This is a genomic window from Pseudoalteromonas sp. L21, from assembly GCF_021728035.1.
In the GTDB taxonomy this organism is placed as follows: domain Bacteria; phylum Pseudomonadota; class Gammaproteobacteria; order Enterobacterales; family Alteromonadaceae; genus Pseudoalteromonas; species Pseudoalteromonas arabiensis.
The window spans coordinates 461372-519042 of record NZ_JAKKCV010000003.1; the positions used below are offsets into that span (position 1 = coordinate 461372).

A 57671-nucleotide genomic window follows, 5' to 3' on the forward strand; every position below is an offset into this window, starting at 1 on the left:
CATATTCAACCTTTAGATGTGTGTTCAAATTTAAAAGTATTTACTTTAATTTAACAGTATCTGCAGGTTCATTTTTCATTGCTAGTCAAATTCGGCAAGACGAGTTTCAAATAATACAAAGCGAATTTAAGCTGCTTTTGAGTTCAGTGCTAAAAACTTTTAGGCGCAAGCGACCTTAGAATGTGCTGAGTAAATCTAAAGCCGCAATCGTAATAATGACTGGCTATTTTAGACGTTCTGTTATTAACTTTTCCGTATGTGGGAGCAAGTCATACCCGCCAACGCGACCATGACCGGGTACAACAATCGCTGCACTTTTAAATTTCCTTTTTAATTGCTTTGTTATTTTAAGCCAAGAATGTACATCGCCATGTACTACATTACCAACAGACGATGATTGAAGTGCTCGAACAGCGCAGCCACCAAATAAAATTCTTTTATCAGGTAACCATGCCATAACATTGTCCATTGCATGCCCTGCCCCTGGAAAAAATAGCTCAAGTGAGCCAAATTTAACAACTGAGCCCGCTTCTTCAAGTTCACTGATGATATTGTTTGGAACCGCTGCCCCTTGCTCTGTCGTTAGCTGAACAGTTAAAGGATGGGCAAAAACCTTTATTCCCTTCGACTCAAGCACATCTACTCCAGCAGCTCTATCGCCATGGGCATGGGTGACAAATGCTTTACTTACTGGCAATTTTATTTCTGAGTTAATAGCCTCAAGTAGCTCTATGGTGAGTAATTCACCCCACGCTGTATCGATAAGAGTTAAACTATCCCCTTCTTTCACAATTAAGCCATTTGAAGGGAATCGAGTACCATCTGGGTAGGTATAATAAGTTGTATGCAGCCACACACCATCTGCTAATTGTGTGATGCTGATTTGGTTAACACTATTACTATGCGCGAAACCAGCATAACAATTGACTAATAACATTAAAAAGAAAAAAACACTGACTACGCGCCTAACTCCCGTGACCATTCCTAATTATCCTTATAAAGATACTAAAAATAAATTATACGTAAAACTTTTAAAAAATAGGAATAATAATTATAAAAAACGACTTTCCCTTTCTAACTCGCTAGCTTTTGTTGTTAATCTGCTGTCTAGCAAACTCTGGGAAGTCCAGTGTTTAATTTATAAATTTGTTCCCAGTATTTGAACGTGTACGCGATGCGATATTCTTTCCCTTCTTTATTTCTATATGTTGCGAGCAAGTCTGTAGTCATCACATGCGCTACATTCGTTTGCCAGTTTCGAGGATGAATCAAATTCAAACTCACTGAAATATCGAGCGTCTCGTCTAAATCTAGAGCGTATTGAGAAAAGATTCGCACTATATTCTTTTGAAGTAGAAGTTTTTTATATGCCCTTAGCTCACCATCTGACAACAAGTGGACGTGAAGCTTTTGGATTGGACAATAAATCCAGTGACGGCGACCGATTTGATTCACATCGCGAACAGTTAAATATGATTCATAATCATCTAAGTTATGAATCAACTTTTTCCATTTATTTAACTTTCTGATTGTTTCCGCGTTGGTTACAACAAGTTTAGACATAGACAACTCTGCACAAATAAAAAACAATTTAGCAGAGAAAAGTTTAATCAAGCAGTCTACAAAACAACCTAACTATATGATATAATTGAGGATATAACATATCGACAATTAAAAAACCTGCCAATTTTAAGAGTGGCAATTTTTGACACTTTTAAAATCATAATAAAAACAAGATACTGGTATTTTCGGGGTTATTTACTATTTCAGTATTAATAAACAATGGCAGAATAGGAGAATAATTTTGGTTATTAAAAACACGATATCAATAACGAAAAACTCTTAATAATTTTTAATTATTCTCCAACTTGATAGTCATTAATCGATAACACAATGTTAAATGGGGAAGACTAAACCTTCGTAAAAGATATTTTTGCCTGATTCTCATATTAAAATGAGTGATCACAGAGATTCAAAATCACTTTTGGACATAAATAAGTTGGAACTCATTGACCGATTTGTGCCAATTGCAGACGGTGGTAACGTTGCGCTCTGCGGAAATTTAGGAGCGCCAGCGAGTAAATTTTCCGTAGCAGCGCCTTGTTATATTTCACTTCCCTTTTGCTCGCGAAATTACTCCCATCATGGAGTGAGAAAACTGTCCAATTTCAGCTTTTTCATCAAGTTTATCTGAAACATACTTACCTGCAGCTGCAGCCGCACCAAGGGGAAGTAACGCACCTAAGAAAGGAGCTAAAACTGGAAACATAGTTACACCTAATGTTCCACCAGCAATTAAAGCTGTGTATTTATGCTTTGCTTGATATTTATCATTAAATAATGAAACTTGCTTCTCATGCTTCGATATTGCTCTTTCAATATGGGAGCACACTTCAGCAGCAACAGACCCTAAATCTTCGACCTTGGTATTAGGTAAGCTGTTAACTAAATCTCTTAACTCTCTTCTAAACTCAATATTTTCATCTGTCTTTCTCAATGCCACAAGTTGCGAGTCTTCAATATTAGCTAAATAATCAAGTCTTTTAGATGTAAGAGACTGTAAAATTGCTGATGTAGATGGGTCAAATGACGCAATTTCACCAGCAGATGTATTCTTCATATTTGCAATAAGCTGGTAATAATGTGCCTGCGCATTAACACACAGAAATGGATGACTCCTAAGTTCATCTGCATTTTCTAGTAAATGATAATTTGGCATAATACGTTCAAAGATCGCATTAGTTACAACACTTACATCACCATTCGAAAACAACTCATTACACCAATCTTCTGACCTCCACTTCCTCATTTCAGCTTTGTAATTTTCTAATTCTACTTTCACAGACTCCCCTGGCTCAGAATCTGGTGAAACAAAAAGTCTTGCCTCTTCTATCTTTTGAAAGTATTGGTCGGGGTGATTTGTAGCGAACTCCATTATATCTTGCGGGTGCGCTATACCTGAATCGACATAATGTGAAAACACATCGGTGATCAGTTGAACACTATTTTCTTGCGTTTGATGATCGTGTTCTTCAAGTGATTTTTCAAAGCTTGGAAATATAATAAATGGCGGTAGATCAAACTCGTCACCTTTAATGTCAGACAAATGCAATATGAAAAAAGCCATTTGAAGGGGTATGACATGATTAAACTGTTCTTCATCACGTTTTTTTTCTAACCACGGCATGACAGGGTCTGGAATTAAAACTGTATCGGAATAGAGAAGTGATTTACGTGTAGCATTTAACTGTGTTTGTAAAAAGCGACTACTCCCTCCCAAGTTCAATTTACATGCATCTAATTTCTTGGCTGCACTAAAAGCTTTACCACCTTCTTCTGAATATAATTTCTTAAGATTTTTTTCGAGAATTGAAAAAGCCATCATAGACTTTTCAGCTCTCTTAGGGCTCTCTCTTAAAACAGATGCCATTCCTTGAATTGACTCAGAGAAGTTCCCCAATGGAGAAAAATCACGAGGCAAACAGCCTGTAACGCAGAGGAAAAACTCCGTTAATATCTCAAAATACCTATCTTGATAAATAATTAAATCGTGTAATTCCTGCTGACTCACTTAAAGACTCCATTTGAAATATAACGCCGCCAACACCGGAAATTTAGGAGCGACAGCGAGTAAATTTCCGGTGTTGGCCTTGTTAGCTTGCTGTATCATCAGAGTTCGATGACTCAACGTAATAGTTAACTGCATTTCTTTTCATAACATTATTAATGAACTGAACGGACAAACATGAATTTTTCACTAAATTTTCATAAGTTGATTCAGCAATTAACACTTGTTTCGGGTTAAGAGGAAGTACATGAAACCCTTCGAGGAAATTGGTACAAAAAGCATCTGATAGGATAAAGTTATCATTGTCGCTTTGATACAACCGCCACTTTTGATTTTTTATACTTCCGCACCATTGTGCGAAGGCTTGATTCATTGCCATTTTTACAACACCTCTCGCCATATGCTGACTATCAGGATCTATTGTGGCCTTTACGATTTGAACAGGGCCATCCATTTCCAATTCATTATCTTCTAATTCAGATTGATTATATTCATGCGATATTGAAGAAGATTCTGATGGGTAGTGGGGACGCTCTTTATTAGCAACCCAAACCCTAACACACAGCAATACATAATAAGCCATAACATAATCGGGATGGGTAAAATCATTTCCATTTTTCATAAGCCCGATCTGGCTTTGATAGTTATCTTCATTGCTTTTCAACATCTTCGATTCTGTCCATTGATCCCACAACCTCATAACACAGAAGTATGGGCTTTTAGCAGGAAGTGTTTTTAACTTCTTGCTTTCAATGTCAAATATCTCAACCATTTTCCCATCAGAAGACCACTCTAAAAGATGTTTGTTAGGAATTACATGTTGATTAACAATTATTTTATTAGGGTTGTTTCCATGCTCATTAGTCTTAAGCAATGGCTTTTCGTGTCGGGATAATCGCGCCATGTAATATCTCTTTATTGAGGCAGGGAAAGCTAACGCGTGAACGCCGTTTTAAGCGGCTAAAAATAGTTGGCTACAATTTGTGAGGTACGAACAAAGCCAACTGTTTTGTCCGACTTGAAAACACTTGTTATGCGTGAACAGTATAAAAAACATACATAAGTCCCAAGCCAACCATTAGAACAATTAAAGAGGTGAAAGCAATAACCTTTGCTTCAATATTTCGTTCAATCTTACCCGTACCTATTCTTGTATTGGATTTTTTATCTATTTCTTTAAAAAATCTACGAGTACCTATATTTTCATTAAAAATACTATGAAATACATGATTCCCGACTAAAACATATATAACTAGCCCTAAAACTAATAGCCCTACGGGAAGATAATTGCCATTATAAAGCCCCGCAACGGCAATAAAACCAGCAGAACCCATAGCTGTATCCGAAAATATTTTAGATACAGCATGAGCACTTTTGTAATACTTATCCGTAACTTTTGGGCATGGTAACAAAATGCAACTTACTAACATTATGAATGTACATATGACTGCTCCATATATAACATTTAAGTATGTTGCGTTCGCAAATATGAACTCAAAAGAAAATCCAAGTTTTGAAATGCCCCACACACACAAACTAATAGAAAACCACAACATGAATGGAAATGGACTTACACGGCTATAATTAGTGTCTATATACCCTAGAGAATTTACAAACTTCTTAATCAATTGAATTCCTTTACGCATAACAATTTAATAGTGCGCTAATCGCGCATATTTCTGCCGACGCTACGCTCATTTTTCTACATTATATGTTTTAACAAATAGCCTAAGATATTACCATCACTAAGTTTTCTAAAGCTTTAAAGAAAAGTTAAATAGAACAATATGCACTCAGCGCCCATTTTCATGAATATATGCGAAAAGAGCAGTTTAACCAATCTATTAACGACAATATTTAGCCAGTATCAATGACCGATTATCGCTCGAAGCGGCCCGTCAACATTCCAGTTTGTAAATCGTTTTGGGGCAAAAACGAGTTAACAAAAAGGCGAACCATTTCTGGTTCGCCTTTTTAGAGTTCAACTAGCTAGATTGTCACAATCTTAATTACCTGTCACAGACTTCATTAAAACTGTCACAAACTTCATTACCAGTTATCAATCAAACCTTAGTCACGGTATGTCTCAACCGCTGGGCATGAACAAACTAGGTTACGGTCGCCGTATACGTCGTCGATACGGGTTACTGTAGGCCAGAATTTGTCTTTTGCTACGCTTGGTACTGGGAATGCTGCGTAGAAACGGTCGTATGCACGGTCCCACTCATTGCCTAGTACGTCTGCTTGTGTGTGCGGTGCAAACACGAGCGGGTTGTTTTCAATTGACCATTCGCCAGATGCGATACGGTCGATTTCTGACTTGATTGACACCATGGCTTCGATGAAACGGTCGATCTCAACTTTAGACTCAGACTCAGTTGGCTCAATCATGAGTGTGCCAGCTACTGGGAATGACATAGTTGGTGAATGGAAGCCGTAGTCTTGTAGACGTTTAGCTACATCCATTTCAGAGATGCCTGTTTGCTCTTTAAGTGGGCGTAGGTCAACAATACACTCGTGCGCAACGCGGTTGTTACGGCCACGGTATAAAATTGGGTAGTGCTCGCTTAGCTTCTCAGATAAGTAGTTAGCGTTCACGATAGCCATTTCTGTTGCTTGTTTTAAGCCTTCAGAGCCCATCATGGCAATGTATGCCCACGAAATTGGTAAAATAGCTGCTGAGCCGTAAGGGGCAGCAGAAACCGCACCGTTACCGATGTTTGTGCCAGCAACATTGATGACGCTGTGGTTAGGCATAAATGGCGCTAGGTGAGATTTAACACCGATAGGGCCAACACCTGGACCACCACCACCGTGTGGAATACAGAATGTTTTGTGTAGGTTAAGGTGCGATACGTCAGAACCGATTGAGCCTGGGCTTGTAACACCTACTTGTGCGTTCATGTTTGCGCCGTCCATGTACACTTGACCGCCATGCTGGTGTACGATGTCACAGATTTCACGAATTGTTTCTTCGTAAACACCGTGTGTAGATGGGTAAGTGATCATGATACACGATAGGTTTTCAGATACCTCTTCGGCTTTCGCTTTAAGGTCTGCCATATCAACGTTACCGTTTTTATCACAGTCAACAACCACGATTTTCATGCTTGCCATTTGTGCAGACGCTGGGTTTGTACCGTGCGCTGAACTAGGGATCAAACATACGTTACGGTGACCTTCACCGCGTGACTCATGGTATTTACGAATCGCGATTAAGCCTGCGTATTCACCTTGTGCACCTGAGTTAGGTTGTAGTGAAACTGCATCGTAACCTGTGATGTTTACTAACCAATCATGTAACTCAGTCATCATGATTTGGTAACCCGCTGCCTGATCAAGTGGGCAGAATGGGTGTAAGTTTGCAAACTCAGGCCAAGTGATTGGGATCATCTCAGCTGTCGCATTAAGTTTCATCGTACATGAACCTAATGAGATCATTGAGTGGTTAAGCGCTAAATCTTTGTTTTCTAGACGCTTGATGTAACGCAGCATTTCAGTCTCGCTGTGGTACGAGTTGAAGTTAGGGTGCGTTAAAATTTCGTCATCGCGTACTAGGCTGGCAGGAATAGAGTTGCTGCCGTTTACTTCGATTTCGTTTGCTAGTGCGTCAACGCTCAGGCCGTGGTCTTCACCTAAGATGATGTCGAATAGCTCAGCTACGTCTGCACGCGTTGTTGTTTCTGATACAGAAATTGAGTATTCACCTGCGCGGTTAGAGGCAAAGTTAACGCCGTGCTCTACTGCACGTGCAACGATTTCGTCTTTGTTATCTGCAACAACAGTCAGTGTATCGAACCATGTGTCGTGCTTAAGGTTTACACCTTTCGCTTTTAAGCCTGCCGCTAAGATGTCTGCAAAACGGTGGATACGCTCAGCAATCGTTTTAAGGCCTTGTGGACCGTGGTAGACCGCGTAGAACGCTGCCATGTTCGCGAGTAGTACTTGCGCTGTACAAATGTTTGAGTTGGCTTTTTCACGACGAATGTGTTGTTCACGTGTTTGCATTGCCATACGCAGTGCGTCGTTACCTAAACGGTCTTTAGAAACACCGATAATACGACCTGGTAGTGAACGCTTGTACTTGTCGCGTGTCGCGAAGAATGCAGCGTGTGGACCACCGTAACCCATAGGTACACCAAAACGCTGTGCTGAACCAAGCACTACGTCTGCACCTAGTTTACCTGGTGCTTTAAGCAGTAATAAGCTCATGATGTCTGCAGCAACACAGGCAATCGCTTTTTTGCTTTGTACGCCAGCGATTAAATCGGTTACGTCGGTGATTTCACCCGTTGTTGATGGGTATTGGAATAACGCACCAAAAATGTCGTGGTCTAGTGCTTCAGCTGCTTTACCAACGATAACGTCAAAACCGAACTGCTCTGCACGTGTTGCAACAACGTCGATTGTTTGTGTGTGTACGTCATCAGCAATGAAGAATGCATTCGCTTTAGACTTTGCAACACGCTTTGCAAGGCCCATAGCTTCTGCCGCAGCCGTTGACTCGTCAAGTAATGACGCGCTTGCTAAGTCAAGACCTGTTAGGTCTAGGGTCATAGTCTGGAAGTTTAATAATGATTCTAAACGACCTTGTGCAATCTCTGGTTGGTATGGTGTATACGCAGTGTACCAGCCTGGGTTCTCAAGTACGTTACGTAAAATAACGTGTGGTACGTGAGTTGGGTGGTAGCCTTGACCGATGTATGATTTGAACACTTTATTTTTGCTTGCTACAGATTTTAAGTAGCTTAGTGTTTCAACTTCAGTGCGGCTTTCGCCAATTGATAAACCTTGCTCTAAGCGAATGCTTGCAGGTACCGTTTGACCGATCAGCTCTTCAACACTCGATACTCCAAGAGCGCTCAGCATGTCGCTTACTTGCGCTGGGCTTGGCCCAATGTGACGGCGAATAAAATCTTGCTTTTGCTCTAATTGTTCAAGAGATTTGGCGTTTGACATTTGTCCAGATTCCTATGATCCAAAAAAAAGTGGTTACTGCCAATGGGTAACTGGCAATAACTTAAAAACGTGTTGATTTAGTAACTTACAGCGTATGGAAACGTAAGCTATAAAATCATAAAAGCCCCAGTGAAACCCAAGCTAGGTAGTTGATTAGCTAGGTATCTAGACGGGGCTTTTAGTCGGCGTGACTAATTAATTAGTCTTCGTCGATTGTGTTAGCGTAGCCTTCAGCGTCTAACAGGTTATCAAGCTCTGATGTGTCAGATGCTTTGATACGGAATAACCAACCGTCAGTGTACGGGTCGTTATTTACTGTTTCAGGCGAATCTTCAAGATCTTCGTTGATTGCAACGATTTCACCGCCGATAGGTGCGTAGATGTCTGATGCTGCTTTTACAGACTCAGCTACTGCGCAGTCTTCACCCGCGTCAACTTCATCACCAACTTCTGGTAATTCAACGAATACCATGTCGCCAAGAAGTTCTTGTGCGTGCTCAGTGATACCTACAGTAAACGTACCGTCACCTTCGTCGCGAACCCACTCGTGTGAAGTAGCATATTTTAATTCGCTTGGGATATTGCTCATCTTTTTGTTCCTTTGGTTCTGATACCAATCATGCTAACAACTCAACATGATTGGCATTATTAGGTGATAACACCAAATTTTTTATAGTTTAGATAACTGATTTACCGTTACGTACAAAGCAAGGTTTAACAACCTTAACGTTAACCAGTTTTTTACGCATCTCTACTTGGGCTGTTTCGCCAGTTGAACGCGGAACGCGTGCTAGCGCAACACTGTGACCAAGCGTTGGTGAGAATGTACCAGAGGTAATCACCCCTTCACCACCTTCAACGATGACTTTTAAACCGCTACGCAATACGCCTTTTTCTTCAAGCACTAAGCCAACTAGTTTATCTGTGCTCTTGTCAGCGCGTTGCTGCTCTAATACTTCACGACCGATAAACTTACGATCTTCTGGCTCCCATGCGATTGTCCACGCCATGTTTGCAGCAAGTGGAGAAACACTTTCGTCCATATCTAAGCCGTAAAGGTTCATACCCGCTTCAAGACGTAACGTATCGCGCGCACCTAGACCTGCTGGCGCTACGCCTGCGTCTAGAAGTTGTTGCCATAAATCAGCAGCTTGATCGTTAGGTACTACGATTTCATAACCATCTTCGCCAGTATAGCCTGTTGTCGCAATAAATAAATCACCTGCTTGCACACCAAAGAAAGGCTTCATACCTTCAACAGCAGCTTGTTGCTCTGCGTTAAGTACTGTTGCTGTTTTAGCACGTGCGTTAGGGCCTTGAACGGCAATCATTGCAAACTCAGGACGCTCAGTCACTGTTACGGCAAAATCAGCCGACACTTTAGCTAAATGTGCTAAATCTTTTTCACGTGTTGCTGAGTTAACAACTAAACGATAGTCAGTGTCTGAAAAGAAGTAGATGATCAGGTCGTCGATTACGCCGCCTTCTTCGTTAAGCATACCTGTGTAAAGTGCTTTACCTGGTACAGTTAACTTAGCAACATCGTTTGCAACAAGCTTACGTAAGAATGCTTGTGCTTGTTCGCCTTGAACATCAACAATTGTCATGTGAGATACGTCAAACATACCTGCATCTGTGCGAACCGCATTATGCTCTTCGATTTGTGAGCCGTAGTTGATTGGCATTTCCCAGCCGTGGAAATCAACCATTTTTGCGCCAGCTTCTAGGTGCTTAGCATGTAAAACTGTTTTAGAAGTCATAATATTCCTTCACTTTTAAATTAACCCACTAGTTGTGGGGCGTGGCCTCAATTTAATGAGGGGGAATAACATGGGCGGCGATTATACATTAGTTGCACAGTTGTCACACCCAAATTGCGATTTTGTAACTAAAAACAGCTAAACACCCAAGTGTATAGCTGTTTTAAAAACTTTCTATTTTAAGCAACGTTGGCTAAGGCTAAATCAAAACCGAGCTGCTGTAAGTGCGTTTGCCATTTATCAAGCTCTGCTTGGCGCGCCACCAGCTGAAATTGCTGTGTTGCTTGGTTGTCTATAGCGGTTATAAACACTTCACCACTTTGTGCACCATAGCAGCTGCGCATGTCTGATAAACGCAGCCCTGGCGTTAGTTTAAAGCTGTCCACCAAGGCATCAAACGCTTGCTCACCACTTAGGGTTAGCGCGCTTAAATCGTCCCGCATTACATAATCAATGTCGTAACGTAGTTGTTGCTCATTAATAAGCGACTGTAATTGCACGCTGGCATCTTTACCTAGCACAAAACGAAATGCGGTTTCATTAAAGTAGTACAGGGCATAAGCGTAGCTGCTTGTTAGGTCATCGTCTAATGAACTACGTAAGCCTAAACCGCTGGCGGTTAGCTTATTAATATCAATACCTAAAATAGCCGTTAAAAATGGGATTGCTTCAGTGCCACTAAAGTCCATAATGGCAGTATCGTTATTTGCTTGTAGCACGTTGTCTGCTGGTGTCTCAGCTTGGCTGTGGCGAGCAAACATTATTGGCGTAAAAGTCATATGTGACACCTATCAATCGTTAATGCTTGAAGTATATTGCGCCGTGCAGGCAACAACAAATTGTAATTATTTATCAATTGATAAATAATGCTTATATATATAGCCCTATAAATAGATTTTTTTTATGAAAAATATTTCTACCGACAGTTTACGCACCCTAGTCACCGTTGTTGAAGTAGGCGGCTTTGCCAAAGCGGGTGAGTTATTGGGGCTATCGCAACCGGCTGTGAGCTTACAAATAAAGCGCCTAGAAGACATGCTTGGCCACAAGCTGTTTAAAAAGCAAGGACAGCGCCAAGTGCTTAACCAGTATGGTGAGTTGCTCATGCCATTAGCTAAGCAAATGCTGCAACAAAACGACGCTATTTTGCAGCAGTTCACCAGCGAAAACGTCACCGGTAAAGTGCGTTTGGGGATCCCAAGTGAATTTGCCGCACGTATTTTACCTTCGATCATTGGTGATTTCGTTGCCCTCTACCCTGATGTATCGCTCGAAGTACGCTCTCGTTTGAGTAAACATTTATTGTCGGTTTCACGCCAAGATCAATTCGATTTAGTACTGGCATTAAACGAAGAGCTCGAATCAGCCAAGTTCCCTATTTTTATGCAAGACCAACTAGTTTGGGTAGGCGATTTAAGCCTTGCGCAAAACGATGTGGTAACACTTGTAACCGCTCCAGAAGGGTGTATTTATCGCCGCCGTGCAATCGAAGCACTACAAAGTGCAGGTATTAAATACCGTATTGCTTACAGTAATGCCGACTTAACGGGCCTGACTGCCGCCTTAAAAGAAGGCTTAGGCATTACGGTGCTCGCAAAAAGTACCGTGCCCAATGAACTTAACTACCAGCTACAAACTAAAGATCTCCCTGAACTTGGTCAAATTGGCATTAGTTTAATAAAACGCGCTGATGAAGCTGGTAACGCAGTAGATAAACTCGCTGAGTTCATCGCCTTGCGCTTAACCTAAGGTTGAATCACTATAAAAGCAGTGTTTACGACACGAATGTAAGCCAAAACATCGTGCATAGTTAAAACAGCATATTGATATCAATCATTAAGTTATTGCATTTTCCTAAACAAAACCCCTAGCAATCATCTTAAAATCAACCCTAAAACACTAGATAAAGTATAGTATTACAATACTACCATAAGGTAATTTTACTCTTTTATATCAAAAACTTAATCATTAGTACCTATTTTAGTACAAATAGGATTGATTCGTATTATTTTCCATGTTTAAATTACACCGTTTCAAAACCAAGCACAGACAGGACACACAATGACACCTAAGTTTATTGTTTCAACACTTTCGACTGCAATCGCGTTATCTTTAAGCGCCAATGCACTTGCAAAAGATGCAACAAAAGAAGAAAAAAGCTTTGAACAAATTACTGTAATTGGCTCAGCTGCAGCTATTAATGATATTCCAGGTTCAGCAACGTTTATTAGCGAGCAAGAGCTAGAAAAGTTTGAATACACAGATATCTCACGTGTATTGAGCTCAGTACCTGGCGTTTATGTACAAGAGGAAGATGGCTATGGCCTTCGCCCAAATATCGGCATGCGCGGCACGGGCACTTCTCGTAATGATAAAATATCTGTAATGGAAGACGGCGTACTTGTAGCCCCTGCTCCATATTCTGCCCCTTCAGCTTATTACTTCCCTACTATGGGTCGTATGGAGTCTATCGAAGTACTAAAAGGTGCAGCCTCTGTTAAATATGGTCCTCGTACAACAGGTGGTGTTTTAAACTTAGTTTCTCGTAGTTTACCAACAGAAGGCTCTAAAGGATTGTTTAATGCCGAGCTTGGTAGTGATGGCTTCTATAAAGGCCATGCTTACTACGGTAAAAAGAAAAACAATGCTGCGGGCCTTGTAGAAGTATTCTCTTATGGTGCTGATGGCTTTAAAGATCTACCTGTTGGCAGTGACAACACTGGGTTTGAGAAAAATGACTTACTCTTAAAATTTGGTTTTGATTTTGGCGATAACGAAGCCCATAGCCTAGAAATGAAACTAAAGTATTCTGATGAGCGCTCTGATGAAACATATATGGGCTTAACAGATGCAGATTACAAAGAAAGCCCATACCGTCGTTATGCAGCATCACAAAACGATGAAATGAATACACGCCACAATGCGTATCAGCTAAACTATGCATATCGTTTTGGTGACGGTTACGAACTACTGGCTACGGCTTATGTAAACGACTTTCACCGTAACTGGTATAAAGCAAGTAAAGTGGGTACAAGCTACCTTGAGCAATACAGCGAGTTTGAAGCAAACCCAACAAGCGAAGGTATCGAAGGCATTGGCGTAAAAGCGAATAACCGTGACTACCAAGCAAAAGGCTTACAAACTGAGTTCCACATTCCAGCAGGTAACCACTACATTACTGTTGGTGCTCGTTACCATGAAGACGAGATGGACCGCTTTCAGTGGCAAGACACATACACGCTAAATCAAGACCTTTCAATGACGCTAACTGAAAGAGGCGTACGTGGTTCTGATAGTAACCGCGTAGATAGCGCTGAGGCGACAACATTCTTTATCCAAGATCAATGGACTCTTGACGCATTAATCATTAATGCTGGCCTACGCTACGAAGATATTACGATTACACGTGAAGAGTGGTCTAAGTCTGATCCAACACGCTCTAATGGCCTAACAAAAGATATCAGCAACGACAGCGATATTTTAGTGCCTTCACTTGGCGCAACTTATACATTAAACGACAACCTTACGCTGCTTGCAGGTATCCAAAAAGGTTATGCTCCAGCAGCGCCAGGTAACGCTGACCAAGAAGAAGAAGAGAGTGTAAATATTGAGCTTGGTGGTCGTTATGATTACGCTGGAATCACTGGTGAAGTCATTTACTTTAACTCTGACTACAGCAACATGCATGGTAACTGTACTGCAGCTGTAGGTTGTAGTGATGACAACATTGGCGACCAATACAACTATGGTGAAGTATCAGTATCTGGTTTTGAGCTAAGCGCGGGTAAAGTATTTACAAGCAATGCCGCATCATTCCCTGTTCGCTTAACATACACATACACTGACTCTGAGTTCGAAAACGATTTTGAATCTGACCTATGGGGAAGTGTAACAAGTGGTGATGAAATGCCATACGTGCCTGAAAACCAGCTAGCCCTTTCTGTTGGTGCTGCGTTCTCAAGCTTCGTATTCGATACGCAAATGCGCTATGTTTCAGATGCGCATGCAGACCTATCAGACTCAGGCCGCAATGCAATCGACAGCCGTGTAGTATGGGATTTAGCAGCTAAATACCTTATCGACGACAAACAAAAAGTATATCTAACTGTAGATAACTTGTTTGATAAGACTTACGTTGCAAACCGCGCTCATGGTGGTATCCAAACTGGTAAACCACGTACCCTACAACTAGGTTACAGCTACTCGTTCTAATAAAATGACTTAACGAAAGTTTAAAAGCCGTGTGATGAAAATCCCACGGCTTTTTTGTGGAATAAATTCGCGCGAAATGAATTTCACGCCTACGGCGGCGCTTATATAATTGTGTAGGCGTTATGCTTGCATGGCGCGTTTATTAAAGCATAACCATTAAGATAACCTATACGAAATAAAAAAAGCCGCGGTGATGGGCGTACCGCGGCTTTGCCTAACTTGAATTATTACACCAAGTTATTTCCAACTTCTCATCTTATGACCTTTTAAGGCATAGAATAAGATAAATACATAGCTTGGGATCATCACAATGTACGCGCCTTGTGCACCAAGGCCTGCCACGTTCCCAAGGCCAATTAATAAAGGACCTAATGCACCACCAGCAATACCCATGATCAATAACCCTGAGGCTGTGCCAGTTAAACGGCCCAAGCCTGCAAGCGCTAAAGGCCAAATTGCTGGCCACACCATAGCATTAGCAAAACCGAGTAAAGCAATACATAACAGAGGATCTGGAAGCTCTGGGCCACCAAATGGCACTAATAAAAAGTTTGAGATAATGAATGAGTCGTTGCTACCCATAACCACTAACAAGACTGTGATAATACCGGCAATACCCGACATTAATAACGCAGTTTGCTGACTCATAAAGCGTGGAATAGTTAAAATACCAATTGCATAACCAATTAACATACACGCCATGGTGTATGAGGTCATCACTGAATAGTCAGCTACACCAATTTGCAACGCGTACGAGCCAATAGTATCTGCGGCAATCACTTCAACAGCAACGTATAGCGCAATACCAACAACACCTAAAACTAAGTGAGGGTGTGCAAGAGTTTCTTTAATTTCGCCTTTGCCATTTGATGATTGATCTTCATCAAACACTAAATCAGGTAATGGGGCAAATTTAGCAAATGCCGCAAAAAGCATGATTAAACCAGCAATCAGTACATAAGGCATGATAAGGCTATTTGCCATGATGTCTTTTTGTTCTTGCGATAATTTGCCCGCACCATCCACTACACCACTTACAACCACAGCAGCAAAAATAACAGGCACGATAACACCTGCAAACTTATTTAATAAGCCCATAATACAAACACGCACTGCGGCTGACTTTTCAGAGCCCATTTTAACCACATACGGGTTAACAGCAGTTTGTAAAACAGTTTGCCCAACACCAATCATTAACTGAGCAAACAAAAAGATTTCGATCATTTGCAGTTTAGCGGCCGGAATATACATTAACGCCGACAAAGCCATAATAGCGCAACCAATCGCCATACCGTTTTTATAGCCGACTCGTTTTATAAGCATTGCAGATGGAATACCAGCAACGGTTACAGCAATGTAAAATGAGGAGATAATAAACGAAGCTTGTAACGGCGATAGCTCAAGCATTTGTTGTAAGAATGGTGTAATTGCGCCATTAAGCCAGGTTATACACCCTAGAATAAAAAACATCGAGCCGGCCAATACCATTGGCAGCCAGATGCTTTGTTTTGTGTTGTTGTCACACTCAACCGTTGCTTCCATAATTGTTCTCTTGGTTAATTATTTTTATTTGGCGGGTCATAATAGCAGCTTTCTGCCGTTTAATTTCCATACCAATCACAAAAATTTAATCATACACTAACAAAAATGACAGCGCTATCATTTTGCTGTGTGTACAACATGAAAAAGCCGCAATCAGCAGGCTAATTGCGGCTTTAAAAATCGACAGTGCTTTGATTTAATTAGTTAGTTTTAAAGCACGACCTGCCCTTTCATTATTGATACTCTTCGCTCTTACTTTGACAGCTTGCAAAGGTTTATTATGGCTATCGTAACGATGCCAATTTCCTAACTTATCTTGATACTCGACAGCAATATTTGGATAGGGAACAAACGCATCAATGCCACTGTCCGTCTTTTTGGCTGCCACTGTGGGAATACGATAAAAGCGCCCTGCTTGCTCAAGCTTGGCAAGCTCTTTAAACCCGACAAGAGCTGCAAAGTGTTGCCAGTCTTGCTCTTTTTGTTGCTGCATGGCTAGAGTGAACTGTTGAGTTTTATGGCTATAAATAGCGCCTTCGTTTTTATAATCAAGTTCCCACTCAGCTTTGTGCCATGCTCGCTCGGCAAGCGCAAACAAGCGAGGGTACATCATGTATTCAGCTTGTTGATCGCTTCGTAATAGTTCAGACCATAAATGTCCTTGAATACCGTATGCATCCGCCGTTCTTGCTGATTGGCTATCATCGGCGACGTAGGTTTGATGCTTTACAGAGCGCCAAATTTGCGCGTGTGCGGGTAAGTTATCCGGCATAAAAGAGAAGACTTTTTTACTGTCTATGGCACGACTTGCCCAATGATTTCCTCTTTCTTGTGGGTGTGACTGATAAGGAAAATCAAAATAGGTAACATCAGGGCTGGTCACAACGACTTTCCAACCATTGTTTATGTGGTTATGCGCGACTTTGTGACCTTCGTCACTTAATGTTGCCCATGCGTAGGAATACACATTACTGGGCATATTATTTACATTCACATCACTTAAACCATCGCTCCACCCCGCCACATTTAAGCCTTTATCGGCAACGAGCTTAGCTATTCTTTCAATAAAGTAACCATTAAACGAGTGTATCTTGGTTTTTTGCTGTAATGCGATACAGCTTGGTGATTGTAACCAAGCTCCAGCTGTTTCATCGGCACCAATATGGTATGTGTTTAAAGGCACACCCGCTTCTTTATGAAGTGTAATAACCTCGTCTAAGATTTTATCGATAAAGTCATAGGTTGTATCAAGGCATACATTCAGCGTGTTGTCTTTGTAATGTTGGATAGAGCTATATGCAGTAGTGTCTTCAGGCTCGGTAAGTCGATATTGCTTTGCAAGGGCTGGTTTATTTAATGCCATAAAATGATTAAAACGTGCCTCCATTGCAACAACTGCTGCTCGAGAGTGCCCTGGCATATCAAATGAGGGGATCACCTCAACAAAATGTTTTTTAGCATGCTGTAAAATTTCAATATAGTCAGCGCGACTAAAATAGCCATTTATGCCAGAGTTAGCATTTATGCCTGCACCAAGCTGAGGTAGCAGGCAAGTTTGCTCTGTTAAATCAAAACACCTATTTGCTCCTACAGAAGTTAGTTCAGGAAGACCCGCAATCTGCAAACGCCAGCCTTCGTCATCAGCTAAGTGTAAATGAAGCTTATTTAATTTATACGCAGCCATTTGCTCTATCGTATTTAAAATAAATGCCTTTGATCTAAAATTACGGGCCACATCGATATGCATGCCTCTGTATTCATACCTAGCGCCGTCTGTAACTTTCAGCTCGGGTAAGGTTAAATCATCTAAGCTTATTAAGGCAGCAAGACTTTGTAAGGCATAAAAAGCACCCCTTGTATTGTTTGCATTTATTGTTATGGCGTTATGACGTAAGGTAAGTTCATACGCATCAGGTAACTGAGACGTTAATTGCTGCGATACATTAATCACAATCCCCTCTTTCGATTGTGGTACTCCTAACTTGGCTAGTCGCTCTAATGCCGGTATGAGAGCAATATAATGCGACTTTTTAGCTACGACATTTATGCCTTTGCTTAAATCAATACGCGAGCTTGAAAGCTGTTCAAGCTTTATAGGTGAAGGGATTAACCCTAACGGAGCTGTTTTAAATATCGGTTTTGTGTAGCTATCATAAAGATAATTTGCGCCCATCCAAGGCGTTTCATCGTCATCGCTCACTTGTAGTTGTGCGTCAGTAGTGAAAGGTTGCAAGTACGGCTGTAGCTCAAGTTGTGTTTCATTATCGACAGATGTTTTAGTACTGGCAATAACCTTACTATCAAGCCCTGGTGCAGCGAGTATAAAGTTAGGTAAAAATTCTGAACGAGTAATTTGCGACTCTTGGCTATAAAACTGTACTGCAAAAGCGGTATTTGCCGGCATATCTTTAAATGCTTGTTTAGCCGAAATACGATGAATATCACCATTGATATGTTCAATATCAAACCACTTCGAATCGACCTTATAAACAGGCATTAATTGGCTAAAGTAAATGTGCCACTGTTGTGGGTCAATATCAGTGCTAGAGGTAAATGTAAGCGCTGATAAATAACATTGCTTTTCATGTGGCGCTGGGCAGTTTACGGGGTTTGCATCTACCAACTGATAGTTTACTTGTAGACTCTCCGCTAAACGATTTAACTCTGTTTGAGTCGCACTTTGGGCTGAATGCGTCAGCAATAGCAACCCTGTTATAACCAATAAAATAACCTTGTTCATGATGCTTGTTCCAATAAATTCGTTTCAGATGCAGCAAGTTGAAATAACTCATAACCACCGAGTAATGGCGCATTGTCACCAAGCTCACTAATGGTAATTTGCAGCGACTGCATAATAATGGGCTGCACCAGTAAGGCGAGTTCCGATTTAAGCGCTGGCATAAATAGCGCGTGGGATTGAGCAACAGACCCACCCAACACAACTTTATCTGGGTTAAAGGCAAGTATTACCTGATTAATGGCATGCGCAAGATGCTGCCCTAGCTGCGTAAATAAACGCAATGATTGGGTGTCGCCGTTAAGTGCGTGGTTGTAAGCTGCACGACCTGTGGTTTGTTGATTTTTAAAAAACTGCCCAGATGTGTAGTCTTCGATAATGCCATCTAAATAGGGAAAACTACCAAACTCGCCTGCCGCAGAATGCTTTCCTGTGTATAGTTGCTCATTTAAAATAAGTCCTGCCCCCAACCCAGTGCCAATGCAGACACCAACAAGATTATCGTCTGGGTTTACCTGAGAATATTTATACTCCCCCATCGCAAAGCAATTTGCATCGTTATGGATCAGAACCGGTAAGTTAAAACGATTCTCTAATAATGTTTTTAAAGGAACATCATACCAATGGGGAATATTGATCGTTTCAATAACCACACCTGTCGGCTGTAACACCATGCTTGGCACGCCGACAACGATGCCTTTGCAATGTTTTTCTATCACGTGATCAATAATGCGATACAAAAATTGATTCATCTGCTGCTTAGTTAAATGGCTATCAACGTCAAAGTAATGTTTTTCCTTAACCCCTTGCTCATCAACTTGAGCAACCAGTGCTTTAGTTCCGCCTAAATCTACGCATAAAATGGTGTCTGACATCTCAGCCTCTACTCTAAATTTATTTAAATCGACGTTTGCGCGTTACGCTTAAAAATATTAATGGTGTGATTATTAACAAGTGGCTTGGCCCATATTCCCACACTGAATAAGTAAACCAGTGGAATAAGCACAATCAATAGAGCCAACTGCAAGCTATTAGTCTGGTCGCTAATCAAACCGATGGTTGGCGATGCAAGCGCTCCACCGATAATCCCTGTACATAAAACACCTGACACAGCTCCATGCCCATATGACACTGAGTTCAGGGCAAGAGAAAATATTACGGACCACATAATAGATAAGAAAAATCCAACCGCAGGAAAAGCCATCACTGCAACCTCTTTACTACCGAATATTGCAGCAATAAAGCAGGCACTGGCAGCAACACTAAAACCTTGTAATACACGTTTAGCGTTGAACAGTTTCAATAATACAATCCCCAATAAACAGCCTAATGTGAGTGCTAACCAAAAATGGCTGACGACTTGTGCGCCTTGAGTTTGTGGATCGATTTGATGATATCTTTCTAGAAAAACTGAAATTGAATTCGCAACGCCTTGTTCAATAGCCACATAAGCAGCAATAGCAAAAAAGAACTTAATCACAGTGCGGTCTTTTAAAAGCGCTAAGCTGTCTTTGAGATGTAACGTTTCGCTGTTGTCGTCGGCCTTTTTCGCCATAGGTACAAGTGATACAGCAACCAACATCACGGCACATACCAAAGCAAAGATTAAATACATACTGAGCCAACTCATATTCTCTGGCACCCACTGTAGTAACCAACTCTTCTCACCTCTGTTGGCAGAGCCCGCTATGTGGCTATACACTAATGGAGAAATGCTCGCAGCGAGGCCAAACATTAATTGAGCGGCTACCGATAACACCGCAAAGTTATGTGCACCACCACTGGCTCTGAGTAATGGGTTAATAGCAACTTGCAGCATCGCCATTGCACAACCAATCAAAAATAGCGCGAGCATAGCAACAAAAAAGGTCGGCATAGTTACAAAAATAACACTGCCAATCAGCGCTAATAAAAACGCTAGCTGCATGATTTTCTTTTCACCAAATTGCTGCACCAACAAGCCCGCGGGAATTGACATCACGCCGTATGCAATAAAAAAAGCAAATGCAAAGAAACCAGCTAGTGCCAAGCCTATGTCATAGCTTTCGATTAATGCCGGAAACAAAGGTGCCAGCAAGTTAGTGATAAAAGAGATAGTAAAAAATGTAAAAAGTAACAAAGTTACTAATAAGTAATTAATTTTCATTGTTATATACCTAAATTAAGCAGAGTGGTGATTGCATTTGCTTGTGGGCGGACAAACAAAATGATCCAAGGGGTGGTAATCACCACTCTTAATTCTTAGTGTGCTTAAAAAATTAAAGCCATGTGACATTTATCAAGCGATTACTAATACTATTCAAAGTTGTTTTGCCGCATTGCCTTAAGCTGCATTATGTGCGGTTCGAAGTGCTTGCTACATAACGACTCTAAATAGGCATGAGCGGCTAAATCGATCTCTTGTTGAGCGCTTTCAGTGGGGGCATTTAACGCGCTATCTCTATAGTCCATACCTGCCAGTAAGCTGTACCAACTCGGCCTTGAGTAAACGCTTTCTGGGTATTGATGATATAAATAAGCATCAAAATCATCGCCGTTTCGCCATGCTGCTAACAATGGCTCTAACCTAGTTGGTATCTCGGTAGTCTGTGTTACAGCACGCCAATAAGCGCTATCACGACGCTTTGATGTTGCATAATGTGCACAAATATAATCTTTAATCCCATTCACTAAATAATGAAGCTGTTGATTGGTGTGTAGTCTTAGTTTTTCAGTTTGTGTAGGACTTGTTTGTATTTTTGATATAGCCTCACTCAGCCACAAAATGGATTGCTGGGTAACCATCAGTGATGTCGCCTCAAGAGGTTCGATAAAGCTCTGTGCTAAGCCTATTGCCATGACATTTTTTTGCCATGCAGAAGAGCGTGCCCCTACTTTCATGGACACATGTCTGAATTCAACGTCATTCACTGAAATATTAAGCGTTGCTGCAAGCTCTTGCTCTGCCTGCTGTTTTGAGAGAAAAGCCGAGCTATAAACATAGCCTGTGCCAATGCGTGAGGTTAAAGGAATTTGCCAAAGCCAACCTGCACTCAACGCAGTTGAATGTGTCGCAGCTGGTAGCGGCTGATTCATATTTTGTGGGCACGCTACAGTTACAGCGCTGTCATTTAATAGCTGTTCTGTAAAAGGTTGAAACCTACAGCCGAGTGTTTCACCAATTAAGAGCGCGTTAAAACCACTTGCATCAATATAAAAATCAGCATTAACCGGTGCTGAGTGTTTTAGTTTTAGGTTGCTTATTTCATCTTGAGCATTTGTTGTTGCTGCAACAAATTCATCATCAATATGTGTAACATCACGCTCGATTGCATAGCACTTTAGAATATGAGCTAACTTTTTGGCATCAAAATGATAACCATAGTGCTGCTCACGCACCATCGGGCTCTTGGCTTTCGGGCTTAACGCGTTTTTTGCAAGATGTCCTGTTAAAAAATAACTATCGGGGCCACACCACTGCTCATGACCGCGACGTCTTGCATTGGCATTTACAAAAAATACCTCCGCGGTATTGATATCCATCTCACTATAAAAGGGATGAAAATAAGCACGGTGATCACCATTCCAATTTTTAAAGTAAATACCCGCTTTAAATGTCGCATCGCAATGAGGCATCCACTGCTGTTCTGCAATACCCAGCTGTTGCATAAACTGTTTTAGATGAGGTGTAGATCCTTCTCCTACGCCAATAGCACCGATTTTACTCGACTCAATCAGGGTAATATCCAGATCAGTGTGGAATTTACTTAGGTAAGCAGCACACATCCAACCGGCTGTACCACCCCCTAAAATTGCTAACTTTTTAATTTCTTTCATAGGGTGTTTAGGCCGTATTACACGGCCTAACTCCATTAAAATTTATAGCTAACACTTAGATAGTAACGAGAACCAAATTCAATGGTATTTTGTGTAAGACCATAATTGGTGTCGTATGATTGGATAACCTCGTTGGTCAGGTTTACGCCTTCAAGGCTGACATCAAGGTTTTCCATCGCATGCCAAATGATTGAAGCATCAATTTGCTGATAATCATCGTTTTTCACAGCTTGGGCCGCACCAACACCAATCCACTCGCTGCGCCAGTTGTACGCAAGTCGAGTGCTGATGTAAGCATTTTCATAAAACAATGATGCATTGAAGCTATTTTCCGACACCCCTGGCACCATTTCTTTGGTGTTATCAGGGGTATTGGTTTCGCTATCAACGTAAGTGTAATTGGTTATAAAGCCAATCCCATTATCAAAGCTATGCTGAAGCTGTAGCTCTAAACCTGTTACTTCACCGTCACCATTACTACGCGGTCTGGTCACACGGCATTGATCATAAAGATCTGAGCTCGCACCACAGCCATCAACGGTTTCAACGGCTTCTGTTGAGAAGACAACATTCTCAATCTGTTTAGTAAATAACGCTGCTGAAAACATTGATGCGTCTGTGAAGTAATACTCTATGCCTAAATCAGCTTGATCAGCCTCATACGGTTTTAAATCTGGATTACCCCCTGTTGCATTACCAAAGTTTTCATTAATAGCTAAACCAGGTTTTAAATCACTGTAGTTGGTACGCGCCATTACCTGCGATGCTGCCGCACGAATAATAATGTTGTCTGTTAAATCATAGGCAAAGTTAATGCTTGGTAAGAAGTTATCGTAATCGATGGTTTCTTCAAACTGCTGACCTGTTGCAAAACCTTGTGATGTTTGTTCTGTTTCAACATAGCGCACCCCCATATTACCGCGATAGTTTTCACCGCTGAAATCGGCTTTTACGTACACAGCAATCATATCTTCATCAACCGAGAAGGTATTACCTAGATTTGCAACTTCAGTGAGCGCACCGGCTTTATATTTATCTGAAATAAATGCCCACCATTTGTCGGTATCAAGATAGGCATATGAATCAAGTGTGTGGCCTGAAGATTGTGAGTGTAGGCCTGTAAAAACACCGCCACTCCAGTTTGCAAAATTACTGTCTGGCACAAAACCAATTATTTCATCGGGATTACGATTAAACGCGACCCGAGAAAACTCACTACGATTAAATTTAATACCGGTTTCAAGCGCAGTAAAAAATTGGCCGTCTAGGATAAATTCAAGATCTAATTGCGCATAGCTCACTTCATGCTCTTGAACTGTGGTTTCATAGTTAGCTTCTTGTGCATGCTTAAGCTGCGAAGCATCTGTCGCATCAAGTGATGTTAACCATACTTGGTAGGGTCCTGTTGCATCATAGGTAAACCCCCCATCGGTACTATTTTGTCCATCAGGAAATGCCGGATCACCAATTTTATCGCCTTCATCTGTTGCGGGGATCCACCAAGAAGATGCACCAAACTGAGTACCACCATCGGATGTCGACTGACCAATAACCCCTGATAAAGTAAAGCTATCGCCAACATATTTACCCGATAGGTTTAATACATCAGCCTTCATGTTAACGGCATTACGCACCACAGGGTTGTATATAATAGATGCATACCCAGGCTCGATTGTTGCCTGCTCTGTTCCCCCTAATGAATTATTAACAACATTAGATGAGCCCATACCACGCGCACTGACTGTTAAAAAGTTATGGTTTACATGCGGGTTATCGAATTCAAAACGAAAATAATCAACGACAAACTCTGTATTATCGATTGGTGTAAACTGTGCCGTGAGTTGCGCACTTGTTCTCTCACGCTCTGCTTTAAATGCTTGCGAGCCAATACTCCACGCACCTACCGTTGATTGTTGATTTGCACTTTGATCTTCTGCGAAGTACTCGTAGTAGCCACCTATGGACTCTAATACATGACGACCAGATGTTAACTGTTCATATGAATAGGCTGCTAGCACACCAAATTTTTCGTTATCGTCTTTCCAACTGAATAGCACAGAACCGCCAGGATCCGTTTCATCATACAGCGAGCTTCTTGCCAGCTCAGCCGACACCATGAGCGTATTTTTATCAAGGTCTAAAGGCTTACGCGTTGTTAAGTTAACCGTGCCGCCTAGAGCACCTTCTTCAATATTTGCTTCAGGCGTTTTGAACACTTCAACAGCAGATACTTGCTCAGCCGATAATAGCTCCATATTGAAAGTACGTGTGGCAGGGCCTAAATCATACCAAGATGTACTTGCCACTGTTTGTCCATTTAATAACACACGTGACTGCTCAGGTGCTGTACCACGGATTGTCACGCCACTTACTTCGCCGTATTGACGGTCAACAGTTACCCCTGAAATACGTTGCAGTGCATCACCAATATTTTTATCAGGAAACTTACCAATATCTTCTGCGGTGATAGCATCGACAACACCGTCGGCAAATCGTTTGGTATTCATGGATGCTTCTAATGAGCGGCGAATGCCTCTTACTTCGATGGTTTCGATGTCGTCTTTAGCATCAATCTCTTGAGCATAACTTGTTGTTGGTGCGCTAAATAATGTTGAAGTACAGATTGCCAATATGCTTAGTCGAAATGGTGCTTTGGTGTGTTTAATCTTCATTCCTAGTCCCTATTTATTGTTATAAAAGCGGCACTAGGTTATCCCGTTAACCTTACGTTAAGAGGTACAATTCTTACCTGTTCTAGTATTTTTCTATCAATTAATGCCTATTTATGACGAAAATTTAAACCATGATAATAAATAAGAATAAGCTTGGAGTAGGTTAATACCAAAAGGTAATAGAATAGTATCACTATCAATCTTAACATTTGCTCAAATAAGGAAATTAAAAATAATAATAGGCTGATTCAATGCGTGCAATGTGCGAAAAAGTGATCCCCAATACAAACTCATCGTGGCGATACTGTAAATATCAGCTTGATTACATTCCATTTAATTGGCATTACCATCCGGAATTTGAAGTCTGTTTAACACTGAATAGCCAAGGTGTATGTCATATTGGTGATTATATTGCGCCTTATGACGAGTTAGATTTAGTTTTACTCGGCCCTGATTTACCCCACACATGGCAATCAACACCCAATCAGGATCAGAGCAACCAAATTGTTCATGTTGCACAAATCCCCAAGCAATGGTTATTTCAACTGATTGATAGCCACCCTGAGCTACACTCCCTAGAAGGATTACTCCTAGACTCTTATCAAGGATTAAAATTTTCAAAAGCATGTGCTCGACACGCTAAATCATACTTTGAAGAAATTGAACTCAGTGAGCCGTTTGAGCAATATTTAGGACTATTAAAATTACTAAGACTTATGAGCCAAGATAACAGTGCCTTGTCGTTATCAAGCTCTGGGTTTCGATATACCGACAGAACAGATCCTAGCAAAGATAAGTTTGATAAAGTAATTGAGTATATCTACCAATACTACACAGAGCCATTATACGCAGATCAACTCGCTAAAATGGCACATATGAGTACAAATCATTTTCATCGTTTTTTTAAAAAACGAATGGAGCGAACGCTCACTGAGTTTATTAATCAGCTTAGAATTGGTAAGGCATGCAAGTTACTTATTAATACTAATCGTTCTATCACAGCAATTAGCGATCAGTGCGGATTTAAAAACGCATCAAACTTTAATCGACGGTTTTTAACATTAAAAGGCTCGACACCGAGCCAATTTAGAAAACGTTTGAAACAAAAATCGCTAATATAGTTATTTGCCAATGGCCTCTTTGGCAAATAAGTGCTTAATTGGCCCAAGGTTGTCTACAAGGCTTAAACCAACGCCACGGACGAGTTTTTTCAGTGGGTTAGCCCCTGCAAATAGCTCTTTTAAGCCTTGCATCATAGCAATGTGCTTTTGTGCATCAAGCTTACGAGTACGTTCATAATCACGCAGCGTGCGTGCACTTGCAAACTCGCCTTGCTCATTACTTAAAAGGGTAATTAAATAAGCGGCGTCTTTTAGGCCAAGGTTCATACCTAAACCAGCTAATGGGTGAATGGTATGTGCTGCATCGCCCATTAATACCACGTTGCCCGACACCCACTGCTGGGCATAACGCATCTTAAGCGGAAACGCTATGCGCTCACTTTGCACTTCACATAAACCGCATTGGCCATCGAGGGCTGCCATAACCGCTTTATTAAAGTTGCTATCATCAAGCGCTAAAAGTGTGTCGCAATGCTCTGGGCTTGTTGACCAGACAATTGAGTGAGTGTGTTTATCTGGCAAGGGTAAGAACGCCAGCGGCCCTGTTGGCAAAAACACTTGGCGTGCCGTGTTGTTATGCTCATCAGCAGTTTTCACCGTGGCGACAATGGCGTGATGGTCATAATCTTTAAAGGTAATTGGCATGTTGAACTGCTTGCGAATAGCCGAGTTAGCCCCATCAGCCGCCACTAATAATTTAGCAATCACAGGCTCGCCACTTTCAAGGGTAATAAACACATCAGAGTCAGTTTGATGAATTTGCTGATAACGGGTTTCGAACAGTAAAGTGGCATTACTTTGCTTTTCAAGTTCGCTAATTAAAGCATAGCGAATAATGTCGTTTTCAACGATATGACCTAGCTGTGGTAAGTCGAGATCGTTATGATCAAAATGAATTTTACCAAAGCTGTCTTGATCACGTACATCCATCGACGTATACGGTGTAGCACGGTGTTTAATGATCTCTGGCCAAACATTTAAAGACTCGAGTAAGCCCTGACTAGCTAGGCTTAACGCGCTCACGCGAAGTGCGTAATCATCACCCGGTAAGGTTTGATTTTTACTCGCGTCAATCACCACAACGCTGATATCTGCTTTTGCTAAACCTAGTGCTAGCGTAAGGCCAACACAGCCACCACCGACAATACAAACTTGTGCTTGTTTCATATCCGTTTACCTTGCTTAACCTGACCCATAAGCTGTTTTGCCAGCGGGGTTTTTAACGAGGAGAATAAATCCATTGAGAAAAGGCCAATGCTGCGACCAAGCGCGAGCAATCGTGATGAGTTTGAGAACAAACGCACTAGGCTGTCTGTGAGTGTCATCACGGTAGTAATATCTTTACTGCGAGTTTGACTGTAATAACGGGTAAAGGCGTAATCACCAAGGTCGCTTCTATTAGCCATATCACACAATAATTGCACATCACGCAGGCCTAAATTAAAGCCCTGCCCGGCAATTGGGTGAATAGCGTGGCCTGCATTACCAATTAATACTGTGCGGTGGCTGCTCAGTGATTCTGCTTTACCGTACACAAGCGGGTAGCTTGCACGCATACCCACTTTGCTAAATGAACCGCCGCAGTAACCAAATGCTTTTTGTAACGCAGCTAAAAAGGCATCGTCTTCAAGCGCCATAGTGTGCTCAACTTGCTCAGGCTCCATACACCACACCAACGAGTATCGATTATTACTCATTGGCAACAGTGCCATTGGGCCGTGCTCGGTAAAACGCTCAAAGGCATGATGATGATGACCACCAGCTACTTCGATGTTGGCAATAATCGCCGCTTGCTGATAAGCGCGGGTATTAAACTCAATATTAGCCAGTTTACGGCTTTGCGAATGAGCGCCATCGGCAATCACCACAAGCTTTGCGCTTAACTGCTCATCGGAGCTTAGCGTGACGTTGGCACAGTCGCTCTGGTATTCAAGTTTGGCGACTGTATCAGGGCAAAATAAACTGACGTCAGTACCTATGAGTTGCTGATGAAGACTACGCCCAAATGGATTCACTTCGACCACATAGCCAAGGGCATCATGGCCGTATTCTTGGCAATCAATATGTGTTTTACCAAAATGGCCACGATCAGATACGGTTACTTTTTCAATCGCTGCCGCAAATGGCGCTTGGCAATCAAAGGCATTGATTGATTTTAAGTACTGCACCGACTGCTGAGCCAGCGCAATGCTTCTATCATCAAAGCTTGGGTGATAGTCTGCGCTTACTTCATTTGCTTCAATTACAGCGATTGATAACTGCTTATTGCTCTGTTTTAGGCCCAGTGCACAACTTGCACCCGCCATTCCACCGCCGATAATGACAACATCAAACTGCTTTGCCACGCTTGCTCCTAGCCTTTATTTGCTTGCATCACTGCTTCAATGTCACGAATGGTTTTAGGAACCGAAATGGTCAGATTTTCATGGCCATCTTGAGTGACAAGTAAGTTATCTTCAATACGAATACCAATGCCTTTATATTGCTCCGGTGCTTTTGCATCTTCGCTAATATATAAACCCGGCTCGATAGTGAGCACCATGCCTGGCTCAAATACACGCTCTTTTTCATCAAGCTTATATTCGCCAACATCGTGAACATCTAACCCTAACCAGTGGCCAAGGCCATGCATGTAAAACGCTTTGCACGCTTGGTTTGCCATTAGCTCATCAAGCTCGCCCGTTAGAATGCCTAAATCAATGAGCCCTTGCGTCAGTACCGTCGAAGCCAATTCATTCGCTTTAGATAAGCTACCACCCGGTTTTACTTGGCTAAATGCCGCTTCTTGAGCTGCTAATACAATATTGTAAAGCGCCGCTTGTGGATCGCTAAATTTGCCATTGATTGGGAAAGTGCGTGTGATATCTGCCGCATAACCTTCAAGTTCACAGCCAGAATCGATTAACACTAAATCACCATCTTTTAGCTCAGCGTCATTTTGTGTGTAGTGCAAAATATTGGCGTTGTCGCCACTGCCGACAATCGTGCCATAAGCAGGATGACGAGCACCATTCATTGCGTAATGATGATGAAGCTCTGCTTCTAATTGGTATTCAGTTGCGCCAGGTTTGGCAAATTGCATAGCGCGAATATGACCTTGTGCACTAATTTCGCACGCTGCGCGCATAATGTTTAATTCTGCGTCAGATTTAAACAAACGCATTTCGTGCACTAAGCCGCGAATATCTTTGATGGTATGCGGAGCTTTGTAACCTTTTTTAGGTGCGCCGCGAAGTGTGCTTAATATATCCCAAACCTTTGCATCAAAGTTTGCATAAGTGCCTTGTGCATAAAATAAAATCTGCTGGCCGTTCACCAAATCTAATAATTGTTCATCTAGTTCAGTAAGTGGACAAGTTGCGTCGAATAAGTACTCAGATTTAGCCTTTTCGAAGCCTATTCTGCGACCATGCCAAATTTCAGCCAGCTTGTCTTTGTTACGGCAAATTAGGGTACTTGGTGTATCGCTCGAAGGACACAGTACTAAAACCGCATCCGGTTCGTTAAACCCTGTTAGGTAGAAAAAATCACTGTCTTGGCGAAATGCATACTCAGTATCACGACTACGTGTTACTTCTCCTGCCGCAGGAATAATAGCCACGCTGTTTTTATCCATCATCGCAAGTAAGCGCTCACGACGGGCTTTAAATTCAGCTTTATCGATTGCAATTGACGACATACTAAACCTCTGTAATTTGATTAGTGAAGGGTCTTCTTAGGGTTTTTGTCTGCGGGCTCTTTACCTAGCTCAGCAAAACATAACAGCGCAGAAACACGCACATACTCGATCACTTCGTGCAGAGCTTGGCTGTCTTCTTCAGTCTCTTCAAATAGGGTGTCTAGGCGGGTAATTTCACTAAAGTCGCTGATCACTTCTTTCACATCCGCTGATAACTTGCCGTAATCTTTTTGTTTTAAACCAAAACCAAGCATAAAACCCGATACCCAAGATACTAAGCCATTGGCTAAATCGATCAGTGTTTCGTCGTCGCTTGGTAAGAATAGGTCAAACTGAAATTCTTCATCGCTAAAGCTGGCAACAACCTGAGAATACACATCAGCAAAAAATGCTTTTAAATCTTTATTGAAGGCTAAGCCATCGTTGAATACATCGCTTAATAAACCTAAGTATTCGTCGGCTTCAATATTGATGCCACAGGCTAATAAACCACTGATCACACCATGGGCTTCGGCTGGTGCGACAAAAATTTCATTTTTTTCTAATAACAATTGGGCTTGTTGGTAATCAGGTAACGTGCTCATAACTTTTTCTTTGTTCGGCTAAGTAACGCCATGCTACCACTCGATAAATCGCAACTCCAATTAATTGTATGATTGAGGTCAAAAAGCAATCTGAAAAGTAAATAAGCAGTTAAAGGTGGGGAAAAACTACCCGAACGATCCGCTTTTTTTACTTCTATGGTTTAAGGATCGAAACTTGTCTTATATACTAAAGGTGTTCCCTAGGGTGCAGGAGCTTGGTTAAGTCCCTGAGCCGATAAATTTTATGTTAGGGTTTCTGTTCGTCTACTATTGTGCAAGCTCGGCATGTACCGAGAAGCCTACGGTAAACCGCAGATTCCCGCCCTGAAACCTCAAGGTTTCAGGACTGACACCGGGCACCGCATACTTGGGGAACACCTTTTCTTTTTTATCTATCAGATATCGAAATCTTCTCTGTAGTTTTTCGCTTTTACAATAACTAACTTATTCGCGCGAAATAAATTTCACGCCTACGGGTGAGCATTTCACTTTAACGATGTGTAGACACAATCTAATTTAACTTCTGGCGACTGATATCTAATAACTCTTATATTTTTCGGCGTTAAAACGTGGGATAAATCCGCCACCACATCGTTACCCGTAGCAGCAGATTTATCCCGCGTCCTAGCTCCTAGCACCTAGTCTCAACCAAGCGCCAATTTTTATCTTCACGCCTTATTTAAACCATCCCTGAAAGCGCTCCATTAATAGGTAATTAGCTGGCACTAAAAGCAAGGTGATAAGGGTTGCGAAGATGATTCCAAAGCCAAGGCTTACTGCCATCGGAATAAGGAATTGTGCTTGCGTTGCTTTTTCAAATAACAGCGGCATTAAACCAATAAAGGTGGTTAAACTGGTTAGCATAACGGGGCGAAAACGTGCTGCACCTGCCATTTTCACAGTTTCGAGTAAATCACCGCCTTCTTCACGCTTTTTATTAATGAAATCAACCAGCACCAGTGAGTCATTCACTACCACGCCTATCAGGGCTAACATGCCAAGTAAGCTCATAATGGTTAACTCCATACCCATTATCCAGTGACCCATTACCGCACCTATCATGCCAAATGGTATAACACTCATCACAATTAATGGCTGCATATAGGATTTAAACGGTATCGCTAATAGCGCATAAATAATAAAGAATACAAACACGAGGCCCCAGGCCAGTGAACCAAATGATTCACGCTGCTCTTTGGCTTCACCTTCGAGTGTGTAATCAACACCTGGGTATTGCACCATGAGCTCATCTAAGTAGGCTTTTAAGTCTGCTTGCAGTACCGTCATGTTAGTATTTGATTTTTCAACATCGGCCGTTACATTCAGTGTGCGATAGCGATCAATACGATAAATAGACGATGGGCTTTGCCCCGGCACTAAAGTCGCCACGTGCGAAAGCGGCACAGTACCACCAGCAGGTGTTTTAATAAGAATGTCTTTTAAATCTGCAACCGAGCGGCGCTCTTCAATCGGTAAACGCACCATTACCCGCACATCGTCGCGCCCACGTTGAATGCGCTGCACCTGCGCACCAAAGAACGAGTTACGCACTTGCTGCGATACATCAACACGGTTTAAACCAAGCGCTAAACCTTGTTCTGTCAGCTCAATTTGCAGCTCTTCTTTACCATCTGACATGCTATCAGCAATTTCGTATACAGTTGGATAGGTCGATAACCGTTCTTTCACTTTTTCAGCTACTGCTTCAAGCATTTCAATTGAGCTGCCGCTTAGCTGTACATCAATCGGGCTCGATGTTCGGCCAAACTCAGCACGGAAAGTGACACTTTCAGCGCCAGGAATAATACCGATAAGCTCACGCCATTCGCTGGCAAGCTCTCGGGAGCCAATATCTGATTCACGCTTTTCAGCCGGCATGATCTCAAATCTAACACTACCCGTATTTGACGAACCACCTCGACCACCTGTGGTTGCCAAAATATTTAGAATCACACTTTGGCCGTCTTCATCACGGTATTTATCTTGTAATTCTTTTGCCTTGTCTGACATTTTAATGACGTATTTATTGGTCACTTCAAACGGTGTTCCGGCAGGAAAAGTAACGGATGCACGCACAGTTTCACTTGGAATACGCGGGAAAAACGTAAATTTAGTCCAACCACTTGTTATCAAGGTAACAATAATTACAAAAATACCGACAAATAAACTAACCGTAGCCATTTTATTCTTCAAGGCTAGATTAAGTAGTGGTTGGTAATACTTCATTATTGCGTGTTCAAAGCCATCAGCAAAGCGCTGTTGAAGACGCTCTAATTTCGATGGTTCGCCCTTTTCATGACGTAACTTTAAGTATTTTAAGTGAGCTGGTAATACAAACTTAGACTCAATCAAAGAAAACAGTAAAACCGGAATAACCACAACAGGAATTTGTGCAAAAATAGCGCCCCGCGCACCTTCAATAAAAGCAAGAGGTAAAAATGCCGCAACTGTCGTGAGTACACCAAATGTTACTGGGGTTGCCACTTCTTGCGTTCCACGAATAGCGGCTTGCTCACCACTTTCTGCCGTTTTTAAGTGTGTATAAACGTTTTCACCAGTAACAATGGCATCATCTACAACAATACCGAGCACTAAAATAAAACCAAATAAGCTGATTACATTGAGTGTTATACCAAAGATAGGCATTATCAAAAATGCGCCCATAAACGATACAGGTATGCCAATAAATACCCAAAATGCAATGGCAGGACGCAAAAATAAGGTAAGTAGCGCAAGGACTAAAATTCCGCCCTGAATTGCGTTACTAGTAAGCGTTGCTATGCGGCTTTTTACAACTTCTGAGTCATCATCCCAATAACTTAACTCAAACCCTTCCGGTAGTTGGCTTTGATGCTCAGTAATATAATTTTTTACCGCATCTGCAACTTCAATCGCACTTTGCGGGCCAATACGATACACATCAATAAAAGCAGCCTGTTTACCATTGAAACGAGTACGCACTGGCGTTTCTTCAAAATCATCACTAATACGGGCAATATCACCTAAACGGATAATAGTGCCATCGGCTTGGTTCTTAACCACTATATTAGCAAACTCATCCTTACGATATGCTTGCCCTTTAGAGCGAATAAGTACATCCCCCCCCTCTGTTTTTAAATTACCAGCAGAAACGTCTGTGCTTGAGTTCTTAATAGCTGAAGAAATATCCGCTAAACTCAAATCATATTGTCGCAAAGTATCTTGACTCACCTCTATGGCTATTTCGTAATTACGAACACCGCTTAACTCAACTTGAGTTACACTTGGCAAACGCAAAAGCTCATCACGTACAGTTTCTGCGTATTCAAGTGTTTCTTTTTCACCATAAATACTTGAAACAGATACTGCGATAACTTCGCGCTTCCATTCGGCAAGCGAAACTATCGGCTTTTCCGCATCAACCGGAAAGGTGTTAATCGCATCTACTCGACTTTTAATATCAGCCAATAGCTCCCTTGGATCATACCCTGTCTCGACCTCAATACTTACTGATGAAGAGCCTTCTGATGAACGACTCGTGATCCGCTTTACACCTTCAAGATCTTGAACAGCTTCCTCAATGCGAATAGAGACTCCTTTTTCTACATCCTCAGGCGTCGAGCCACGAAGTGATACACTGACACTAATGCGATCAGACTCAAACGATGGAAATACCTCAAGCGGGATTTGTGTCGAAACGCTAAATAGCCCCGCTAATAAAATGCTGATCAGCAATAAGTTTGCTGCAACATGATTCTTTGTAAACCAAGCAATCATTATTGCGCTCCCTGCTCTTTAGGTTGCTCTTGATTATTGAGGCGCTTAGCTTTCCCCCTCGTAGCTTGATACTCTTCGCTTCCCATTACCGTCACTTGCGTACCTGAGCTCACTTGACCAAGTGGTGTAATCACTAAGTTATCGCCTGCAGACAAACCTTCAGCAACAACAGCTTGATTAGCATTTTGCCAAGCAAGTGAAATATTTTTACGACGTAACACACCTTGCTCTTCAACATAAACATAAGTGCCTTGGTAAATCGCGCTATTTGGGATCACAATGGCATTATCAATCGTCTTACCGGTAATCTGCGCTTTGATATATTGACCAATTTTGATTGGGTATTGATTTATAGATGTTGCTTTATAAGGGTCATTAATTTGTGCAACCACATAAAGCTGCTGCGCATTTTCGTCAATAGCCCCTTCGGTACGAATAACTTGACCTTGCCAATGCTGCTTGCCAACGAGATCTGAGCTAAATTTAACTAATGAGCCCGCGCTATTTTTAGCACCATCACGAAATTGCTCTGGTAAGTTAATGAACGGTAAGTCTTTATTTTTGATTGGTAAGCGTATTTCAACACGGTCAATTGCATAAATGCTGGCAAGTTCCATGTTATTAGTCACCACTTGACCTAAGTCTACGCTACGACTTAAAACACGACCCGCGTATGGTGCCGTGACTTTTGTACGCTCTAAATCGAGCTTGGCTTTTTCAAGGGCGGCTTGAGCCGACAATACACTTGCTTCAGCTGCAGCTAATTGTGGTTTACGCAGCACTAAGCTACTAGCTTCATCGCCCTTACCTAAGCGCTGCCAATCGGTTTCAGCTTGGCGACCGCGGGCTTGTTCTTCAAGTAAGCCTTGTTCAGCGGTTAATAAAGCCGCCTGGGCTGATTTCACTTCGGCGCGGTGATCTCTATCGTCTAGCTGCAACAACACATCGCCTTTTTCAAAAAAGCCACCTTCACGGAATTGCTCACTAATTTCGATAATTTGCCCTGAGGCCTGAGCAACTAACAAACTTTGCGTACGCGGCTTAACCGTTCCAAAACTATCTATCATCACTTGATAGGATTCTGGCGTCAGCGTTTTAACAGCAACATTTACTTTCGCTTTCGGTGGTGAAGAAAAGCGGTTTGCTTGTGGTGGGTTGCCTTTAATAAACATGACGAGCAGTACCGTCACAGCTATCACTACAAGTGGGATTAATATTTTACGTGTCTTGCTATTCATGATTATTGCTCTTCTACTTCGCTATTTGCTGCACTAAAGTCACCACCAAGGGCAATGTGTAAGTTAATTCGATTTTTAATAAGCTGGTTTTTTAGTTCAATGACCGAACTTTGCGCATTGAACGAACGGTCTTGCGCATCAAGTACCGTGGTATAGGTAACCAAACCACTTTGATATTGTTCAAAAGACAAACGCTCTGCAGCTATAGCGTTTTCTTGCGCTTCTAAGGTTTTTTCGTAGCGTACTTTAAGCGCTTGTTCTTGGCTGATCGCTGTTTCAACATCGTTAAAGGCATCATAAAGTGTGGCAAGATACGCCTGCTCTTGGCGCTTAACATTGAGCCTTGCTTGTTCTTCATTGGCTTTTAAGCGGCCTCCTTCAAAAAGCGGCATCGAAATACTACCAATCAACGACCACGCTAAGCTTGAAGGTGAAAATAAGTCGCTCATTCTATCCGTGCTATCACTGATCGACGCTGAAAGATTTAAGCTTGGAAAACGCTGTTTATGCGCATAAGCAAGCCCAGCATCGGTGCTAAGTAATTGATACCAGCTTGCCATTAACTCGGGTTTGCGGGTGATGAGCTCTGAAGGCAAGCCCAGTGGTATAGTATTCTCAAGTAATGGCAAGTCTGCGCTAACGCTTAACGCGCCAGTTGGGTATTGGCCTGTTAAACGCTCTAAATCACGAATAGATTTAGTTAACGTTGCTTGCTGCGCGGCAATGTTCGAGCGCTCTGTATTTAGCTCATTACGCGCAAGATAGACATCAAGCGCTTCATTTAAACCTTGGCGATAACCAGATTCAATGATCGATAAATTCTGTTCGGCATTTTGTTCGCGCTGTTTATAAAGTTCGAGCAGTTTTTGATTTGTGATTACATCAAACCAACCAGATACTACATCAGCTACTAATTGTTGTTTGCTTTGCGAAAATGTGGCTTTTTCAGCTAGGTATTCAAGGTTTGCTTGTCGTTCTGAGGACGATAATTTACCCCATAAATCAACTTCGTAGCTTAATTCTAATGATGCTGAGCTGGCGTTGTTATAATTAACAGGACGATTATCTTTACTACGGCTAGCACGTGTTGATAAATCAAGACTGGGCCATAAATCTGCCCCTGCAGCAATAAGCTGCTGCTCTTTAATCGCTACATCGTAACCCGCTTGTAAAATTGCTTGGTTATAAGCTAATGCTTGCTCAACTAAAGTAAAAACTTGAGGATCGTGTAATTGCTGTAGCCAGTTATCTTCAACAGCAAGCACCTTGTCACCCGAAGGAAGTTGCTGCCATGCACTTGGCACAGTCTCAAGCTCAACGACTCGCTCATGGTGAGTCGGCTGGCTCGCACATGCACTTAGCAAAATTACACTTAAAGCCAATAAACTCGGCTTATATTGCCAATTCATTCTAAAAACCTGAAAAACATCAATTTATGAATGTTATTCAAGCACCACGTTAAGCTTTGCTCAACTGACTTTACATAAAATTACACTGTCTGACATAGGTATACGATAAATGGCTAAACTTTAGGGATAAAATAACTGATACACATCAAATTAAAAAATACGATAACCAGACGTATCAGCTAATTCAAGAAGCTCTATATCTCCTGAACTATCGCCATAAGCATAAATATGTTCAAATTCAGAAAGAGTATAAGCGGTTTTAATTCTCGAAACTTTTTCGGGTCCAAAGCAATTTTTTGTTGCAAGCTCCCCTGTAACAAAACCACTTTTAAACTCTAACTGTGTGCCCAGCAATTCGATATCATGTTTTGCACACCAAGGTGCCAACCAGCTCTCAATTGAGGCTGAAACTATCACTACACGGTGACCTTGCTCCTTATGCCAAGCAATTTTAGCCATTGCTTTTTCTCTAAGCATACTATCAATATGGTTTAAAGAGTACTCATGTGCAAGTTGCTTAAACGTGCTTTCCTTCATTCCTTTAAAGAAATATGCCAACATCTTTTGCTTTGCTATGTAGTTAGGAATTATTTTTAGCTTAAATGCCACTAGCATTGGAGATAAAAGGAACATGCCTAACATCATTTTAAAATCACCAACGGCAAACCGAATAAACTTAATTAGGCTATCATCAGTAGTGATCGTGCCATCAAAGTCAAAAAAAGCAATTTTCATATTATGCCAACATACTTCTAACTAAAACTAAACCATTGAAGACTGCGAAGATAACAGGTCCAGACCAAGCAACCACAGCTGGTAGTGGGTTATTCTTAAGTTTGATATGACACAAGGTACAATAAATAAAGATGAATATGTAACCAGACATATATCGTTCAAAAACATACTTATTTGGCATTAGTGAGAACACAAATGCAATCGTGGACAAAGCAAATATTAAGCGAATGCGTGGAGGAAGCACCGTACAAAACAAAACGAAAAGGCCACCACCGAGTGAGGATAAGAGAATGATAAAAGTTGATTTATCAGCAATAGTAGGAGCTATTTTTACAAAATTCCACAATCCAGAGTATCTACCCAACTCCTTGCTGTAGCTGGTATCAGGAATAACTGCAATAATAAATCCAATCACACAGCCAAACATTACCCATTTAAACTTAGAGCTAGAAATAACATCTCGTATAGTCCCATACATAACTGGCAAGAAGAACAAACTATAAAAAGCGAATACACTTAAAAAGAACGCAGGTGTAGCCAGACTAATATTTTGGTGACTATTCTGAAATGAGGGAGGAACAAGGCCTCCCCATAGCACATAGAAGTAATAAAAAATGGCAAATGCGGGTAAAGTTGCAAGCACTCCTTTTAACAAAAAACCGCCTCTATCAGATAGCTCAGCTGTGTTATAGGAATAGTAAGCTAATGCGCTAGCCCAAATAGTTGATGCAAGCCATAAAAAAGGTTGCCTAACCATCATAGCTAAAATTAGAATGAAAGCTAAATACAAAAAATGTTTATTCAATAACTCAGACTTTGTCGCAATGATAAACACACCCAAAACAGTCAACCAAGCAAGGTTATCTGGCAATAACCATACCCCTGATGGAAAAATGTAAATAGATAATATCATTGGAAGTGAAAGCAAGATGCTATGTAACTTACCAAAGTGACTATATAGTCTTTCCACGATTATACCAATAAGGGCAGCCGTAAAAGCGGAGCTAGTAAGCTTGAGTATTATCTCATTTGACGAAAATAGCTGACCAACAAATCCTAACAGAACATGATATCCTGGAGTTGTTGCTGAGGGATAATCAGAAAAATCTAAGCTTTGAATAAAGTGTAAAATAGTCGGGTAATGAAATAGTTTCTGATCATCAAAAGCCCGCCCATAATTAATGTTAAGCAGGATCAAGGGGAGCGCTAAAACATAAAATATTCCTATGCAAAGCAATATGGTAAAAGCTTTATCCTTACCCTGAAAGAACGTCGTGTTCATATACTCATACCTTTGAACTTCCATTCTGGTATAAGTTTTATCACTAGCATAATGTACTTCCAAATCCACTTTGTATAAATTGAATTTTTACCTTTTTGCTGCGCAGAAAAAATATCAGACGCCACTTCCTCGGGCGTTGCTGTTAATTTCTTAGGTAAATCCATCCCCTCAGTCATCTTTGTTGCAACAAAACCTGGCTTTACAGTCAGAACTTGCACATGAGCTTGATGTAACCTATTTCGCAATCCAGAAAGATAAGCGGTAAGTGCCGCTTTTGCTGAGCCGTAGAGGTAATTGCTTTTACGTCCCCGTTCACCAGCTACTGAACTAATCCCAACAATAAAGCCACTTTTTCGCTGTTCGAAATCATTAGCAACTATATTTAAGAAACTAACAACGCCAGTGTAGTTTGTGTCTAAAATACGCTGAGCCTCATCAAAGTTGACCTGTGCTTTTTTTTGTTCTCCGAGGTAGCCAACAGCTGTTATAACTCCTAAAGGTTTTTCTTCTAAAGAATCATATACTGCCTGATGACTTTGATATGCCAATATATCAAGCTCGACCAGCTTTACTTTCCGTTGAGTTCTTACGTTAATATCATTAGCAAAATCAGCGAGCTCTGCGCTATTCCTTGCAGCCAGGTAAAGATCATAGCCATGCTTTGCATACTCCCTTGCTATGGCTTTAGCTATATCGCTTTTTGCGCCGACGATAAGGACATAACTCATATTAAATTCCTACTCTCTTTGATTGTAATGATTGAAACTTTATATCCATATGATTTTTTTTACGAAACTCTCTAAACTTCTCAATATTAGGATAACCCTGCTCGAAAACTTCTTTTGAGACTCTTGCGTCTTTAGCTAAATAAAAACGACCACCGTATTTAAGTACAACTTTATCCAATACCTCAAAAAGCTGGAATAATTCGGGTTCGACTTTAAAGTCTAGTGCGAGACTGTAACCCTCCATAGGAAAAGAAAGCCAGTTATCATTTGCTTTACCATAGAGTTTTAGTACAGCTAAAAAGGAGCCCTTCCCAGACTCAGCGATCGTCGAAAGTATCTCATCTAAACCTTCATAACTGGTTTCTTTAGGTAAAATAAATTGATATTGAGTAAACCCATTTTTCCCATATATACGATTCCAATTCCCCAAAGCATCCAATGGATAAAAGAATGAGTCAATATCCACCTTTTGATGCGAAATTTTCTCTGTAACTTTATGATAATAAATCCAATTAAACGCGCTTACACTCCAGTTATTAAGAGACCACGTCGGAAAGTTAAATGGGATTGAAACTTGATGCTTATGTTTATACTCAAGCTCACAATCATCTCTGAAATCACCAACCATTAATAAACTCTTACCTTTGCTACTTCCCTTAGCAAGACAATCAATCCAAGCAACCGAATATGGCATATTTTTATATTTTTCAAATGCCTCAAAAGTTTCTTTTAAATTTTTTGTTTTAATTGTTGTTTGACTGATGAATTGAGAGTTAATCTTTTTAAGGTATATTTTTGCATCCAAGATAACGCCTGTGAGGCCTTGTCCACCGCATGTGGCATGAAATAAGTCAGGATTTTGCTCTTTGTCGCAAGTTGTGATTTCACCATTTGCAAGCATGATTGTAAATTCATGTACACATTCACTGAAGCACCCTTCAATATGGTGATTTTTACCATGTACATCAGACGCTATTGCGCCACCTACAGTGATTAGCTTAGTACCTGGCGTAACTTTCAAAAACCAACCAAGCGGAACATAGTGCTCAATAATCTCACTCAACAATACGCCAGCCTGTACATGCAGCAAACCAGTTTTATGATCGAAACTCAAAAAGTAATCTCTTTGTTTAAGCTTCATTATGTGACTGCCAAGAGCGCTGTCTCCGTAACTTCGACCATTGCCAAACGCAATAGCAGAGTCACAATGAGTTATGAGTTCGTTCAAGTTGGTTTTTTGACTAATGGAAAATTCTTCACAATCAACTTGAGGGTATCGGCCCCACCCGCTGCATTTCATCGAGATTTCCCCCCTTCAACAAATACGTATTTTTTATCAAGGTTGTATTTGATAACATAGCCGATAGTTAGGCCTAAAATAGCGCCAATATACTTAGCATTATGAATTGGAACTAGATAATCAAATATTATTTCAGTTCCCCAAAAAATCATCGTGGTAAAAACACCCATCAATGAATATAAAGCGAACTTCTTTGCATCATCTGACTTTCCCGCTGTTACATGATAAAAAATCCATTTTTTATCTAAAAAATATTTAGCTACTAAACCGGATAAAGTTCCGACAAACATCCCAAGATACAACGAGCCGAAGCCCGTATAGAGTTTGAAACTAAGAAATTGAAAGGCTAAATTTACTGAGATAGAAAACGCCGCAAAAATTGAATATTTAACTAACAACATTAATAAAGTATCCAAGTAAAAGATATAAGCCAACCCACTAGCACTAGTTGAATAAATCTATCTTTAGTTACAATTTTTGTAGGGGAGCCACTGTCTAGGTGCACGTATGCAATCTGTAAATACCTCATAATGCCTAAAGTGACAAAAAGAGCGGTCAAGTAAAGATAAGAGCTATCAACTCTTGCAGCCACTTCCGCAGAAGTTGTATAGGTGATATAAGCAATAATAACAACAGAAGCCATAATTGCCATAGCAGTATCTACAAGCTGCAGGTTATAGCCATCAATCACTTTCCTCATTTTTTTACCTGTATCAAGGTAAATGAGCACATCGTCACGCCTTTTAGCTAAAGCCATAAAAAGCGCAAGAAGAAATGTCATCACGACAATCCAAGACGACAAAGGGATATTAGTAACCACCGAACCAATAAAAAGTCTTAATACGAAGCCAATAGCTATAATCGTAACATCTAGTATCGCAACATGCTTAAGGCGCACGCTGTACGCAATATTCATACAAACATAAATAAGCATAATACCTAATGCTTCAACGGAAGTTGAAACTAACAAGGCGACGCTAGAAGAAAACATGATGATCATAATTAGAATTGCTTGCGGCTTACTAATTGCTCCAGAAGCTAATGGGCGCATCCTTTTTTTGGGATGTTTTTTATCATCCTCAATATCCAAATAGTCATTTAAAACATATATTGAACTGGCAGCTAAAGAAAAAGCAAAAAAAGCAACAGTGGTGTCGATTAGAAGTGAAATATTCGTGAATTTTGCAGCAAAAAAAAGTGGAGCGAAAACAAAAAAATTCTTTATATATTGATGAGGTCTAATTAACTTAAAAATATCATTAAAAGTAAGCATGTACTAAGAATTTCCCTTAATGCAATTACAAGTTTCTAAAAAATAGAAGCTTTACGGTTCCTTCTAGGAATAGAGAGTGCTTCAGTTAATACGAACTCTCTATAGTTAAACCACATAGTACTACTTTATCATTTGATATTAAATGAGTTTTTAAATATTCCTATTTTTCGTACTAAAAATCTCAAAAGCATTGGCGGCTCAATATTGATTCATTTTCTAGCTAAATAGGACCCTCTCTATGATATGTAAAGACAATTAAAGATAGATTACTGTTTGAATACCTGAATTAATAATTTAGTGTAATCTTATTATATTCTGGCAAGGTAACTGCCAGCTACTTTGCTAAAGGATCATATGTATCTTTTTCCCTTTTGAGTCGACCTAAATAGATTGCAATTAAAGGAGAGATTTAACTATAAGAATGTAAAGATAGGGGGAAAACCAAAGTCCTATTTTTTTAACGTGTTACAGCGTAATGTAATAGAGTATCTAAAGACTGCATCAACTTAATGGCTCGAAGTACTCTCCCTAATTGCAGGAGAGTACGCATTTTAATATGTAGTAAAAACTCAATCTAAAATTAACATGTCTTCATATGAGTTAAAAAAGCTGGTATTACCTATTAATATCGAAATTTGATATTCACCTTTACTAATAGGAGTGTTCCACAAGACTTTAGCACTGTTATTTTGTGTATCGAGAGTCACTTCACATTCCCCTCCACTCACAATACAATCCAGCTTTATTTTACCGTCAAAATCCCATGTTACATCATAAGTTAAATTCGAACCTGCAGTTGCTCTTGCTTTACCACCAGTCACGTTGAGTAACTTATCAAAATCAAAAACAGAGTATCCATTCTTAGGCAAAGAGTAGTTGTAATAATAAGCAGTCGGATCCCTACTCCACTCCATATTAAAGATCTTATCTCCTTGAATCGCTATATCTGTAACATAATCACTTGTTATGTAACTACTTAACAATTTTGGGCTGCTGGGTGCTTTGATAGAGTACTTTGAAATGCCAGTTTCTGGATCAACGACATACAGCTCATTACCAATTAACTTTAAACTAGTTCCAGAAATATTCAGTAGGCGTGCTTCTTCAATAATGTTTTCGGGTTCTGAAATGTTCAGTATCCTTAGTCCATAATATTTACTCAACAAATATACGTAATCTTTATAGGAAACAATTGAGACGTAGTGCCAGCTATCATCTCCAAACCAATCTTTAAAAAAATACCCTTGTTTGTTGAGCTCATTATTTTCATTAATATTGATAATCGCAGCTTCATTTTCAGCAGCAACGTGAACTGTATTTCCAGAGGTGGATATATCAGAAATTGCCCCACCTCTAGATGCTAAACCATGTAATACTGACTTATCTACTGGCTCACTAGGTTCACTTATATCATATAAAACTAGGTTTGAATTAGCTGTATTAATTAGAAGTTTATCACCCTTCACAGCCAAAGCATTTACTGGGTTAGCCGATGGGATATTACCCACTGAAAAAGGAGCTCTCTTATCACTAACATTAAGGATATGTAAACCTTCGCTCTGAGTACCAACAAACAATAAATCTTCACTAATTAGAAGTTTATTCGCTTTGGAAACTGTAACTTCACTCAATACTTCTGGCTGTTCATAATTAGAGGCATCTTTAATAATTAATCTATTATCTTTGCTAGATAAGTATAAAACCTCATCTTCAACGACCAGTGAATTTAACTGAAAATTTTGATCAACTTGATATTCTTTTGTTAGAGGAGCTGAAAGAGAAGAAATGTCAAAACTTTCTAGGCTTGAACTAAAATAGTCTACTAAAAGCAAAGTGTCTTCATGAAAAGTTAGCCATTTTGAGGCTATAGTGTTTGGTAATTTACCTACCCATTTAGGAAAATTAGGATCAGATATATCTAAAAAACGGACACTTTCGGAGCTATCACCAACCGCAATAACGTTTTTAGCAATGGCCATAGCAATATTCTGGGATGATACGCTTGTTTCTGAAATGACGCTCAATTGTGTAGGTAATGAAATATCAACGAGCAGCAAGCTTTGTTTTGAACCAGTTAATGCTGCTATATTCTCATTTATTTCGATTTGTTTGAAAGAGCAATCACACTGTAACTCAGCCACTAAAATAGACTCAAGTGGCGTTGATACATTAAATACCTTCAACCCCTCACTTTCAGTTGCAACATATAAAAAATCTCCTTTAATTTTTAAGTCATTTACTCCAGAAAGACTCTCATTTAAGGTATTACTATCTATATAGCGAGGCGATGCTAAATTAGAAATATCAATCGCTTCAATCCCAAATTCACTTGAAGATACATAAACTATATTTTTATACCTAGCAAATTTTTTGTTTTGGAAAGCATTTTCAATAGAACTTACAAGATTTATATTTGAAATGTCGCTTATATCATAGAACCAAAGTCCAGTTCTTCCCTCAGCAATCAATAGATCATCAAAAATCACACTCGCCTGATAACCATTTTGAGCACTCTCCCAACCGAACGCTCGAATATTGTAAGGATCAGATATATCTAAAGCTTTTAATCGACTGTTATCCGAGGTAAAAACGATGCCTTTTTCTACACTTGCAGAAAAAGAGTAGGTTGAGTCACTAGAGTACTCATCACGAAAAATTAAACTTTCTTTATTAAAGCTATTTACCGTACCCGAATACTCCTTACCAACAATGCTCACTAAGTCAGAAGAGGTGGTTTTATCCTCATCTTCTACTGTTAACTTAAAACTTAGCTGACTTGACCCTAGAGGCAATTTAAATGAGGGGTTACAGGTATCTGCACTAAGTACTTTAACCTCAGGTCCTTCTACTTGTTCCCAGTTATAGCTTATAGCAGAACCATCTGGATCGTAGCTTTCATCACAACTTAAGCTTACTAATTCATTTTCTAGGAAAGTCTTGTTATCTCCGGCTTCAGCAACAGGAACGTTATTAGTAGGGATAACTTTAACATTCACTTCTGCTTCAGCGGATGCAGCTTGATCATCCGTAACGACTAACTTAAAAGTAAACGACTTTTCAACTTCATAAGCTAAGACTTTTGGTGATGTGAACGAAAGTACCAACTTATCTGTATCATTTAAAGAGACTGGTTCTCCTGATACTTGTTCCCACTTTATTGAAGTAATTGTTCCATCGGAATCTGTTGCCTCTGCATTAATTATAACCTCAGTTAATTCATTAACTTCTACTTCGGGACTCAAACTTAAAGTGGGTGAAGTATTCGCCACTGGCGCATCTGTAGGCGCTTCTGGAGTGCTTTGTGGAGGGTTATCTTCACCACCACTACCACCACAGCCGACCAAAAATAAAAGACTAAATGTGATAGATAGTGCGATATTCTTAATATCCATATTAAATATTCCTGTCCATTTAAATGTGCTTACCATGACGTTTAACTATATGACTACTTAATTTAAAATCATATAATTAAATTAAACCAATATAAAATTTAGGCCTAACCTTCTTAGTTAAGTGCGTTGTTTTTAAAATACCCTTTGTTATTTAGGCACTTTCGACAATGTTGCTATATCTTTTTCTTTTCGCATAATTTGATCATGACAATGATTTTTTGATAAGTAGCATCTAATCAAGTCCCTAAAAATGACAAAATACTATCACATGTTGGCATAACTCAACTAAAAAGCATAATCTTTGAGCAATAATTTATTGAGTAAAACTCTAACACGTTGAATTAGGGAAACAAACACTTAAAAAACATGTGCTTATTGCTTAAAAACCAAATTAATTATAAATTTTTAATATTGATTTAGGGAAATAGTTTGAAGTAGCAAAGGATGGTGCCCAGAGGCGGAATCGAACCACCGACACGAGGATTTTCAATCCTCTGCTCTACCGACTGAGCTATCTGGGCAATATTCGGTTTTTATGCTGAATATCCAAAGAGGATTTTCAATGCAATTCCCGATGGCTCTACCGACTGAGCTATCTGGGCAATATTCGGTTTTTATGCTGAATATCCAAAGAGGATTTTCAATGCAATTCCCAATGGCTCTACCGACTGAGCTATCTGGGCATTCTAAACTTTCGTTTAAAATAAATGGTGCCGACTATCCGAGTTGAACGGATGACCTACTGATTACAAGTCAGTTGCTCTACCAACTGAGCTAAGTCGGCACACTAAATTTGCGTGCGCTGTGCACTATAATCACTTTAAAAGAGATTATCAAATAATGGTGCCCAGAGGCGGAATCGAACCACCGACACGAGGATTTTCAATCCTCTGCTCTACCGACTGAGCTATCTGGGCAATATTCTATTTTTGTGCTGAACATCCGAAGAGGATTTTCAATGCAACTCCCAATGGCTCTACCGACTGAGCTATCTGGGCTAAGTTCCTGACTGCAATTTGCTGCCAAGGATAATAAATGGTGCCGACTATCCGAGTTGAACGGATGACCTACTGATTACAAGTCAGTTGCTCTACCAACTGAGCTAAGTCGGCACACTAAATTTGTGTGCGCTGTGCACTATAATCACTTTAAAAGAGATTATCAAATAATGGTGCCCAGAGGCGGAATCGAACCACCGACACGAGGATTTTCAATCCTCTGCTCTACCGACTGAGCTATCTGGGCAATATTCTGTTTTTGTGCTGAACATCCGAAGAGGATTTTCAATGCAACTCCCAATGGCTCTACCGACTGAGCTATCTGGGCAATATTCTATTTTTGTGCTGAACATCCGAAGAGGATTTTCAATGCAACTCCCAATGGCTCTACTAACTGAGCTATCTGGGCATAACAAAAAGCTAGAAGCTTGATGTTTAAATAAATGGTGCCGACTATCCGAGTTGAACGGATGACCTACTGATTACAAGTCAGTTGCTCTACCAACTGAGCTAAGTCGGCACACTAAATTTGTGTGCTTTGCACAATACTGATGTTCTCACTATTAGAGATAACACCAATATATTAAATAATGGTGCCCAGAGGCGGAATCGAACCACCGACACGAGGATTTTCAATCCTCTGCTCTACCGACTGAGCTATCTGGGCAATATTCGGTTTTTGTGCTGAATATCCAAAGAGGATTTTCAATGCAACTCCAAATGGCTCTACCGGCTGAGCTATCTGGGCAATATTTAGTTTTATGCAGAATATCCACAAGGATTTTCAATGCAACTCCTAACAGCTCTACAACTGAGCTATCTGGGCACTAACTTTTAAACGCACTTTTAAGCAACAAATCTAGTTGTCGCTGTCTGGGCGTGCGGCGTATTAAACGGGTTTTGCCCTCTCAAGTCAACTTTTTTTTAAGGATTCTGACTGTTTGAACAGTTTTCAATCAAGATTGCTATTTTTCGTACTTTTACGGTTACTTATGCAGCAAAAACTCCTATTCTGATAGTTTCCTCCAACGATTATTGCTTTGCTAAAGTAAAAACGTGGTGAATTTTTCTTCGTTGATGGTAGGATTATGTTAATCAATCAAGTAACTACTTCTTACTGCTGTAAAATTGTTGGATAAAAGCCATGTCGAGTAAATCTACATCTCCTGTAAAAGGGCTATTACCGTTATTCATTATAACGAATCTTGTTATTACACTTCTCGCAGTTGTAGCTTACTCTTTTTACCCAACAAAGGATTCTAAAACTCAAGTTACACACCCAAGCCTAAATGCTGCGCAAGTAGTCGAACAATTATCACCACCATTAGTAAGCGCACTCACAATGCCAGGCCAAGATAAGGTCAAAGAAGTACTGGATCTTAGCCTTTTACTCAATGCTGGGTTTGATTACTACTTGTATAGGTACGAAGTGAATGGTGATGTATCTTTGGTATTTGCAAACAATAAAGAAGAACTCATCGCTGTAACGAAAGTAAATCAGCAATTAGAACAAGCCAGCATAATTCACAAAGTGCTTGAATTTAACGACCAACCCGTTGGCGAGTTAATCGTAAAGCAGCATTCACAAGAACAGCCAATTGTTGAATCAGCTGTAATGTCATATGTATTAGCTGCTGTTGCTCTGATTGCACTTATTTTTCTGTCTGTATTATTAAATGTGTATATTAATAAACGTTTTATGAAAAGTAGTGAACTACTTAGCGATGAACTATTAGCTATTACAGAAAACCAAAATTACCACACTCATGTTACTGAAACCCTTGACTTTGGTTTAGATATTGTAGCTAAAAACATTAACCATTTACTTAGTAAAGTTCAGTCTGCAATTACTGAAAATAAAGCAGCACAACAAGACCTACAAAAACTACAAAGTAGCCTTGAAACTGAAGTACAAAACAGAACTCTGGCACTTGAACAAGCAACATTAAAAGCAGAGCAAGCCAACGAAACTAAAACAACCTTCTTAGCAACAATGAGTCACGAAATAAGAACACCAATGAATGGGGTGATTGGGACTATTGATTTGCTGCGCCAAACAGAGCTCGATGGTGCACAACATAGACTCAGTACAATAATTCGTGATTCTGCCTTTTCATTGCTTGGCATTTTAGACGACATTCTCGACTTCTCTAAAATCGAAGCAGGAAAACTCAATATCGATAACATTCCTTTTTCGGTCTCAGATACTATCGAAGAAGTTGCCCGTGTGCTGTCTTCTGTCGCTAAAAAGCGTAACTTAGATCTAGAACTTGCCATAGCACCCGATATTCCGACTAACTTAATTGGCGATACAGTGCGCGTACGCCAAGTGCTTTATAACCTATGTAGTAATGCGATTAAATTTACAACCACAGACGATAACCGAAAAGGTCATGTAAAAATATCTGTCGAAGTCGCGCAAAACACCACCGATCATTACACCTTGCGTTTTAGCGTTTCCGACAACGGTAAAGGCATGACCCAGGCACAGCTTCGCGAAATATTTAACCCATTTATTCAAGCCGAAAGCTCTATTACACGCGAGTATGGAGGCACAGGTCTTGGGCTTTCGATCTGTAAGAGCCTTACCGAGTTGATGCTAGGTACGATTACTGTAAACAGTGATTTGGGGATCGGTAGTGAATTTATCGTTGAGCTGCCGTTTAGCACGCAAGGAAAAGTTAACTTTGCTCACAAACAGGTGATGAAAAACCAGCGAGTGGTTGTTGTAACCCAGCACGAAGGCAGACACAGCTTATTAACTCGTTATCTTTCATTTATGGGCGCAACGACAATCATTGCCAATAGCAATGAAAAAATAGAAGCTGAGCAAGATAAAAAAGACATAATTTGGATTCTCGATGGCATCGAAAGCATGGAGGATATTAACTACATACTGCGCCGTTTGCTTTACACCTTAGAAGACAACCATCAACAAGTGATTGTATTAAGTAAGCTAGATGAAGCCGCTGTTAATCATAAAAATATTTTTTATTTAAATGCAGCACCACTATGTAAGTCTAACTTTATGGTGTCGTTATTAGTTGCTGCTGGCCTTCATCAGCCAAAACAAATTTCCTCTGCAAAAACACTCAATAACTATTTGAGCGTGGATCAAGCCCGTGAAGAAAATAAATTAATTCTTTTGGTTGAAGACAATGTTCTTAATCAGCAAGTGCTGACAGATCAATTACATCTATTAGGTTATGGTGTCGAGTTAGCCGAAAACGGTGAGCAAGGATTAGAGATGTGGCGTGAAAACCACTACTCGATCATTTTGACCGACTTACACATGCCAAAAATGTCAGGCTATGACATGGTTGAAAAAATTCGCAGCGAAGCCTCTTTGCTTCCTGACATCAATGCCCAACCCTACATTGTTGCTATTACCGCTAATGCACTCAAAGGGGAGAAAGAGCGATGTTTAAGTATTGGCATGAACGACTATATTACAAAACCTGTCGAACTCAACGTACTTGAGGCAACATTGCTAAAGTGGTCGCATAAAGTCGACCCTGAGCGAACACCTCTTGAAATAAAACAACCTGCCATGCCAATTGATATGAACATGCTTGGTAAATACATAAATAACGATGAAGCTAAAAAACTGCGTTTCTTTAAAATGTACCTTGAACAAAGTAATCAACTAACTAAAGAGGTAAATGCAGGGGTGATCGATCATGATTTAGAAACCATCATTTCGGCATGCCACCAATTAAAATCGATTTCCAAAACAATTGGAGCAGTGAAAATTGCCGAACTGGCATCAGCATTTGAACAACGCTGTAAAGAAGAAGAGCTAACAAGTGACGATCTAATTGAGCTGCGCGACGAGTTCGAAATCGAGTACTCTAAAGTAGCACAGTTCTTAAAAGAACAAATCAAAAAAGCCGAACAAGAAAGTGAAAATTAAAAAGGGCCAATCGGCCCTTTTTAATTTCTGTGCTTATTTTTCAGGTGGACGATAACCTTCAATTTCAACGTCTTTACCTTCAAATAAAAAACCAACCATCTGCTCTTCTAAAAAAGTGCGATGTTCTGGGTCCATCATGTTTAGATGCTTTTCGTTGATCAGCATCGTTTGTTTGTGTTGCCATTGGGCCCACGCCTCTTTACTGATGTTGTTGAAAATCTTTTCACCAAGCTCACCTGGATATAGTTGGAAGCCTAAGCCTTCAGCTTCTTTTTGTAACTTTTGACAAAATACTGTACGTGCCATAATTGCTCTCTACTCTTATTGCGTGATGTTATTGTAATCTATTGTGCGTAATTGTTTAACCAGCTTTTTCGTAGGGGCTGCAAGGCCGACTTCAATAGACTCATCAAGCGGATACCAAACCAATTGACGCTCATTAATGAGATCTGGAATGCTTGGCAATGTTAAAACATGCGGATTAATGGTCAGCTCAAAATGCGAAAACACATGAGTAAACACTTCAAGTTCCTGTGTATTAGCCGTTAAACCATGCTGGACTAAAAATGTTTCTAGCTCGCTTAACTCACTAAACTCGAAAAAGCCAAATAAGCCTCCCCAAATTCCTGAATTAGGTCGTTTTTCCATAAGTACTTTATCACCACAAGCTAAAATAAGCTGATGACATGACTTTTTCGGTACCGCCTTTTTAGGCTTTGAATGCGGAAACTCTTTAACTTTACCTTCATTAAAAGCAAGGCACTTACTGTTTAAAGGACAAGGCTCACAGTCAAACTTGCTGCGTGAACACAGACTTGCCCCCAAATCCATCATTGCTTGGTTAAACTCAGTAACGGACTCTTTAGGCGTTAATTGTGATGATAGTGACCAAAGTTGGTTTTCAACTTTTTTAACCCCATACCAGCCTTCGATCATAAAAAAGCGCGCGAGTACACGTTTAACGTTACCGTCCAAAATTGGGTGATGCTGACCAAGCGATAACGATAAGATAGCCCCCGCAGTTGAACGACCGATGCCAGGCAAATCCATCACTTCTTCAAGCGTGGTTGGAAACTCACCTTGGTATTTATCACGGGCTATTTTTGCCGTTTTATGTAAGTTACGTGCGCGAGCGTAGTAACCAAGGCCCGTCCAGTGATGCAGCACTTGATCTTCATCGGCATCGGCCAGCGCAATAATATCAGGAAAACTCTGCATGAACTTTTCAAAATACGGAATGACAGTGACGACCTGAGTTTGCTGAAGCATAACCTCAGAGATCCACACTTTATAAGGGGTTTTATTTAACTGCCATGGAAGAGTTTTACGGCCGTGAAGGTGATACCAGTCAACGACTTGGCTCGCGAACCAAGTTGACTCCTTATTGCTTAAATTCAAAATAACATCTTTACTTGCTGAAGCTCATTGCGGCTCAGTCTATTGCAGTTAGTTAGGCCAAGCAAGCTAAAAGCTTGTACTCAAGGCGCAGGTCAGGGATAATACGCACCCTTTTTCTATAGTCAGTGTTTTTATCAGGCCAAATTATATGAATGACTCAAGTAACCCAAACCTCGAGCAAGCAAAGCAAGAGGGTAAATATATCCGCACAATTCGTAGTTTCGTTAAGCGCGAAGGTCGCCTAACAAAAGGCCAAGCAGCCGCCATCGAAAAGTGTTGGCCAACAATGGGCCTTGAGCACAAAAATGGCATGCTCGACTTTAAAGATGTATTTGGTAACGATAACGACGTCGTACTAGAAATCGGCTTTGGTATGGGTAAGTCACTGGTTGAAATGGCTAAAAACGCTCCAGAGCTTAACTTCATAGGTATTGAAGTACACCGTCCAGGTGTTGGCGCTTGTTTAATGGATGCCGACGAAGCCGGAGTTACTAACTTACGCGTATTCGAGCACGATGCAGTTGAAGTATTAGCCGATTGTATTGCTGATGAAAGCTTAGCTAAGTTGCAGTTATTCTTCCCTGATCCATGGCACAAAAAACGTCACCACAAGCGTCGTATCGTACAGGCTGAATTTGCACAAAAATTACGTAGCAAATTAAAAATTGGTGGTGTTTTTCACATGGCTACTGACTGGGAAAACTATGCCGAGCACATGCTTGAAGTAATGCAGGTCGCTGAAGGTTACAAAAACCAATCAAACACGAATGATTATGTTCCTCGTCCAGATTCTCGTCCGTTGACGAAGTTTGAGCAACGCGGGCACCGTTTAGGCCACGGCGTATGGGATCTAATGTTTGAGCGCACTAAGTAATAATAAGGTAAAAGCAGCATGAGTAAGTTAACCAACCCAAGTTTATTATTGCTTCGAAATGAAGACGAGCTTGTTGGAAAGTCCATTTTAGTGGTTAACTTTGAGCAAGATGGCTTTTTACGCGAGCTTACAGCGCTAAACCCTGACGCAAAAATTACCGCATTCAGTTATAACCACGCTAACGCTATGTATGCCAGCAAAATTGCCGGTGTACATGCTGTGGTTGATCACACCATTCCCAATGGTAACTATGATTTAGTTATCTACTACTATCCAAAAGCGAAGCCTGAAGCACTAATGTGCCTTGATAACATTCGTGCTGTATGTCACCAAGATGCCCAGTTGTTTGTGGTAGGTGAAAATAAAAGCGGCGTTAAATCAGCAGAAAAGCAATTAAAAGACTACTCTGGCTTTAGTAACAAAATCGACAGTGCCAAACACTGCATTTTGTATCTATTTTCTGAGCTTACGCTAAACAATAGCTTTGATATCAGCCGTTATCACAAACAATTCCAAGTCAAAACAAACGATCTAGAATTTACAGCTATTAGTGTGCCTGGGGTATTTAACCACGGTGCGCTTGATGTTGGTACGGCGGTACTTCTTAATAATGCACCTCGTATTAACAAGGGTAAAGTGCTCGACTTCGCGTGTGGTGCAGGTGTTATTGCTACTTACTTAGGACTCAAGCAGCCTGAACTTGAATTTGTGTGTAGCGATGTAAGTGCGCTGGCAACTTATGCCACTGAGCAAACGCTTGCGCTAAATAACCTCAAAGGTGAAGCTTTATTGAGTGATGGCCTTGAAAATATTAGGGGCAAATTTGATTTAATCATCAGCAACCCGCCATTCCACACAGGTATCGCCACAGATTACAGTATTGCTGAAGCGTTTTTAGCTAATGCTAAACACCACCTAACCAAGCAAGGTTCATTAACGATTGTTGCTAATAGCTTTTTAAAATACCCGCCCATCCTCGAGGCGCAGTTTGCTAGTTTCAACACAGATTTTAAGAATACCAAATTTGCCGTTTACTCTGCTAAATAGCCAAAACGCCTAATAGCCTATTCCGTGACTAAATATTTTTCCTAATATTTAGTTACTTTCTATTGTCTTTGCTAGACTAAACAGTTACTAATAATATAAAAAAGCTTGGCTTAATAAGGCATATGTCAATATTCAAAAGACAAACAAGTATTCGCAAAGCATTGACTAATGCTGTTATGTTAGTCACAGCATTATGCTTGTCATTGTCGATCTCAATTTCGACTTATCTTGATGTCAAAGAACAAAAAAGCCTTATTATTGATAAAATAACGATCCTCTCGAAGATTGTCTCTTATAATGCCCAAGTGACTGTGCTATTCGACGATAATGACACAGAAACTGAACGCTTAAAGTCATTTGAATCTGTGCCATTAATCAAAAATATTCATATTTACTCTATTGATGAGTTATCTAACGAGCCCGTCTTCTTTAGTAGCTTTAATGCCAGCAAAACGCCGCCAGTGCCCATTAAAGTCGGCAGCATAAATGAGCTATTAGAGCCTCATATAAAAGATAAGGTCATTGAGCTCATTACCCCCATCGTTTACGAAGGCAACACCATAGGCTACGTGTATGTGCGAGGTGGATTAGACAGATTAAACCAATACATCAACAGAAAAATCATTATTGATATTTTTCTGATACTTTTTGTCTTAGTGTTGGTGTATTTTGTCGCGCGTCAAATTCAAAGGCGTATTGCAAACCCAATTGATGAGCTCAGTGTGTTGTTGCAAGATGTGTCAAAAAACCATAATTACGAAACACGGGCGAAAAAGACAAATATCGATGAAATAAACCAACTTGCTGCTAGTTTGAATATCATGCTTGCTCGCACACAAAAGCAAATTGAACGTCATGAAAAAGATAAGCAAGAAATAAAACAGCTCAACCAAAGTCTCGAAGAAAAAGTTAACCAACGAACAATAGCCCTACGCGAGGCAAATCAAGAGCTTCTTAATACCCTTGAAAGGATGCACCAGTATCAAAACCAAATTGTTGAAAATGAAAAAATGGCTTCGCTTGGGCAAATGGTTGCGGGTGTTGCCCATGAAGTAAATACCCCTATTGGACTGGGTATAACTGGTTCCACCCTATTACGCGATAAGCTTGCAGAAATTTGTACAGAGTTTGAGCAAAAAACCTTAACCTCGACTCACTTAAAGCGTTTTATTGACGATGGCATTGAAAACCTCGATCTCATTTATCGAAACCTTAATCGAGCAGCCGAGCTCGTTTCAAGTTTTAAAAAGGTCGCTGTGAATCAAGATAGTGAAAGCACCTCACAAGTTAATCTTAATAACTTATTAAGTGATGTGGTACTTTCCATGCGTTCAGAAATACAATACCGCAACCCTAAAATTACAATAAACTGTGATAAAGAACTTAATATTGAAACCAAATCAGGGCCCTTACAGCAAGTTTTACAGCAACTCCTAAGTAACTCGGTGATCCACGCATTTAATGATGATAAAGACAACGAAATCACCTTCAACGTACAAAATAATGAATCAAACTTCACTATTCATTATTTTGATAATGGCATCGGTGTTGAGAAGTCCGTAAAAAAACGTATTTTCGATCCATTTGTTACCACCAAACGTGGTGAAGGTGGCAGTGGTTTGGGCATGCATTTAGTTTACAACTTGGTCACTCAAGCGCTTGGTGGCAGTATTGTGTATGACGAGTTAGCGCAAGATGGGGCACACTTCATCATCACCTTACCAAAGAAAGAAGGTGACATACGATGAGAAGTATTGTTTTTATATTGCTGTTGCTTTCATCGTGGTCGGTTTTGGCTAAATCTCCTGATCAAGTTAAATCTGCTTTTTTGTTTCAGATTGCAAAGTTTGTCGAGTTTACCCACGATGATATAACCCGCCCTATTTCATTTTGTTTTTATGACTTAGAGTACGGACCAGGTGCGTTCCTAAAAGATAGAAATGAACTGCAAATTAACAAAAAACCAATCAAGGTTATTTTAGTGAAAAAAAGTCAGCAAATTTCTGAACTTTCTCAGGTTTGTGATATCACATACGTTGATGAAACATTAGAAAATGATATACTTCCACTTTGGACCGATACAATTTCATTGGATACTTTAACCATAGGTGAAAGTATCAGTTTTTTAGAAAACGGCGGTATAGCCTCTCTGGTTCAAGAAGGAAATAAAATCCGACTGTATATCAATAAGCAGCACGTATTGCAGCAAAACTTTAAAGTGCAATCTCGATTGTTAGCTATGGCTAAGTTTTATCCAAATTGATTTTACTTGTTAACAATTGGATCTAATCCTATAATCTCTAGTATTCGGTTTTGCTTGGTAATACCGAATTTTTGTAAATAAAATTTCCGAAAAGGTTAATATACAATGCAAACGCCAGTCATTCTGATCGTAGAGGATGAAGACGTAACTCGACTAAACCTCGTTAGTTTATTTGAAGCTGAAGGTTACAAAGTTATTGAAGCCATTGATGGCGATGATATGCATGACAAGCTTACAAATAATGATGATGTGAACCTTGTAGTTATGGACATCAATCTGCCAGGTAAAAACGGGCTAATTCTAGCACGTGAGCTACGCCAAAAACGCAACGTTGGTCTAATTTTCTTAACAGGTCGTGACAACGACGTTGACCGCATCTTAGGTCTTGAGATTGGTGCTGATGATTACATCACAAAACCATTCAACCCACGCGAATTAACAATTCGTGCGCGTAACCTTATTACACGTACAGCGCTTGGTGGTGAAGAAACTAACCTTGAAACAAATGGTGTGATTACATTTAACGGTTGGGAACTTGATGAAAACAGCCGTTGTTTAACATCGCCAAGTGGTGATGCTAAACGTTTACCTAAAGGTGAATACCGTGCACTGCGTCTAATGCTTGACTCTCCTGGTCGTATCTTCAGCCGTGAGCAACTTATTAAGCACATGACAGGTCGTGAGCTGCGTGCTAATGACCGTACTGTAGACGTTACTATTCGTCGTATCAGAAAACACTTTGAAAGCGATAACAGCACATCTGAGCTGATTAGCACCATCCATGGTGAAGGCTATCGCTTCATTGGTAAAATCGACAGCTAATTAGAATTAGCTTTCTAACTGTTGTAAAAATGATTGGAGGGCGTCACGCCCTTCATTTATTTTAACTGCTAAAACATCCAGCCACTGTTGTAACTCTTCACTACTTTGTTCAAGCGCGCCGTGTTCCATCTTCTTCGCGTGTAACTGCACATCATTTAAGCCCACAGAGCCAGCCGCACCTTTTAGTTTATGCGCAACAGACTTATATTCTTCTCTATCATCTGATGCCAAAGCATCTGCAAGCTCTGTTTGATACTGCGGGTTCAACTTATTGAATAACTCACAGCTACGATTAAAGATAACTAAGCCCATTGAACCAACAAAGTCCTCAATCGTTTCTATATCGAGTAATTCAACACGAATACCCGATAAGTCTTTTTTAGTCACGGTTTTGATTGGCTCAGGCTGACAGTTTTGTTGCTGCTTGATATCAAATAGCTCACCGAGCATTTTATCAAGTTTCGTGGTATTAATCGGCTTAGCAAGTGCTCCTTGAATGTTAATACCAGCAAGCTCTTCTTCAGCACTACGAACGTTTGCGGTCAACGCGACTATAGGTAGGCTATCAAAATGTTCATCATCACGAATTTGGC

At 40.4% G+C, this 57671-nt stretch carries 44 protein-coding genes, 7 tRNA genes and 1 other RNA gene (2 of these 52 running past the window's edge); 12 read left to right on the plus strand and 40 right to left on the minus strand.

Going from position 1 to position 57671, the window contains the following annotated elements; translation table 11 throughout:
* The 10 genes from L3V41_RS10895 to L3V41_RS10940 all read right to left on the minus strand — a co-directional run.
* A protein-coding gene (locus L3V41_RS10895; protein WP_237127717.1) for a TonB-dependent receptor crosses the window boundary here: on the minus strand, positions 1 to 3 show its 5' portion. It extends 2688 nt beyond the left edge of the window; 3 of the gene's 2691 nt are visible here — the first part of the coding sequence; it begins with the start codon at positions 1 to 3; the stop codon falls past the left edge of the window.
* A 220-nt stretch (positions 4 to 223) separates the two neighbouring features.
* Positions 224 to 982: a subclass B1 metallo-beta-lactamase gene (gene bla, locus L3V41_RS10900; RefSeq protein WP_237127718.1), complete on the minus strand. Its 759-nt coding sequence runs from the start codon at positions 980 to 982 to the stop codon at positions 224 to 226.
* A 125-nt stretch (positions 983 to 1107) separates the two neighbouring features.
* The gene (locus L3V41_RS10905; RefSeq protein WP_237127719.1) at positions 1108 to 1563 is read right to left on the minus strand and encodes a TnsA endonuclease N-terminal domain-containing protein; all 456 of its coding nucleotides are present in this window, start codon (positions 1561 to 1563) and stop codon (positions 1108 to 1110) included.
* Positions 1564 to 2110: 547 nt separating this feature from the next.
* A complete protein-coding gene (locus L3V41_RS10910; RefSeq protein ID WP_237127720.1) occupies positions 2111 to 3571 on the minus strand; it encodes a hypothetical protein in 1461 nt (486 codons plus the stop codon).
* Between the two features lie 82 nt (positions 3572 to 3653).
* The gene (locus L3V41_RS10915) at positions 3654 to 4472 is read right to left on the minus strand and encodes a DUF4238 domain-containing protein (protein ID WP_237127721.1); all 819 of its coding nucleotides are present in this window, start codon (positions 4470 to 4472) and stop codon (positions 3654 to 3656) included.
* A gap of 127 nt (positions 4473 to 4599) precedes the next feature.
* Positions 4600 to 4902 carry a hypothetical protein gene (locus tag L3V41_RS10920; protein WP_237127722.1) on the minus strand — a complete coding sequence of 101 codons (303 nt, stop codon included), beginning with the start codon at positions 4900 to 4902 and terminating at the stop codon, positions 4600 to 4602.
* A 736-nt stretch (positions 4903 to 5638) separates the two neighbouring features.
* The gene (gcvP, locus tag L3V41_RS10925; protein ID WP_193988471.1) at positions 5639 to 8527 is read right to left on the minus strand and encodes an aminomethyl-transferring glycine dehydrogenase; all 2889 of its coding nucleotides are present in this window, start codon (positions 8525 to 8527) and stop codon (positions 5639 to 5641) included.
* Between the two features lie 199 nt (positions 8528 to 8726).
* Positions 8727 to 9116, minus strand: coding sequence for a glycine cleavage system protein GcvH (gene gcvH / locus L3V41_RS10930; protein WP_062570365.1), 390 nt, complete (start codon positions 9114 to 9116; stop codon positions 8727 to 8729).
* 88 nt (positions 9117 to 9204) lie between these two features.
* Positions 9205 to 10287, minus strand: a complete 1083-nt coding sequence (gene gcvT, locus L3V41_RS10935) for a glycine cleavage system aminomethyltransferase GcvT (protein ID WP_062570364.1) — start codon at positions 10285 to 10287, stop codon at positions 9205 to 9207.
* 179 nt (positions 10288 to 10466) lie between these two features.
* The gene (locus L3V41_RS10940) at positions 10467 to 11066 is read right to left on the minus strand and encodes a hypothetical protein (RefSeq protein ID WP_237127723.1); all 600 of its coding nucleotides are present in this window, start codon (positions 11064 to 11066) and stop codon (positions 10467 to 10469) included.
* A gap of 124 nt (positions 11067 to 11190) precedes the next feature.
* Between L3V41_RS10940 and L3V41_RS10945 the strand changes: the two genes are divergently transcribed.
* Positions 11191 to 12036: a LysR family transcriptional regulator gene (locus tag L3V41_RS10945; RefSeq protein WP_062570362.1), complete on the plus strand. Its 846-nt coding sequence runs from the start codon at positions 11191 to 11193 to the stop codon at positions 12034 to 12036.
* A 312-nt stretch (positions 12037 to 12348) separates the two neighbouring features.
* Positions 12349 to 14499, plus strand: a complete 2151-nt coding sequence (locus tag L3V41_RS10950) for a TonB-dependent receptor (protein ID WP_062570361.1) — start codon at positions 12349 to 12351, stop codon at positions 14497 to 14499.
* Between the two features lie 237 nt (positions 14500 to 14736).
* On the opposite strand, the gene L3V41_RS10955 is transcribed toward L3V41_RS10950, so the two are convergent.
* The 6 genes from L3V41_RS10955 to L3V41_RS10980 all read right to left on the minus strand — a co-directional run bounded on the left by L3V41_RS10955 (position 14737) and on the right by L3V41_RS10980 (position 25266).
* Entirely contained in the window at positions 14737 to 16041 is a 1305-nt protein-coding gene (locus tag L3V41_RS10955) for an MFS transporter (RefSeq protein ID WP_062570360.1), read from the minus strand.
* Between the two features lie 196 nt (positions 16042 to 16237).
* The gene (locus L3V41_RS10960; protein ID WP_237127725.1) at positions 16238 to 18781 is read right to left on the minus strand and encodes a family 20 glycosylhydrolase; all 2544 of its coding nucleotides are present in this window, start codon (positions 18779 to 18781) and stop codon (positions 16238 to 16240) included.
* Positions 18778 to 19653, minus strand: coding sequence for an ROK family protein (locus tag L3V41_RS10965; protein WP_062570358.1), 876 nt, complete (start codon positions 19651 to 19653; stop codon positions 18778 to 18780). Before L3V41_RS10965 ends, L3V41_RS10960 begins: the two co-directional genes overlap by 4 nt.
* A gap of 23 nt (positions 19654 to 19676) precedes the next feature.
* On the minus strand, positions 19677 to 20924 hold the full coding sequence (locus L3V41_RS10970; RefSeq protein WP_237127726.1) for an MFS transporter: 1248 nt from the start codon (positions 20922 to 20924) through the stop codon (positions 19677 to 19679).
* A gap of 149 nt (positions 20925 to 21073) precedes the next feature.
* Complete coding sequence (locus L3V41_RS10975; protein ID WP_237127727.1) at positions 21074 to 22594, minus strand: tryptophan halogenase family protein; 1521 nt, start codon at positions 22592 to 22594, stop codon at positions 21074 to 21076.
* A gap of 35 nt (positions 22595 to 22629) precedes the next feature.
* Positions 22630 to 25266 carry a TonB-dependent receptor gene (locus L3V41_RS10980; RefSeq protein ID WP_237127728.1) on the minus strand — a complete coding sequence of 879 codons (2637 nt, stop codon included), beginning with the start codon at positions 25264 to 25266 and terminating at the stop codon, positions 22630 to 22632.
* Positions 25267 to 25517: 251 nt separating this feature from the next.
* Between L3V41_RS10980 and L3V41_RS10985 the strand changes: the two genes are divergently transcribed.
* The gene (locus L3V41_RS10985; protein ID WP_062570355.1) at positions 25518 to 26387 is read left to right on the plus strand and encodes an AraC family transcriptional regulator; all 870 of its coding nucleotides are present in this window, start codon (positions 25518 to 25520) and stop codon (positions 26385 to 26387) included.
* On the opposite strand, the gene L3V41_RS10990 is transcribed toward L3V41_RS10985, so the two are convergent.
* From L3V41_RS10990 to L3V41_RS11005, 4 genes are read right to left on the minus strand one after another with little or no spacing between them, the layout of a single operon-like run.
* A complete protein-coding gene (locus L3V41_RS10990; protein WP_062570354.1) occupies positions 26388 to 27554 on the minus strand; it encodes an FAD-dependent monooxygenase in 1167 nt (388 codons plus the stop codon).
* Positions 27551 to 28732 (minus strand): 2-octaprenyl-6-methoxyphenyl hydroxylase, encoded by a 1182-nt coding sequence (gene ubiH, locus L3V41_RS10995; protein WP_237127729.1) that lies wholly within the window; start codon positions 28730 to 28732, stop codon positions 27551 to 27553. The genes L3V41_RS10990 and ubiH overlap by 4 nt, the downstream gene beginning before the upstream one ends.
* Positions 28733 to 28740: 8 nt before the next feature.
* A complete protein-coding gene (gene pepP, locus L3V41_RS11000; RefSeq protein WP_237127730.1) occupies positions 28741 to 30066 on the minus strand; it encodes a Xaa-Pro aminopeptidase in 1326 nt (441 codons plus the stop codon).
* Positions 30067 to 30086: 20 nt separating this feature from the next.
* On the minus strand, positions 30087 to 30650 hold the full coding sequence (locus tag L3V41_RS11005) for a UPF0149 family protein (protein ID WP_062570351.1): 564 nt from the start codon (positions 30648 to 30650) through the stop codon (positions 30087 to 30089).
* 194 nt (positions 30651 to 30844) lie between these two features.
* Here L3V41_RS11005 and ssrS point away from each other — a divergent pair.
* Positions 30845 to 31028: non-coding RNA, 6S RNA (gene ssrS / locus L3V41_RS11010), on the plus strand.
* Positions 31029 to 31325: 297 nt separating this feature from the next.
* Here the strand turns inward: ssrS and L3V41_RS11015 are convergent.
* From L3V41_RS11015 to L3V41_RS11065, 11 genes are all read right to left on the minus strand, one after another.
* Positions 31326 to 34406, minus strand: coding sequence for an efflux RND transporter permease subunit (locus L3V41_RS11015; protein WP_237127731.1), 3081 nt, complete (start codon positions 34404 to 34406; stop codon positions 31326 to 31328).
* On the minus strand, positions 34406 to 35644 hold the full coding sequence (locus L3V41_RS11020; RefSeq protein WP_062570349.1) for an efflux RND transporter periplasmic adaptor subunit: 1239 nt from the start codon (positions 35642 to 35644) through the stop codon (positions 34406 to 34408). The genes L3V41_RS11015 and L3V41_RS11020 overlap by 1 nt, the downstream gene beginning before the upstream one ends.
* A 2-nt stretch (positions 35645 to 35646) precedes the next feature.
* A complete protein-coding gene (locus L3V41_RS11025) occupies positions 35647 to 37053 on the minus strand; it encodes a TolC family protein (protein ID WP_062570348.1) in 1407 nt (468 codons plus the stop codon).
* Between the two features lie 150 nt (positions 37054 to 37203).
* Entirely contained in the window at positions 37204 to 37788 is a 585-nt protein-coding gene (locus tag L3V41_RS11030; protein ID WP_237114922.1) for an HAD family hydrolase, read from the minus strand.
* Between the two features lies 1 nt (position 37789).
* Complete coding sequence (locus L3V41_RS11035) at positions 37790 to 39070, minus strand: hypothetical protein (RefSeq protein ID WP_237127732.1); 1281 nt, start codon at positions 39068 to 39070, stop codon at positions 37790 to 37792.
* Positions 39067 to 39798 carry an SDR family oxidoreductase gene (locus tag L3V41_RS11040; RefSeq protein WP_237114920.1) on the minus strand — a complete coding sequence of 244 codons (732 nt, stop codon included), beginning with the start codon at positions 39796 to 39798 and terminating at the stop codon, positions 39067 to 39069. The genes L3V41_RS11035 and L3V41_RS11040 overlap by 4 nt, the downstream gene beginning before the upstream one ends.
* Position 39799: 1 nt before the next feature.
* Positions 39800 to 41098: an FAD-binding oxidoreductase gene (locus L3V41_RS11045; protein WP_193988457.1), complete on the minus strand. Its 1299-nt coding sequence runs from the start codon at positions 41096 to 41098 to the stop codon at positions 39800 to 39802.
* Positions 41095 to 41499, minus strand: a complete 405-nt coding sequence (locus tag L3V41_RS11050) for a GtrA family protein (RefSeq protein WP_237127733.1) — start codon at positions 41497 to 41499, stop codon at positions 41095 to 41097. The genes L3V41_RS11045 and L3V41_RS11050 overlap by 4 nt, the downstream gene beginning before the upstream one ends.
* Positions 41499 to 42371 carry a UbiA prenyltransferase family protein gene (locus tag L3V41_RS11055; RefSeq protein WP_193988455.1) on the minus strand — a complete coding sequence of 291 codons (873 nt, stop codon included), beginning with the start codon at positions 42369 to 42371 and terminating at the stop codon, positions 41499 to 41501. Before L3V41_RS11055 ends, L3V41_RS11050 begins: the two co-directional genes overlap by 1 nt.
* A 569-nt stretch (positions 42372 to 42940) precedes the next feature.
* Positions 42941 to 45799: a hypothetical protein gene (locus L3V41_RS11060; RefSeq protein WP_237127735.1), complete on the minus strand. Its 2859-nt coding sequence runs from the start codon at positions 45797 to 45799 to the stop codon at positions 42941 to 42943.
* Between the two features lie 409 nt (positions 45800 to 46208).
* A tRNA-Phe gene (locus L3V41_RS11065) sits at positions 46209 to 46284 on the minus strand.
* 41 nt (positions 46285 to 46325) lie between these two features.
* Here L3V41_RS11065 and L3V41_RS11070 point away from each other — a divergent pair.
* On the plus strand, positions 46326 to 46493 hold the full coding sequence (locus L3V41_RS11070) for a hypothetical protein (RefSeq protein WP_237127737.1): 168 nt from the start codon (positions 46326 to 46328) through the stop codon (positions 46491 to 46493).
* Here the strand turns inward: L3V41_RS11070 and L3V41_RS11075 are convergent.
* The 4 genes from L3V41_RS11075 to L3V41_RS11090 all read right to left on the minus strand — a co-directional run bounded on the left by L3V41_RS11075 (position 46472) and on the right by L3V41_RS11090 (position 47008).
* Positions 46472 to 46547 (minus strand) — tRNA-Thr (locus tag L3V41_RS11075). The genes L3V41_RS11070 and L3V41_RS11075 overlap by 22 nt on opposite strands.
* Positions 46548 to 46604: 57 nt before the next feature.
* Positions 46605 to 46680: transfer RNA gene (locus L3V41_RS11080), tRNA-Phe, on the minus strand.
* A gap of 119 nt (positions 46681 to 46799) precedes the next feature.
* Positions 46800 to 46875 (minus strand) — tRNA-Thr (locus tag L3V41_RS11085).
* A gap of 57 nt (positions 46876 to 46932) precedes the next feature.
* A tRNA-Phe gene (locus tag L3V41_RS11090) sits at positions 46933 to 47008 on the minus strand.
* Between the two features lie 41 nt (positions 47009 to 47049).
* On the opposite strand from L3V41_RS11090, the gene L3V41_RS11095 reads away from it, so the two are divergent.
* A complete protein-coding gene (locus L3V41_RS11095; RefSeq protein ID WP_237127739.1) occupies positions 47050 to 47193 on the plus strand; it encodes a hypothetical protein in 144 nt (47 codons plus the stop codon).
* A 12-nt stretch (positions 47194 to 47205) separates the two neighbouring features.
* Here L3V41_RS11095 and L3V41_RS11100 read toward each other — a convergent pair.
* Together L3V41_RS11100 and L3V41_RS11105 are read right to left on the minus strand one after the other, a co-directional pair.
* Positions 47206 to 47281: transfer RNA gene (locus L3V41_RS11100), tRNA-Thr, on the minus strand.
* Between the two features lie 71 nt (positions 47282 to 47352).
* Positions 47353 to 47428: transfer RNA gene (locus L3V41_RS11105), tRNA-Phe, on the minus strand.
* Positions 47429 to 47905: 477 nt separating this feature from the next.
* Between L3V41_RS11105 and L3V41_RS11110 the strand changes: the two genes are divergently transcribed.
* Entirely contained in the window at positions 47906 to 50674 is a 2769-nt protein-coding gene (locus L3V41_RS11110) for an ATP-binding protein (protein ID WP_237114905.1), read from the plus strand.
* A 33-nt stretch (positions 50675 to 50707) separates the two neighbouring features.
* Here the strand turns inward: L3V41_RS11110 and L3V41_RS11115 are convergent, their stop codons facing one another.
* Together L3V41_RS11115 and mutY are read right to left on the minus strand one after the other, a co-directional pair.
* A complete protein-coding gene (locus L3V41_RS11115; protein ID WP_237127741.1) occupies positions 50708 to 50980 on the minus strand; it encodes an oxidative damage protection protein in 273 nt (90 codons plus the stop codon).
* A gap of 15 nt (positions 50981 to 50995) precedes the next feature.
* Positions 50996 to 52075 carry an A/G-specific adenine glycosylase gene (mutY, locus tag L3V41_RS11120; RefSeq protein WP_237127788.1) on the minus strand — a complete coding sequence of 360 codons (1080 nt, stop codon included), beginning with the start codon at positions 52073 to 52075 and terminating at the stop codon, positions 50996 to 50998.
* Between the two features lie 145 nt (positions 52076 to 52220).
* On the opposite strand from mutY, the gene trmB reads away from it, so the two are divergent.
* The 5 genes from trmB (at position 52221) to arcA (ending at position 57078) form a co-directional block, all read left to right on the plus strand.
* Entirely contained in the window at positions 52221 to 52946 is a 726-nt protein-coding gene (gene trmB, locus L3V41_RS11125; RefSeq protein WP_062570341.1) for a tRNA (guanosine(46)-N7)-methyltransferase TrmB, read from the plus strand.
* A gap of 18 nt (positions 52947 to 52964) precedes the next feature.
* Positions 52965 to 53993 carry a methyltransferase gene (locus L3V41_RS11130; RefSeq protein WP_237127743.1) on the plus strand — a complete coding sequence of 343 codons (1029 nt, stop codon included), beginning with the start codon at positions 52965 to 52967 and terminating at the stop codon, positions 53991 to 53993.
* Between the two features lie 122 nt (positions 53994 to 54115).
* Positions 54116 to 55741 carry an ATP-binding protein gene (locus L3V41_RS11135; protein ID WP_062570339.1) on the plus strand — a complete coding sequence of 542 codons (1626 nt, stop codon included), beginning with the start codon at positions 54116 to 54118 and terminating at the stop codon, positions 55739 to 55741.
* The gene (locus L3V41_RS11140; RefSeq protein ID WP_062570338.1) at positions 55738 to 56256 is read left to right on the plus strand and encodes a YfiR family protein; all 519 of its coding nucleotides are present in this window, start codon (positions 55738 to 55740) and stop codon (positions 56254 to 56256) included. Before L3V41_RS11135 ends, L3V41_RS11140 begins: the two co-directional genes overlap by 4 nt.
* 105 nt (positions 56257 to 56361) lie before the next feature.
* Positions 56362 to 57078 (plus strand): two-component system response regulator ArcA, encoded by a 717-nt coding sequence (arcA, locus tag L3V41_RS11145; protein ID WP_062570337.1) that lies wholly within the window; start codon positions 56362 to 56364, stop codon positions 57076 to 57078.
* 6 nt (positions 57079 to 57084) lie between these two features.
* Here arcA and arcB read toward each other — a convergent pair whose 3' ends face one another.
* Positions 57085 to 57671 carry the 3' end of an aerobic respiration two-component sensor histidine kinase ArcB gene (gene arcB, locus L3V41_RS11150; RefSeq protein ID WP_193988451.1) on the minus strand. The gene runs 1741 nt beyond the window's last position, so the window shows 587 of its 2328 coding nt (coding positions 1742–2328); its start codon lies off the right edge, out of view; its stop codon occupies positions 57085 to 57087.

Coding starts and splice junctions, on each gene's coding strand:
- bla (WP_237127718.1), bottom strand. CDS start 982: ATGGTCACGGGAGTTAGGCGCGTAGTCAGTGTTTTTTTCTTTTTAATG.
- L3V41_RS10905 (WP_237127719.1), bottom strand. CDS start 1,563: ATGTCTAAACTTGTTGTAACCAACGCGGAAACAATCAGAAAGTTAAAT.
- L3V41_RS10915 (WP_237127721.1), bottom strand. CDS start 4,472: ATGGCGCGATTATCCCGACACGAAAAGCCATTGCTTAAGACTAATGAG.
- L3V41_RS10920 (WP_237127722.1), bottom strand. CDS start 4,902: ATGGGTTCTGCTGGTTTTATTGCCGTTGCGGGGCTTTATAATGGCAAT.
- gcvP (WP_193988471.1), bottom strand. CDS start 8,527: ATGTCAAACGCCAAATCTCTTGAACAATTAGAGCAAAAGCAAGATTTT.
- gcvH (WP_062570365.1), bottom strand. CDS start 9,116: ATGAGCAATATCCCAAGCGAATTAAAATATGCTACTTCACACGAGTGG.
- gcvT (WP_062570364.1), bottom strand. CDS start 10,287: ATGACTTCTAAAACAGTTTTACATGCTAAGCACCTAGAAGCTGGCGCA.
- L3V41_RS10940 (WP_237127723.1), bottom strand. CDS start 11,066: ATGACTTTTACGCCAATAATGTTTGCTCGCCACAGCCAAGCTGAGACA.
- L3V41_RS10945 (WP_062570362.1), top strand. CDS start 11,191: ATGAAAAATATTTCTACCGACAGTTTACGCACCCTAGTCACCGTTGTT.
- L3V41_RS10950 (WP_062570361.1), top strand. CDS start 12,349: ATGACACCTAAGTTTATTGTTTCAACACTTTCGACTGCAATCGCGTTA.
- L3V41_RS10955 (WP_062570360.1), bottom strand. CDS start 16,041: ATGGAAGCAACGGTTGAGTGTGACAACAACACAAAACAAAGCATCTGG.
- L3V41_RS10960 (WP_237127725.1), bottom strand. CDS start 18,781: ATGAACAAGGTTATTTTATTGGTTATAACAGGGTTGCTATTGCTGACG.
- L3V41_RS10965 (WP_062570358.1), bottom strand. CDS start 19,653: ATGTCAGACACCATTTTATGCGTAGATTTAGGCGGAACTAAAGCACTG.
- L3V41_RS10970 (WP_237127726.1), bottom strand. CDS start 20,924: ATGAAAATTAATTACTTATTAGTAACTTTGTTACTTTTTACATTTTTT.
- L3V41_RS10975 (WP_237127727.1), bottom strand. CDS start 22,594: ATGAAAGAAATTAAAAAGTTAGCAATTTTAGGGGGTGGTACAGCCGGT.
- L3V41_RS10980 (WP_237127728.1), bottom strand. CDS start 25,266: ATGAAGATTAAACACACCAAAGCACCATTTCGACTAAGCATATTGGCA.
- L3V41_RS10985 (WP_062570355.1), top strand. CDS start 25,518: ATGCGTGCAATGTGCGAAAAAGTGATCCCCAATACAAACTCATCGTGG.
- L3V41_RS10990 (WP_062570354.1), bottom strand. CDS start 27,554: ATGAAACAAGCACAAGTTTGTATTGTCGGTGGTGGCTGTGTTGGCCTT.
- pepP (WP_237127730.1), bottom strand. CDS start 30,066: ATGTCGTCAATTGCAATCGATAAAGCTGAATTTAAAGCCCGTCGTGAG.
- L3V41_RS11005 (WP_062570351.1), bottom strand. CDS start 30,650: ATGAGCACGTTACCTGATTACCAACAAGCCCAATTGTTATTAGAAAAA.
- L3V41_RS11015 (WP_237127731.1), bottom strand. CDS start 34,406: ATGATTGCTTGGTTTACAAAGAATCATGTTGCAGCAAACTTATTGCTG.
- L3V41_RS11020 (WP_062570349.1), bottom strand. CDS start 35,644: ATGAATAGCAAGACACGTAAAATATTAATCCCACTTGTAGTGATAGCT.
- L3V41_RS11025 (WP_062570348.1), bottom strand. CDS start 37,053: ATGAATTGGCAATATAAGCCGAGTTTATTGGCTTTAAGTGTAATTTTG.
- L3V41_RS11030 (WP_237114922.1), bottom strand. CDS start 37,788: ATGAAAATTGCTTTTTTTGACTTTGATGGCACGATCACTACTGATGAT.
- L3V41_RS11035 (WP_237127732.1), bottom strand. CDS start 39,070: ATGAACACGACGTTCTTTCAGGGTAAGGATAAAGCTTTTACCATATTG.
- L3V41_RS11040 (WP_237114920.1), bottom strand. CDS start 39,798: ATGAGTTATGTCCTTATCGTCGGCGCAAAAAGCGATATAGCTAAAGCC.
- L3V41_RS11045 (WP_193988457.1), bottom strand. CDS start 41,098: ATGAAATGCAGCGGGTGGGGCCGATACCCTCAAGTTGATTGTGAAGAA.
- L3V41_RS11050 (WP_237127733.1), bottom strand. CDS start 41,499: ATGTTGTTAGTTAAATATTCAATTTTTGCGGCGTTTTCTATCTCAGTA.
- L3V41_RS11055 (WP_193988455.1), bottom strand. CDS start 42,371: ATGCTTACTTTTAATGATATTTTTAAGTTAATTAGACCTCATCAATAT.
- L3V41_RS11060 (WP_237127735.1), bottom strand. CDS start 45,799: ATGGTAAGCACATTTAAATGGACAGGAATATTTAATATGGATATTAAG.
- L3V41_RS11070 (WP_237127737.1), top strand. CDS start 46,326: ATGCAATTCCCGATGGCTCTACCGACTGAGCTATCTGGGCAATATTCG.
- L3V41_RS11095 (WP_237127739.1), top strand. CDS start 47,050: ATGCAACTCCCAATGGCTCTACCGACTGAGCTATCTGGGCAATATTCT.
- L3V41_RS11110 (WP_237114905.1), top strand. CDS start 47,906: ATGTCGAGTAAATCTACATCTCCTGTAAAAGGGCTATTACCGTTATTC.
- L3V41_RS11115 (WP_237127741.1), bottom strand. CDS start 50,980: ATGGCACGTACAGTATTTTGTCAAAAGTTACAAAAAGAAGCTGAAGGC.
- trmB (WP_062570341.1), top strand. CDS start 52,221: ATGAATGACTCAAGTAACCCAAACCTCGAGCAAGCAAAGCAAGAGGGT.
- L3V41_RS11130 (WP_237127743.1), top strand. CDS start 52,965: ATGAGTAAGTTAACCAACCCAAGTTTATTATTGCTTCGAAATGAAGAC.
- L3V41_RS11135 (WP_062570339.1), top strand. CDS start 54,116: ATGTCAATATTCAAAAGACAAACAAGTATTCGCAAAGCATTGACTAAT.
- L3V41_RS11140 (WP_062570338.1), top strand. CDS start 55,738: ATGAGAAGTATTGTTTTTATATTGCTGTTGCTTTCATCGTGGTCGGTT.
- arcA (WP_062570337.1), top strand. CDS start 56,362: ATGCAAACGCCAGTCATTCTGATCGTAGAGGATGAAGACGTAACTCGA.